This window comes from Photobacterium satsumensis (assembly GCF_050336935.1).
In the GTDB taxonomy this organism is placed as follows: Bacteria; Pseudomonadota; Gammaproteobacteria; order Enterobacterales; family Vibrionaceae; genus Photobacterium; species Photobacterium satsumensis.
Genome location: NZ_JAKJSK010000007.1, coordinates 922514 through 980184 on the forward strand (window position 1 = coordinate 922514; position 57671 = coordinate 980184).

General features: G+C 42.7%; 58 protein-coding genes, 2 tRNA genes and 2 pseudogenes (1 of these 62 cut by a window edge). 21 read left to right on the forward strand and 41 right to left on the reverse strand.

What is annotated here, in order from left to right; translation table 11 throughout:
• From L4D79_RS15770 to L4D79_RS15785, 4 genes are all read right to left on the reverse strand, one after another.
• Positions 1–947 carry the beginning of a putative bifunctional diguanylate cyclase/phosphodiesterase gene (locus L4D79_RS15770; protein ID WP_428652501.1) on the reverse strand. It extends 1357 nt beyond the left edge of the window, so only the first 947 of its 2304 coding nucleotides appear in the window; its start codon is at positions 945–947; the stop codon falls past the left edge of the window.
• A complete protein-coding gene (locus tag L4D79_RS15775) occupies positions 944–1882 on the reverse strand; it encodes a transporter substrate-binding domain-containing protein (protein WP_428652502.1) in 939 nt (312 codons plus the stop codon). Before L4D79_RS15775 ends, L4D79_RS15770 begins: the two co-directional genes overlap by 4 nt.
• Positions 1883–1970: 88 nt before the next feature.
• The gene (locus tag L4D79_RS15780; RefSeq protein WP_428652503.1) at positions 1971–3380 is read right to left on the reverse strand and encodes an aminotransferase class V-fold PLP-dependent enzyme; all 1410 of its coding nucleotides are present in this window, start codon (positions 3378–3380) and stop codon (positions 1971–1973) included.
• Positions 3381–3813: 433 nt separating this feature from the next.
• Positions 3814–4074: a serine protease gene (locus tag L4D79_RS15785; protein ID WP_428652504.1), complete on the reverse strand. Its 261-nt coding sequence runs from the start codon at positions 4072–4074 to the stop codon at positions 3814–3816.
• Positions 4075–4222: 148 nt separating this feature from the next.
• On the opposite strand from L4D79_RS15785, the gene L4D79_RS15790 reads away from it, so the two are divergent.
• The 4 genes from L4D79_RS15790 to L4D79_RS15805 all read left to right on the forward strand — a co-directional run bounded on the left by L4D79_RS15790 (position 4223) and on the right by L4D79_RS15805 (position 6648).
• The gene (locus L4D79_RS15790; RefSeq protein WP_428652505.1) at positions 4223–4597 is read left to right on the forward strand and encodes a c-type cytochrome; all 375 of its coding nucleotides are present in this window, start codon (positions 4223–4225) and stop codon (positions 4595–4597) included.
• Positions 4598–4753: 156 nt separating this feature from the next.
• Positions 4754–4827 (forward strand) — tRNA-Gly (locus L4D79_RS15795).
• 44 nt (positions 4828–4871) lie between these two features.
• Positions 4872–4958, forward strand: a tRNA-Leu gene (locus L4D79_RS15800).
• Between the two features lie 178 nt (positions 4959–5136).
• Positions 5137–6648, forward strand: a complete 1512-nt coding sequence (locus L4D79_RS15805) for a T6SS phospholipase effector Tle1-like catalytic domain-containing protein (RefSeq protein ID WP_428652506.1) — start codon at positions 5137–5139, stop codon at positions 6646–6648.
• A gap of 118 nt (positions 6649–6766) precedes the next feature.
• Here the strand turns inward: L4D79_RS15805 and L4D79_RS15810 are convergent, their stop codons facing one another.
• From L4D79_RS15810 to L4D79_RS15825, 4 genes are all read right to left on the reverse strand, one after another.
• Complete coding sequence (locus tag L4D79_RS15810; protein ID WP_428652507.1) at positions 6767–7231, reverse strand: acyltransferase; 465 nt, start codon at positions 7229–7231, stop codon at positions 6767–6769.
• 181 nt (positions 7232–7412) lie between these two features.
• Positions 7413–8459, reverse strand: coding sequence for an NAD(P)H-dependent flavin oxidoreductase (locus L4D79_RS15815; RefSeq protein ID WP_428652508.1), 1047 nt, complete (start codon positions 8457–8459; stop codon positions 7413–7415).
• A gap of 22 nt (positions 8460–8481) precedes the next feature.
• The gene (locus L4D79_RS15820) at positions 8482–9261 is read right to left on the reverse strand and encodes a phosphotransferase enzyme family protein (RefSeq protein ID WP_428652509.1); all 780 of its coding nucleotides are present in this window, start codon (positions 9259–9261) and stop codon (positions 8482–8484) included.
• 52 nt (positions 9262–9313) lie between these two features.
• Positions 9314–9547 carry a hypothetical protein gene (locus L4D79_RS15825; RefSeq protein WP_428652510.1) on the reverse strand — a complete coding sequence of 78 codons (234 nt, stop codon included), beginning with the start codon at positions 9545–9547 and terminating at the stop codon, positions 9314–9316.
• Positions 9548–9652: 105 nt separating this feature from the next.
• On the opposite strand from L4D79_RS15825, the gene L4D79_RS15830 reads away from it, so the two are divergent.
• Together L4D79_RS15830 and L4D79_RS15835 are read left to right on the forward strand one after the other, a co-directional pair.
• Positions 9653–10894, forward strand: a complete 1242-nt coding sequence (locus L4D79_RS15830) for a leucine-rich repeat-containing protein kinase family protein (RefSeq protein ID WP_428652511.1) — start codon at positions 9653–9655, stop codon at positions 10892–10894.
• A 92-nt stretch (positions 10895–10986) separates the two neighbouring features.
• Positions 10987–11640 carry a glutathione S-transferase gene (locus L4D79_RS15835; protein WP_428652512.1) on the forward strand — a complete coding sequence of 218 codons (654 nt, stop codon included), beginning with the start codon at positions 10987–10989 and terminating at the stop codon, positions 11638–11640.
• On the opposite strand, the gene L4D79_RS15840 is transcribed toward L4D79_RS15835, so the two are convergent.
• From L4D79_RS15840 to L4D79_RS15945, 22 genes and pseudogenes are all read right to left on the reverse strand, one after another.
• The gene (locus L4D79_RS15840) at positions 11623–12066 is read right to left on the reverse strand and encodes a type II toxin-antitoxin system RelE/ParE family toxin (RefSeq protein ID WP_428652513.1); all 444 of its coding nucleotides are present in this window, start codon (positions 12064–12066) and stop codon (positions 11623–11625) included. The genes L4D79_RS15835 and L4D79_RS15840 overlap by 18 nt on opposite strands.
• A gap of 180 nt (positions 12067–12246) precedes the next feature.
• On the reverse strand, positions 12247–13065 hold the full coding sequence (locus L4D79_RS15845; protein ID WP_428652514.1) for a protein-tyrosine phosphatase family protein: 819 nt from the start codon (positions 13063–13065) through the stop codon (positions 12247–12249).
• 117 nt (positions 13066–13182) lie between these two features.
• The gene (locus tag L4D79_RS15850; protein ID WP_428652515.1) at positions 13183–13692 is read right to left on the reverse strand and encodes a hypothetical protein; all 510 of its coding nucleotides are present in this window, start codon (positions 13690–13692) and stop codon (positions 13183–13185) included.
• 84 nt (positions 13693–13776) lie between these two features.
• Positions 13777–14244, reverse strand: coding sequence for a hypothetical protein (locus tag L4D79_RS15855; RefSeq protein ID WP_428652516.1), 468 nt, complete (start codon positions 14242–14244; stop codon positions 13777–13779).
• Between the two features lie 212 nt (positions 14245–14456).
• On the reverse strand, positions 14457–15296 hold the full coding sequence (locus tag L4D79_RS15860; protein ID WP_428652517.1) for an MBL fold metallo-hydrolase: 840 nt from the start codon (positions 15294–15296) through the stop codon (positions 14457–14459).
• 175 nt (positions 15297–15471) lie between these two features.
• Positions 15472–16023: a hypothetical protein gene (locus L4D79_RS15865; protein WP_428652518.1), complete on the reverse strand. Its 552-nt coding sequence runs from the start codon at positions 16021–16023 to the stop codon at positions 15472–15474.
• Between the two features lie 98 nt (positions 16024–16121).
• Positions 16122–16433 carry an SMI1/KNR4 family protein gene (locus tag L4D79_RS15870; protein ID WP_428652519.1) on the reverse strand — a complete coding sequence of 104 codons (312 nt, stop codon included), beginning with the start codon at positions 16431–16433 and terminating at the stop codon, positions 16122–16124.
• Between the two features lie 140 nt (positions 16434–16573).
• Entirely contained in the window at positions 16574–16960 is a 387-nt protein-coding gene (locus L4D79_RS15875) for a type II secretion system protein GspG (protein ID WP_428652520.1), read from the reverse strand.
• 147 nt (positions 16961–17107) lie between these two features.
• Positions 17108–17734, reverse strand: a complete 627-nt coding sequence (locus L4D79_RS15880) for a hypothetical protein (protein ID WP_428652521.1) — start codon at positions 17732–17734, stop codon at positions 17108–17110.
• Between the two features lie 128 nt (positions 17735–17862).
• Positions 17863–18543 (reverse strand): methyltransferase domain-containing protein, encoded by a 681-nt coding sequence (locus L4D79_RS15885; RefSeq protein ID WP_428652522.1) that lies wholly within the window; start codon positions 18541–18543, stop codon positions 17863–17865.
• 136 nt (positions 18544–18679) lie between these two features.
• On the reverse strand, positions 18680–19126 hold the full coding sequence (locus tag L4D79_RS15890) for a DUF2846 domain-containing protein (protein WP_428652523.1): 447 nt from the start codon (positions 19124–19126) through the stop codon (positions 18680–18682).
• Positions 19127–19239: 113 nt separating this feature from the next.
• Positions 19240–19893, reverse strand: a complete 654-nt coding sequence (locus L4D79_RS15895) for a T3SS effector IpaJ family cysteine protease (RefSeq protein ID WP_428652524.1) — start codon at positions 19891–19893, stop codon at positions 19240–19242.
• A 121-nt stretch (positions 19894–20014) separates the two neighbouring features.
• Positions 20015–20488 carry a DUF2059 domain-containing protein gene (locus L4D79_RS15900; RefSeq protein ID WP_428652525.1) on the reverse strand — a complete coding sequence of 158 codons (474 nt, stop codon included), beginning with the start codon at positions 20486–20488 and terminating at the stop codon, positions 20015–20017.
• Positions 20489–21210: 722 nt separating this feature from the next.
• Positions 21211–21555 (reverse strand): hypothetical protein, encoded by a 345-nt coding sequence (locus L4D79_RS15905; RefSeq protein WP_428652526.1) that lies wholly within the window; start codon positions 21553–21555, stop codon positions 21211–21213.
• A gap of 170 nt (positions 21556–21725) precedes the next feature.
• A complete protein-coding gene (locus L4D79_RS15910; RefSeq protein ID WP_428652527.1) occupies positions 21726–22196 on the reverse strand; it encodes a hypothetical protein in 471 nt (156 codons plus the stop codon).
• Positions 22197–22362: 166 nt separating this feature from the next.
• Positions 22363–23377 (reverse strand): annotated as a pseudogene (locus tag L4D79_RS15915) (IS3 family transposase).
• Between the two features lie 659 nt (positions 23378–24036).
• Positions 24037–24546, reverse strand: a complete 510-nt coding sequence (locus L4D79_RS15920) for an SMI1/KNR4 family protein (RefSeq protein ID WP_428652528.1) — start codon at positions 24544–24546, stop codon at positions 24037–24039.
• 4 nt (positions 24547–24550) lie between these two features.
• Positions 24551–24673 carry a hypothetical protein gene (locus L4D79_RS15925; protein WP_428652529.1) on the reverse strand — a complete coding sequence of 41 codons (123 nt, stop codon included), beginning with the start codon at positions 24671–24673 and terminating at the stop codon, positions 24551–24553.
• 36 nt (positions 24674–24709) lie between these two features.
• On the reverse strand, positions 24710–25294 hold the full coding sequence (locus L4D79_RS15930; protein ID WP_428652530.1) for a hypothetical protein: 585 nt from the start codon (positions 25292–25294) through the stop codon (positions 24710–24712).
• A gap of 135 nt (positions 25295–25429) precedes the next feature.
• Positions 25430–26089 (reverse strand): hypothetical protein, encoded by a 660-nt coding sequence (locus L4D79_RS15935; protein ID WP_428652531.1) that lies wholly within the window; start codon positions 26087–26089, stop codon positions 25430–25432.
• A 227-nt stretch (positions 26090–26316) separates the two neighbouring features.
• Positions 26317–26601 carry a hypothetical protein gene (locus tag L4D79_RS15940; RefSeq protein ID WP_428652532.1) on the reverse strand — a complete coding sequence of 95 codons (285 nt, stop codon included), beginning with the start codon at positions 26599–26601 and terminating at the stop codon, positions 26317–26319.
• Positions 26602–27348: 747 nt separating this feature from the next.
• Positions 27349–28482 carry a hypothetical protein gene (locus L4D79_RS15945; protein WP_428652533.1) on the reverse strand — a complete coding sequence of 378 codons (1134 nt, stop codon included), beginning with the start codon at positions 28480–28482 and terminating at the stop codon, positions 27349–27351.
• Positions 28483–28816: 334 nt separating this feature from the next.
• Between L4D79_RS15945 and L4D79_RS15950 the strand changes: the two are divergent.
• From L4D79_RS15950 to L4D79_RS15960, 3 genes and pseudogenes are all read left to right on the forward strand, one after another.
• A pseudogene (locus tag L4D79_RS15950) lies at positions 28817–29780 on the forward strand (integron integrase).
• Between the two features lie 516 nt (positions 29781–30296).
• Complete coding sequence (locus L4D79_RS15955; protein ID WP_428652534.1) at positions 30297–30770, forward strand: cell division inhibitor SulA; 474 nt, start codon at positions 30297–30299, stop codon at positions 30768–30770.
• A gap of 226 nt (positions 30771–30996) precedes the next feature.
• Positions 30997–32403 (forward strand): basic amino acid/polyamine antiporter, encoded by a 1407-nt coding sequence (locus L4D79_RS15960; RefSeq protein ID WP_428652535.1) that lies wholly within the window; start codon positions 30997–30999, stop codon positions 32401–32403.
• Positions 32404–32461: 58 nt separating this feature from the next.
• On the opposite strand, the gene L4D79_RS15965 is transcribed toward L4D79_RS15960, so the two are convergent.
• From L4D79_RS15965 to phnW, 5 genes are all read right to left on the reverse strand, one after another.
• Positions 32462–32860 (reverse strand): hypothetical protein, encoded by a 399-nt coding sequence (locus tag L4D79_RS15965; protein WP_428652536.1) that lies wholly within the window; start codon positions 32858–32860, stop codon positions 32462–32464.
• A gap of 371 nt (positions 32861–33231) precedes the next feature.
• Positions 33232–34449 (reverse strand): glucose-1-phosphate adenylyltransferase, encoded by a 1218-nt coding sequence (glgC, locus tag L4D79_RS15970; protein WP_428652537.1) that lies wholly within the window; start codon positions 34447–34449, stop codon positions 33232–33234.
• A 265-nt stretch (positions 34450–34714) separates the two neighbouring features.
• Complete coding sequence (phnX, locus tag L4D79_RS15975) at positions 34715–35527, reverse strand: phosphonoacetaldehyde hydrolase (RefSeq protein WP_428652538.1); 813 nt, start codon at positions 35525–35527, stop codon at positions 34715–34717.
• Between the two features lie 95 nt (positions 35528–35622).
• Positions 35623–37014 carry an aspartate aminotransferase family protein gene (locus L4D79_RS15980; protein WP_428652539.1) on the reverse strand — a complete coding sequence of 464 codons (1392 nt, stop codon included), beginning with the start codon at positions 37012–37014 and terminating at the stop codon, positions 35623–35625.
• A 9-nt stretch (positions 37015–37023) separates the two neighbouring features.
• On the reverse strand, positions 37024–38121 hold the full coding sequence (gene phnW / locus L4D79_RS15985) for a 2-aminoethylphosphonate--pyruvate transaminase (protein WP_428652615.1): 1098 nt from the start codon (positions 38119–38121) through the stop codon (positions 37024–37026).
• 323 nt (positions 38122–38444) lie between these two features.
• On the opposite strand from phnW, the gene L4D79_RS15990 reads away from it, so the two are divergent.
• On the forward strand, positions 38445–39458 hold the full coding sequence (locus tag L4D79_RS15990; RefSeq protein ID WP_428652540.1) for a putative 2-aminoethylphosphonate ABC transporter substrate-binding protein: 1014 nt from the start codon (positions 38445–38447) through the stop codon (positions 39456–39458).
• A gap of 81 nt (positions 39459–39539) precedes the next feature.
• Here L4D79_RS15990 and L4D79_RS15995 read toward each other — a convergent pair whose 3' ends face one another.
• Positions 39540–39698, reverse strand: a complete 159-nt coding sequence (locus L4D79_RS15995; protein WP_428652541.1) for a hypothetical protein — start codon at positions 39696–39698, stop codon at positions 39540–39542.
• Positions 39699–39978: 280 nt separating this feature from the next.
• Here L4D79_RS15995 and L4D79_RS16000 point away from each other — a divergent pair, with 280 nt between their 5' ends.
• From L4D79_RS16000 to phnR, 3 genes are all read left to right on the forward strand, one after another.
• Positions 39979–41052, forward strand: coding sequence for a putative 2-aminoethylphosphonate ABC transporter ATP-binding protein (locus L4D79_RS16000; protein WP_428652542.1), 1074 nt, complete (start codon positions 39979–39981; stop codon positions 41050–41052).
• A gap of 56 nt (positions 41053–41108) precedes the next feature.
• A complete protein-coding gene (locus L4D79_RS16005) occupies positions 41109–42818 on the forward strand; it encodes a putative 2-aminoethylphosphonate ABC transporter permease subunit (RefSeq protein ID WP_428652616.1) in 1710 nt (569 codons plus the stop codon).
• A 207-nt stretch (positions 42819–43025) separates the two neighbouring features.
• Positions 43026–43730 (forward strand): phosphonate utilization transcriptional regulator PhnR, encoded by a 705-nt coding sequence (phnR, locus tag L4D79_RS16010; protein ID WP_428652543.1) that lies wholly within the window; start codon positions 43026–43028, stop codon positions 43728–43730.
• 91 nt (positions 43731–43821) lie between these two features.
• Here phnR and L4D79_RS16015 read toward each other — a convergent pair whose 3' ends face one another.
• Together L4D79_RS16015 and L4D79_RS16020 are read right to left on the reverse strand one after the other, a co-directional pair.
• The gene (locus L4D79_RS16015) at positions 43822–45297 is read right to left on the reverse strand and encodes a Na+/H+ antiporter NhaC family protein (RefSeq protein WP_428652544.1); all 1476 of its coding nucleotides are present in this window, start codon (positions 45295–45297) and stop codon (positions 43822–43824) included.
• Between the two features lie 16 nt (positions 45298–45313).
• Positions 45314–46657, reverse strand: a complete 1344-nt coding sequence (locus tag L4D79_RS16020; RefSeq protein ID WP_428652545.1) for a glutamine synthetase family protein — start codon at positions 46655–46657, stop codon at positions 45314–45316.
• A 345-nt stretch (positions 46658–47002) separates the two neighbouring features.
• Here L4D79_RS16020 and L4D79_RS16025 point away from each other — a divergent pair, with 345 nt between their 5' ends.
• From L4D79_RS16025 to gabT, 8 genes are all read left to right on the forward strand, one after another.
• A complete protein-coding gene (locus L4D79_RS16025) occupies positions 47003–47788 on the forward strand; it encodes a gamma-glutamyl-gamma-aminobutyrate hydrolase family protein (RefSeq protein ID WP_428652546.1) in 786 nt (261 codons plus the stop codon).
• Positions 47745–48302 carry an HTH-type transcriptional regulator PuuR gene (gene puuR / locus L4D79_RS16030; protein WP_107351570.1) on the forward strand — a complete coding sequence of 186 codons (558 nt, stop codon included), beginning with the start codon at positions 47745–47747 and terminating at the stop codon, positions 48300–48302. The genes L4D79_RS16025 and puuR overlap by 44 nt, the downstream gene beginning before the upstream one ends.
• A gap of 25 nt (positions 48303–48327) precedes the next feature.
• The gene (locus L4D79_RS16035) at positions 48328–49806 is read left to right on the forward strand and encodes an aldehyde dehydrogenase (RefSeq protein ID WP_428652547.1); all 1479 of its coding nucleotides are present in this window, start codon (positions 48328–48330) and stop codon (positions 49804–49806) included.
• A 20-nt stretch (positions 49807–49826) separates the two neighbouring features.
• Positions 49827–51104 (forward strand): NAD(P)/FAD-dependent oxidoreductase, encoded by a 1278-nt coding sequence (locus L4D79_RS16040; protein ID WP_428652548.1) that lies wholly within the window; start codon positions 49827–49829, stop codon positions 51102–51104.
• Positions 51105–51123: 19 nt separating this feature from the next.
• A complete protein-coding gene (gene aguB / locus L4D79_RS16045) occupies positions 51124–51993 on the forward strand; it encodes an N-carbamoylputrescine amidase (protein WP_428652549.1) in 870 nt (289 codons plus the stop codon).
• A gap of 108 nt (positions 51994–52101) precedes the next feature.
• Entirely contained in the window at positions 52102–53196 is a 1095-nt protein-coding gene (gene aguA / locus L4D79_RS16050) for an agmatine deiminase (protein WP_428652550.1), read from the forward strand.
• A gap of 76 nt (positions 53197–53272) precedes the next feature.
• Positions 53273–54703, forward strand: coding sequence for an NAD-dependent succinate-semialdehyde dehydrogenase (locus L4D79_RS16055; protein WP_428652551.1), 1431 nt, complete (start codon positions 53273–53275; stop codon positions 54701–54703).
• A gap of 13 nt (positions 54704–54716) precedes the next feature.
• Positions 54717–55997 carry a 4-aminobutyrate--2-oxoglutarate transaminase gene (gene gabT / locus L4D79_RS16060; protein WP_428652552.1) on the forward strand — a complete coding sequence of 427 codons (1281 nt, stop codon included), beginning with the start codon at positions 54717–54719 and terminating at the stop codon, positions 55995–55997.
• A gap of 82 nt (positions 55998–56079) precedes the next feature.
• Here gabT and L4D79_RS16065 read toward each other — a convergent pair whose 3' ends face one another.
• The 3 genes from L4D79_RS16065 to L4D79_RS16075 form a co-directional block, all read right to left on the reverse strand.
• Positions 56080–56742: a DedA family protein gene (locus L4D79_RS16065; RefSeq protein WP_428652553.1), complete on the reverse strand. Its 663-nt coding sequence runs from the start codon at positions 56740–56742 to the stop codon at positions 56080–56082.
• 79 nt (positions 56743–56821) lie between these two features.
• Entirely contained in the window at positions 56822–57067 is a 246-nt protein-coding gene (locus tag L4D79_RS16070) for a hypothetical protein (protein ID WP_428652554.1), read from the reverse strand.
• Between the two features lie 92 nt (positions 57068–57159).
• Positions 57160–57633: a hypothetical protein gene (locus tag L4D79_RS16075; RefSeq protein ID WP_428652555.1), complete on the reverse strand. Its 474-nt coding sequence runs from the start codon at positions 57631–57633 to the stop codon at positions 57160–57162.
• Positions 57634–57671: the final 38 nt, after the last annotated feature.

Sequence of the window (57671 nt, forward strand, 5' to 3'; positions counted from 1 at the left end):
TCATTCTGTACGGCAAGCACGCGCTGTTGCTTGTGTGACTCTTCAAACTTTGTTTTTAAAATGATATTGGCGCTATTAATATTAAAGGTATAAAACAGACCTATAATGACTGGCACAGCTAAAAAAGAAATACCGGCAACAAACCACCCCGACGTAAAAATGTCTTTTTCATTGACCGGAGAAAACCAACCTTTTAACTGATACGGTGTATTCTCAATCTGCAGTTCAAAAAAGATAACATCTGATTTTTCTAGAACGTCGTCAGTAATTGAATTCCACACTAATATATTTTCACCCTCAGCAGAAAGCAACATTCGACTCCTACTACCTTCGTACTCCTGAGCGGTTAGCTGTTCAATTATTACAGAGGTATTTATATAGGCAATCAAATAAGCGACGGGGCGGCCTGAGTAATATACTGTTTTGTATATTTCAATATGTGGCTTCCTAGAGTCATGACTAGTATGTAAAACATGCACACTACTGATAGAACTCTTTAAGCGATTCGTATCAACATGCATGCTTATTTTTTCAGCAGTATCAACGATCACCGAACCGTCATAACTGACAAGAGTGAAGCGATCATACACTGGTATATCATTGATTAATTTGGTCTCAATTAACGTATCTAGCTCATGATCGAGCTTAATCAGGCTCGCACCAAGACCATATTCCATCGACATTCCCGATGCCAAGTTGGCAAAAAACGTCGTCATGGCCCTATCTGTTGTAAAATCGGTTATTTCTTCACTGGAAACGCTAAAAAAATACTCCAACATACTGGCATAACTTTGTACTTTCAGCGTCAATTCACGATGCTGAGACTCATTCAATCGAGTTTGACCAAGATTGGTAACAGCCAATATCAATATCAAATACGCCGCTAGCAATACTGCTGCGAGTATAATGAGATTACTACTTGATAATTTTTGTATCCATTTCTTCATAAATCAGCTTCATTGCTTTCACTAAAGTAATCACCATAAAAATAAAATACCGATGGATAATGCTTTTCTATAAGCTTTTGATAGGTCCCATCTTTTCTAATCTTAGTTAAGTATTGGTTAAAAGCATGACGTAATTCGGGGCTATTTTTCCTAAATGCCGCCGCCATTCTTTGATCTTGTGAGATTGGTCCAATAACTTTGATCTCTCCTGGCCATTTTTCTAAAGCAATTAATGTATCAGCTACGTCTAATAACGTAGTTTCGGCATCATTATTTAAAATTGCCGGCACCATTTCATTTAACTTACGTCCAGGTTCAGGAAGAATGATATTTGCCCCTGTGTCATATAAATTATACAAATTTGGATCGAGGCAAGACTGCTCCATTGCCAATACATCTTTGTTTTCAATCAAGCTTTTTACAATATTAATATCTTTATTTATATCGCCAGTTGGTTTAATTGGCGTCAAGGATGAATCAGAACGCGCCACTAACCATACAGCTGAAGGAAAATAGTCTATTGAAAAATCAGCTAATTCTGCGCGCCAATCTAAAACCGTTACGCCATTTGCGACAATATCGCCTTCTATCGGCGATTTCTCTCCCAACACAATCTCACTATTCAAATACAAGGCATTTTGGCCGTTCAGCTTTCCAACAACAGTATCCCATTGGGCAGGAACATATTCGTATTGGACACCTAGCGATTTGGCAAAACCTTTTACGATCTCAACATCGAGCCCGCTTAGCGATTCAAACTCATCTGTTTTGATATAGGAAACAAAGTTAGCGTAAGGCACGCCAATATGACGCAAGACGCCCCGCTCCTTGATTTCCGCTAAATCGTCAGCCATTGCCAAAGAACTGGCCTGTCCCCCAACACCAAGTACTATCGCGGCAATCAAGGATCGTAATAATTGTCTCGTTCTTTTCATTAAGCACTGTCCTCATCCTTGCAGTACAGCATCCCAAACACCTTGATGTGACTGGGAGATATACGCCCAGCGAACTGGGCGCCTTATGTTATGCCATTACTTCATACAGCTGTTTTATTGCTTTCACCAACCCTTTCACGTCTTTCTCATTGTGGAATAAGTGAGTAGAAATACGCAGAGAGTAAGTCGAGTCGACATCATCTTTGTACAGCTTGAAGTCAGTGGTACGAATAATGTAGCCATACTCTTCACGCAACCTATCCCTGAATTCAGTCAACAAATCGCCATCAGTAACATTGAATGGGAACGGATTGAATGTCGTTAAACCGCTGTCTAGTCCCTCTACATCCGGTGAGAACACCAAAGCTTGCGGCAGTGCATCAGACAATAAGCTTTTGCATAATTTGCTTAGATACAACACACGAGATTCAATACGACGGCGGCCTATGTCATCCCACATTTTGCAGCTATCAGCCAAGGCTTGTTTCGCTGGGTAATTATCATTTCCGATGTACTGCATCTGCAGCTGGGTACCTAGGTAGTCGGCATGAGATAACGAAGAGTTGATATACCAAAGTGGGTTTTCCCGTTCAGGCCAATACTCATCTAACCGTGTCGCATTGTCGCGCACATACAAGATCCCTGTCGCACCCGGCCCACACTGCCACTTGTGACCAGAACCCGCATAGAAATCACAGTCGATATCATGGAAATCCAAGTCCATCATCCCAATGGTATGCGCCCCATCGACAAGCGTCGGCACTGCATACTTTTTCGCAAGCCGACATAGTTTTTTGGCTGGCAAACGCGCACCCGTTTTGTATGTAATATGCGAGAACACCATTAACCGGACATTACTGTGTTCGTTTAACGCTTTTCTGAAAGCCTTAACATAATCTTGCTCGGTAACTTCTTCAGTTCCTGTATACACAGGTAGTTCAACCTCAACAACTTCGACCCCAAAGCGCTGTTTGACCACATTCAATGGCGATGAAGCAGCAACATGCTCATGATGAGTTGTGAGAATGACGTCTCCCGGCTCAAAGTGCAGGCCGTTGATAATTGAACACATGCCATCGGTGGTATTACGACTTAAAATTATCTCGTGAGGATCGGCACCAAAACCAGCGGCAATATCAGCCACCATCTCAGAAACATACGGCCAGCCGCCAAATTTACCATCCATATCCCACGGATATTTAGCAACGGTTTTATTGTTCTCGTGAAACGCTTGCAACACTGACTTCGGCATAGAACCTGTTGTCCCTATATTCATATAAGTTGTGTTGCTATCTAAAATAAATTGCCGTCTCACTTCTCGCCAAAAATCACTATCACTCCCACCGAAATGAAGTGACTGCCAATCAGTAACATCATCAGCAGCACTTGCTGTGCTACTGAACAGCCCACTTCCTACACCAGCAACGGCAAGCCCTGTGGTTGTTTTCAAAAACTGTCGGCGTTTAAGGTTTTTCAGATCCGCATCTGAGTGACTCATTTTTATCTCCCTGTGTCATGCACGAAAAATTGAGAACAATTAACAACTCAATCAATAAAATCACAAAATATTACCAAATGTAATTATTCTTTTCGTAAATACCGAGCAACATCAAACTATCCTCATGCAAATACTGCCATGCATTTACAAAACAGTTATACCTAAAAGGCGATGTTCATTTTTTTGCACAGCGTTACCCAAATCCTTAAGAACACCGTGCGACAGCAAACAAAACTCGCCACCCGAGTCTATAAAGCTAGACCAAAAAAACCTGATGGGCATAATTGACATCGTGATGAAGCACTTTTCTCCCCTACGAAAAACACTCGAAATTACAAGGGTATATTTATAATTGTGCATGCAAAAACGCCCCGCAGAAGCAGGGCGCTAATATCAAATTGGCTCAATGGCGTACTACCCAACACGAAACACTTTAGTTTTCTCCAGTACCAGAACAATAGATCTCAAAGGCTTCTTCTGTGTTATCAAAACCTTCACGCTCGGCTAGCTCCCAAGGCCGTTCGCACTGCTCTGTTGTTGCACACCAACTGTATCCTGCTGAGCTCTTGCACCCATATTCATCTTCATCTGCCCCTACCATCGGCTCTGTAGAGTCATTACAGCCAACCAGTACAGCACCACTTGAAACGAACAGTACAACTAACGCTGAGAATGTTGAAAGACGACGCATCATACACCCCTCTCTGTACCAAGAATTAATTATTAAGGATAGGCCGTTATATTTATGCTGGGCAACAACTATGAGGACAAACACTTTTTTCACACCACTACTGATAAAAAGGAGCCTGATATACTTTTCATGAGATATAAGCAGGCAATAAATGACATTTAAGAAAGCTCCCCTAATCATCATTGCAATTACGCTTTTTGCCAGTATTTTAGCTTACGTCCTGTTGGCGAATTACCCTTATTCAACGGCCAATATCGATAATGGTAAAACGCAATATCTCGCTAATTGCGTGTTCTGTCATGGCGATAACGGTCATGGCGATGGAACGGCAGCGGTAGGTTTTGAGGTAAAGCCTGACAATATTTTCGATGAACTTCAAAATCCATTTGGCTTAAAAGCAGAGCTCATCCATTCGGTACTTGATGGTGAAAACGGCCAAAACGGACAGATGCCCGCATTTGGGCATACACTATCCAAAGAAGATGTTAATGACATCTTCGCGTACATAGAAAGCGTTAATGAATAACAGTAGAACGACATACTGATATACGAGTTGTTTATTAAACAATCAACTATTGAGTTAAGGTTGCTTAAAGCGTGATAGGCGTAACAAAATTCATCTTTTACGATTGCGAGAAACTCACTACAGGCTTATCGTTTCTTTGTAATCAGTGACTTATACGCGAGCATCGTATAATGGTATTACCTTAGCTTCCCAAGCTAATGACACGGGTTCGATTCCCGTTGTTCGCTCCAAGCGCTCTGGCGCAAAGAGTAGGCACTGATGAGTAAGATGACATGCGGTGGTGGCGGAATTGGTAGACGCGCTAGCTTCAGGTGCTAGTGTCCGCAAGGACGTGAGGGTTCAAGTCCCTCCCTCCGCACCAATCTTACATATCAAACTAATCAGCCTTTCTAGAAATTCCCCTTTTTTTCGACACTAACCCATCAAGCTTTGATACGCATCAAACCCGATTAGCTACATCTTCGATCAATATCACACCGGTTGCACACTCTGCAAACTACGCTTCTTGTACACTCAACACCCCAGACAAGGAGAGTAAAATGGCTTACTTAATTGTGTGTTGTGATGGCACTTGGAATGATCCAGATAACAGAGACAAAGGAGAGCTTGCTCCAACTAATGTTAAACAGCTCTTTGATGCACTACCTGAAAAACCAGTTCTTCAGCGTAAACGCTATCAGGCTGGTGTCGGTACCGAGGGGGGAATAGATAAGTTCACCGGAGGGATTTTCGGCTTCGGGATTTCTGAAGATATTCGTGACTGCTATCAATGGATAGCCGACAAATATAAAGCGGGTGACAAAATCATTTTAACGGGCTTTAGCCGAGGCGCTTTCACAGCACGTAGTTTAGCCGGAATGATCTGCAAATTGGGTATCGTCGATCTACATAAACACAAGGAAGCTGAATGGGACGAAACAATAAAAACGGTTTATACCCAAGGGTATAGGGAAGATGAAACGGCTGAATTTTTAAAAGCCCACCATAACATCAAGTTTCATGATAATTCCAACACAGTGTTCTTCCTCGGTGTTTGGGATACTGTTGGTGCGCTAGGTGTACCGAATGATAAAGCAGTCGCCGATCTGTTTGATAATCCCAAGAAGTATCAATTCCATGATGTAAAGCTAAGTACAAACGTCGAGCACGCCCGACATGCCGTGGCTATTGATGAGCAAAGAGGTAGCTTTAGTCCTACGTTATGGGAAGGCAATAATCACCCATCAATGAAACAATTATGGTTTCCTGGTGTACATAGTGATATTGGGGGTGGCTATAAAGAAGATGGACTCTCAGATACAACCCTTAGCTGGATGATCAATGAGCTGAAAGGTGTTACGGATGATCTTGTATGGCACGAGGACATGCTTAACCAAATCAAGCCTAACCACGCGGCTGAGCTTCATGATTCGCATGTTGGCTTTATGAAGGTGTTAGTCACCGCTCCTCGCAGTATACCGTGCTTTGAAAAACAAACTGGGAGCTTTCATGAGTCGGCGCTAGAAAGACGTGAAAAGCCACCCATTAAGCAAGGCCCCTATCGCTCGACACAGTCCTTCACTGAAGGAAGCCCTATAGAAGTTGATATCTATGCCAAACACCCATGGTCTTGGACTGGGATCTACCTGAAAAAAGGCAAAAGCTATCGCTTTACAGCGACAGGTCAATGGGTAGATAAAAGTGTTCCTTGTGGCCCCGCAGGAACCAATGATGGCCGGTTCTACCTCGGTGAAATCGCCCATATTGCCAGTGAAGGTCTGGGTTTTGTGGAAAGGCTATACAAAAAACTACTCGATAAGCCCGATGCGAATTTCGTTCTCACAAAGCGTGTGGAAGAAGCGTCATACTTCTGTTTAATGGGTGCAGTCGCCAATGGTGGCAACCCCAACAAAGACGGTACACACTGCCCACTTCGCCAATTCAGCATCGGCTCGGGCGCGACGATAGAGGTGAAGAAGTCGGGATATCTCTATTGTTTCCCCAATGATGCATGGGGGTTCTACGGTAATAACCGAGGATATGTAACGCTGAAGGTCGAAGAAGTGAACTAGCTAACTTTCGGTTATGAAAACAGCCAAGGGTAAAACAAAGCTTCAGAGTACAAATTCCGGCCTCAAGTCATGGCCGTATTTGTACTCTGTTGTTTTTTTCGATCCAAGTGCTGTGAATTTATGGTAGATCTCTCAGTTTTCTTGCTGGGTTCCCCGCATAAATACCTTTATCAGTAATGTCTTTTGTCACAACACTACCAGCCCCAATCACAGCGCCCGAACAAACACTCACTGCGAGGATCGTCGCATTGGAGCCAATTGTCACGTTATCTCCAATAACCGTCCGGCCCCAGCTATTAGGGTTTGGATCTGGCTCGCCATTTTTGAATAAATCATTGGCAAACATAACACCGTGACCAATGAAACAGCCCGAACCAATAGTGACAAATTCACAGATAAAGCTATGTGACTGAACTTTCGTTCTTTCACCAATAATAGTGTTTTTCTGGATTTCGACGAATGGCCCGATGAACACCCCGTCTTTTAGCTTACAACCATAAACATTGGCCGGTTCGATTATGGTGACATCCTCCCCACACTCGATATCAATAATTTTTGCCTGCATAACCCTTGGTAGTGGCATCTGAGTTCCTTAGTAACTGATATTTAGTGAAAAAAACACACTACAGACATCCCACTAATATGGCAATCCACTTACACACCCGATGCATGCCGTCCATCACCCTACCCTAATAATACATCCCAAGCTTGCAACCCTAACTCGGATTGGTGGAAATGATACTGCTGTCTCATAGGGATCCTATTTACTCCATTAAATCAAAGCTCGCGGCAAGCGATAGCGTTAGCTCTTTCGCCGATATCTCTTTACAACCCGATGTGTTCTGACCACTCCACAGCGGTGAGAAGTCCCCACTGCCGCGTTTTTCAAACTGAGTCCGTAATTGAGTCATTTCAATGGACGCATAAGGAAAATCAGGCGCAGCATTATTAATACAACCAAGTTCTTTTATAGCTCGATTAACAATCCCCCTAGCAGGCCTGCCCGAGAAAATATTGGTAACCGCCGTATGCTGAGAACCGGCCCCCTTGAGTGCTGAGCGGTGAATTTGTGACGTTTTAGTTTCAGTACAAAGCAGGAAAGCGGTACCGATCTGGACATAATCCGCGCCAAGCTTCAATACGGCCTGTACGCCTTTACTATCGGCTATTCCACCCGCGGCAATGACCGGTACGTTTATCTTACTGGCAATTTGGGGGACTAATACAAACAATCCCATTTGAGTAGAGAGATCAGCCGACAAAAACATCCCGCGGTGGCCACCCGCTTCAATACCCTGAGCAATAACCGCATCAACGCCATTTGATTCAAGCCAAATGGCTTCCTCTACGGTCGTGGCCGAAGAGATAACGGTTGTTCCCCACCGCTTTATCCGCTCTAGTAAGTCTTTATCAGGCAGGCCGAAATGAAAGCTAATAACAGGTGGAGTAAAGGGCTCTATCGCATCAGCGATATCGTGATTGAACGGTACCCGGCTGGCGCCGTTTGGCTGACTCATACACTCAGCGCCTAGCTCTGAAAAATAAGGCTGTAGTCTTTGTTGCCACTTTGCATGCCGTGATTGGTTATAAGGCGACATATCATGGCAGAAAAAGTTAAGGTTAAATGGATTCTTCGTTGCCGACTTTATCGTCTTAATTTCACTGACTATCTGGTCAATATTTAACATGCCGCAAGGTAAAGACCCTAACCCACCCGCTTCACTCACTGCAATTGCCAAAGTGCTGTCTTGAACACCGGCCATGGGCGATTGAATAATGGGTAAAACTGTGCCGAACAAGTCATTTCGCATAATCACCCCTACTAAGTGTGCATTAAAAAGAACAGATTATTGACGTAATTTCATTCTTGTTTCTTTCTAAATATTGGGCATCTTCAAGATAAGATAAATGATGTCCATTATTAATGTTTTGGGCAAAAGAGGCGTCTCCGCTATTCGCTTCAGAAACCATAAAATCAACTAAGGCATTCAATCTCGCTATCATAATATCAACAAGCTGAAGGCGGTTCTCATGGGATAAGCCGTATGAATCGCAGAATACTCTTGCCCTAACTGACTGCTCTTTTAACTCACCCAGAGCATCATTCGGATGCGTCTTAAATGGCGCCCAGCAATACACAGCATAAGCAACATCCCATATCCTCGGCGCTGGATGAGCAGTATCGAAATCAATAATACCTATCACGGTATTGCCATCTAATACTGCATTGTAAGGCGCAAAGTCACCATGACAGATCACTTCCTGCGGCTCTCTACTGGGTAACATCCATTCCAAGTCTTGGTGTTTATCGCTTTGGATCCAACTCGCAGATACATCATGATATTGACGAAGCAACCGACCCGCAGAAGACAGTGCTTCCATACTGGCTACAGGCCCAACAAGGGGATAGTTAAAAACGTCGCCTTCGAGATAAGAAAGTATTTCATAACCATCACGGTTAATACCAAATACCTGCGGAGCCGCATCAAACGATTCTGCCTTGAGATGATTAAGTAACAAATGAATAGAAGGTGTCCACTTTTGACTTGGACGATAAACCTGATTATTCACGCGATAAATTTGGCCCTCACGACCACCTTGTAATTCTTCCATGATTCTCCAATGGCAAGATAAGCAAACAGTTTGACCTACCTAGGCTCGAACACTAATCTTCGATCGTCTTCTCACCACAGTTTTCACAGACAAGATGACGGCAGAATTCATCCATTGAAGCAACAAACGGCCCAAGTGCCCAACCTTTAATAAAACCGGATATAAACTCTTTCACCTTACGGTCATCTGCATTCTTATATCCCGTTGGCTTTCTGACCAAAACGACAACATGATATGTTTCAGCCCTACAACATGGGCACAGACGCACTTCTTTCTGTAATGACAACGGTTCTTCCTCCTTGAATTAAGCCTGGTGATAACTACCAATAACCTTCATTTTTCTAGTAGACTACCCGCCTTTTTGTATCACTCAAAGTACGGATTTATCATTTTGCATTCACTTTCTCAGCTAAAATCAGGCGAACTAGCAGGCATTCAGCACTTGAAATTGTCGGAAAACTTAACAGAATTCCCACTCGAGATACTCTCACTCGCAGATAGCTTAGAAATTCTTGATTTATCCAACAATCAGCTAAGCTCAATGCCAGCCGCGCTAAGCCAGCTACATAAACTCAAGATTGTATTTGCCTCGAATAACCACTTCGAATCTTTGCCTGAAGTACTGGGGCAATGCCCCGAGCTAGAAATGGTCGGGTTTAAGTCAAACAAGATCAAACAAGTTCCGGCGAACTCATTACCGCCAAAACTACGCTGGCTTATTTTGACGAATAACGAGATTGAAACCCTACCGGATTCTTTAGGCGAACGTCCACGTTTACAAAAGTTAGCGTTAGCGGGTAACCGTCTAACCAACCTGCCGCAAACCATGGCGCAATTGAGCAAACTAGAGCTCTTGCGTATTTCAGCAAATGAACTGACTGAGTGCCCAGATCAACTACTCAACTTACCCAAGCTCGCTTGGTTTGCCTTTGCCGGCAACCCGTTTTGCCACTCGGATATTACAATTGAATCAGTGCCGGAAGTGCCCTCTTCCAGCTTCTCGCTGCAGCAAGTACTGGGACAAGGTGCTTCGGGGATCATTTCAAAAGCTACCTGGAGTCAACCTCAACCCGACTTTCCTGAAGATATTGCCGTTAAGGTATTCAAAGGTGAGGTCACCAGCGATGGTTATCCCCAGGACGAATTGCAAGCGTGCTTAAAAGTCGGCAATCATCCAAACCTTGTACAGTCCCTGGCACAAGTCAATGAAAGTGGATATTTGGCACTGATTATGAGCCTTATCCCCTCTCACTACCGTAACCTGGGACTGCCACCCTGCTTCAACAGCTGTACCCGCGACACCTTCTGGCCAGACTTTACCCTAACCATTTCGCAAATTGATAAAATCGTTGCCCAGATGGAAGGCGTATTTGAGCACTTGCATGAAAACCAAGTCTGCCATGGTGACTTATATGCCCATAACACCTTGTTTGACGAGCAAGCCAATATCATTTTTGGCGATTTTGGCGCAGCGACCATGTATCACATGCTCACAGAACAACAACAAGAGCAAATTAGGCAAATTGAGCATCGTGCCCTTGAGCATTTTGTTGATGACTTACTGAGTATTTGCCGCAAAGAAGATCTGAATAGCGAGGAATTCTTCAGCCTCAAGCAGAAAATCAACCAATAACAAAAGAAATATTTGCCTCGCAATACCTAACACCCGGATAACACGACTATAGTCATAAATATTAGCGTGTTAGACATTGCGAGGGAAAGCACATGTCATTACCCATACTGTACTCACTTCGTCGTTGCCCTTATTGCATAAGGGCAAGACTTGCTTTGCTACTGGCCCAACAGCCCGTAATGCTGCGTGACGTCGTAACAGCAAACCTTCCCGATGAAATGCTAAGCGTTTCCCCGAAAGGAACAGTGCCGGTATTGGTATGCAATGATTCAGCCGTTATCGATGAAAGCCTAGATATTATGATTTGGGCATTAGAACAAAGTGACCCAAGCAACTTGCTGTTAAGTGATCGCCCAGATAAATTTCAGACCATGATGACGTTAATCAACCGCAATGACACTGAGTTTATTGTTTCATTGGATAGGTACAAAATTGCGGCCCGCTACCACCACAGTAATGAAGTTGACTATCGGGACCAGTGTGAGCGGTTTCTGAGTTACCTCGAACAACGTCTTGCCGAACAGGAATACTTAATGGGTGAGAATCCAAGTTTAGCTGACTACGCAATATTGCCCTTTATACGCCAATTCTCTCGTGTTGATCGCCGGTGGTTCTTAAGCGCCCCCTACCCGAAACTTCAGCGGTGGCTGACCGTTCATTATCAAAACCCACTGTATTCAAAGGCCATGACTAAATGCCCTTTGTGGCTCAGCAGCCACGAAGAGTTTCTATTTGGTAAGATCTAAAAGGACATCATATCGACTCGTTACTGACGAGCTTCTATTTGTGCAACTCGCATCAAGTTCGAAGATTTTCTTATCAAGGCTATCAAATATTTGATATACAGTGATGGCCTGTTTAGCTTCTTTCTTTGGTGTTTTCCGTGTTGTTTTAAAAAAAGCATGAAGAATAACAACATCTCCGCTTTTTGTTTTTGTAAAAAGTACTCTTGCTGACTCACTTCCATTATCAACTCTTAACTTATAGATTAAACCTTTATATTTCCATATCTTAGAGTTTAAAACTTTCAAGTGGTTACAGTGATAGATATCACCATGAACTTCATAAGACTTAAACTTTTTATATATATTTAAAGCAAGCTTTTCTGAGGTTTTATCAAAAAATTGAAAAAGAGGATAACTAATGTCGTCATTAAGAATAAAAGTAATCATAACATAACAAGATATGTGTTTATTGATGATAATAAAGAATTCTGTGTCGATTTCACAATCACTTTTAATTAACATAGCGTTTAGATATATTTATACCAACAAATGCTACTTATTGATACTCCAGCAGCTGGTGTTTAACGTTTATTCAACGCTTATCTCACAAACAACCGATACCCTTAATTAACAGCTAGTCCCTTCACTAACATCCCGAGACTTTAAATATTCTTCCATTTCAACTAACGTTTTCATCTGGTGAACAGTTTGAACCATTAAATCATTGCGAGAAACTCTTAAGTCTTTGATTATATCAGGCAAACTTAATGTATTTGGACGATTCATTACCATTGCCGCTATTGTTTGCCCTGTTCTGCCAACGCCAGCTCTACAATGTATAACAGGAAGTAATTTATCAACCTCATGGAAGGCACGGCTATTTCGCTTTTTGTAAAACTCTTTACGCTCAAAAGCTATCGATTCAATTAGCTCAACCAAATTAAGGGTTGCTTCTAGACTAATCGTTTTGTGATCAGGCCAATTCCAGACATGTACAACAGGAATATCAATAGTTGCTTGGTAGCCAGATACATTAAGATTGAACACTGAAGCGTCTACGTTGGGCGAAAGTACAACCTCCTCTAGCCTTGATGAATTTACGTTGATCCCACCGTAACGATCTGAACGAGAAAAGTAGTCCGGTAAGTTATCATTCCTCATATCAGCATGACTTGCCAACACAACCAAAATAGGAGTTCTATTGATAACTAAAGTCTGAAAAAAAGTCTCCAATTGAAAATAAATTGGATACTGCATTGCAATAGCGACAAACTTAGAATTGACGATAATAAAGTTAGCATTTAGCCCATCATTAATTCGGGTTTGAGCGCTATGAGGGATGTTGAAGCGATCTCGATCTGGGTTGAATATCACTCGCTTCGCACCCCCTTTGATCCCCATTAAATTCATAGACTTGGTTTGCATTAACTCACGTTCACCCTGCATATTTCTCCTTAGTCTTTATTTCCTTATTTACGTCTTGTCGCTTGTAGCGTAAATCATCGTTCCTATTTTCCGAAACCCCTCGCCTTCAATCGCAAACCGGACATCGTAAGTATTATATTAATCTTTAATGAGATAGCCAAAAGGTGATGTTTCATACCTTACCTCTATCTCACCGTATAAAGGACTATTTGCATACATACGAGAAGAAGAACAAAGGTTGCCATCTATAACGGCATTTTTCAAAGATAATTTGTAGCAACTGATGCTATTTCGGTAATAGGTTATCTTTTTATTTTCAACATTAACAACTACTTGCTTATCAAAGTCAGAAAAATGGTACTCAACCCAGACTATGCTTGGGATTGAGAACAAAATAAGTACTGTACTTGGAATTAATGATATTGCCACCGGCTTCCAATTATACCCACCTACCTTTCTAACTTTAAGTTCAATCACAGTTAAACCAACGATGATACACGAAAGCAAAAAAGCAGACACCACTGATTTGTACGTATAAATCAGTGGTGGACTAGAAACTATGATTGAAACAAAAGTAAGACCACAAAAAACAAATAGTGAATAACAGTAGACATAACTTGAATTTTTCATTGTTTCTTTAGAAAGCATATTTACTGCCCTTGTTTAGCAAATCACACCGAACTCCATACCAAAACTGCCAAGTGTAATGCATCACATTGGTTGCTTTATTACTCATTTTTTAACAAATACAAATCTGCTCTCGGAAGGCCATAACCAATCATCTGTCGCCCTGTAACCGCGTAACCAATAACTTCCATCAGAGTGACTCAAGTAAAAACCGTTTGGGTGCTCTTGCGAGGTAAATGGCTTGATTGAAGCGATTGTTAAACTTATACCTTCAGGTTGATTTAGATACTGTAGTCTTAAATAAGGAGCTAGCTCTATTGGACAAAACGTCAACCCATGAAGCTCTGCTTCAGTGATAATATCCTGATAAATGGCACCATCGCTAAAACCCAAAAGTTCAACGCTTGTTTCTATGACCGTAACTCTCTTACTTACTTGAGAAATAACGAAGCTATTGTTCAAAAAAAGCATCGTTGCATAAGCATTTAAATTGATTTTCCGCTTTGACAACTGAAGTAACAACTCCTCTCGGCTTAATCCGCCAAATTCAAAGTTCCAAGAGTTTATTATCATCGTTAAATGTCCCTATTTACTTGATGAGCATAAATGCCGCGTGTAACGCATCACCTTGATTGCCTAACGTAAATTTACCTCGCATCGCCAAAATTACAGTTTTCCTCGACCATACTTGCACGATAATTACTACTGCGGCCTACCTTCAACATCCCCTCTTATAATGGTGGATTCGTGATAATACCTTCAGAGCTCACTCGATAAAGCTAATCCTATTGAAAACTAAGTGATAAGCCAACACCGACATCCATAACATTCGAAGACTTTGATAGCTTAATTTTGTACTCTAGGCTAGTACAGTGACACGGATGAATGTTGTTTATGTCTTGAACTTTGAAATAATTGAGAGTGCCTTCTGATTGAATATTACTTGGTTCAAGAAGATGAAAACCACCGATGACATCAAAAACCCTGTCATCACCACAAACTTTCTTGGCATACTCAATAATATTGCAAATACCAGCATGAGAGCACCCTGTTATAATGACCAACCCTTGAGGCGATTTATATACTAATGCTGAGTCATCTTTAACATAGTCATCAACCATTGAATCAGAATTTTCACATTGGCCAATAGGTTCGATATTCTCAAAGTAGTTGGTTCTGTCAATTTCACCTAGAAATACTAATTTATCCGTTATCCATACCGGTTTATGGCTTAATCTCGTTTCAAAATACTTACCAACCTTTTTTCGATCTAAAACTGAACCTATTTCATCACTAGAATACTCTTTGTACGAGAACGCTTCTGGATGAGCAATAATTGTTGGACTTAGGCAATCTATACCTTCAGCTTTTGCTTCAGAGTAATGTTTAACCAACGGAACTAACCCACCGGTATGATCATTATGACCATGGGATATAACAACATAGTTAACATCCATTAAGGGCTCATTCATTTTTTTAGCATTCTGAATAAATACGTCTGAATAACCAACATCGAACAATACCTTTGTCTCACCTTCTGTAATCAAATACGAGACACCCGGCTCACCTAAATAATATCGGTCGATTATTGTATTGTTATCAACTAAAACTTTCAATTCCATCATCTATTTTCCGTAGGTCAATTTAACGATGCCCTTGTAGAAGACTTAATATTCGAATACTACACGAGTCGCCAGAAAATCAATGCTCTAACATGCATAAAAAGAGACTCAGATCACCTATGGATCCGGAGCAATCAGTATTGCTCGGTTAATCCACAGCTAGCCAAACGAAAACGCATCACCTTGATGACTTTGTTACACGACGGTTTACCTTCATCCCAACTAACCAACAGGTTAATAACAATATAGCCGATAACACGAGCACAGTTAAGCTATGTTTAGACATATTTGCGATGAACAAACCATTAATCAGTAATTCACTTTTTGCAGGATAACTATGAATAGCCACTAGTATATGCACATTCTCGATAACGTCGGATGCCCCAATACCAAATGGTAGTAAGGCAATGTATTTTAGCGATGAGCTAATCAATTCACATGATTTAATTAGCTCAATAAGCAATAGAGAGTATGCAAATGAATAAACCAGCGGAAAAAGCATGTCTACGGTCATTTCATTTAAAAAATAATACTTCCTTCCAGCTGTGCCAATTTCGTTAAAAAAAGAATTCACAGACTCAGACGTGAGACCCACTTGTACATCAAGAGGATCTATTGATGCAGAAATTAATGGGTATATAATTAATAATATTATAGCTTGAAGCGCAAAGTTCAAGCTAAGTAAAACACCTGCTTTCTTCCATGAAGAAAAATTGATTAACCAATTCAAACTTACCATCCTTGTAAGATAACGTCTAGGATACGGTGCGTCACGATGAACTCACCAAATTCACTAAATTCCATACCCAAAATGCCGAGTGTAAACCATCATCTTGATGGTCTTGTTATAAGCGGGACTAGTTGGTCACCACAACCATTACTTGCTATTGCAACTGCATTCTCGGGAAAACAACCAAAACCCATGCATGATTCAGTCTCAGTTATTATGTTATTGCAGCTTCGAGAGAAACGCTTTCTATCTGTTTTATCAAGAATTGGGTATTGTTCCCATTCGTCATCATCAGCTTCCACCTCACCACCATTGCTTTGCATCATGGCAAACCTGTAACTAGCAGGAAGGGAACCAGCCAAAACTGACTCTGCTTCAACTATGAATTTTTCGTCTAAATTAAACGACATAAATATTCCTTTGTGCATCAAACGTCTAACTTAAGCTGTGGCTTCATGAGCCCACACTGTTACACTTAAATTTCACAGATTCGTACATATCTATTGGCCTTTACTGGGCCGATAGAAAGCATGATGTCTGTTATGGCAATTTATTCAAAACCCACGTACTTACAGATATCAGGCCCAATATCATCTTGAGTACCTAAGGTGCTATCTGCTCCTACAGACCACAATTCAAATCGACTTTCCTCCGCCTTGTAGATATAGTCATTTCCCCATGGATCTTGTTCTATTACATCCAGATAAGCATGCCCATCGGTATAACCTTCCTCACCCTCTCTAGCAAATGAAAGTACATATAGACCTTCTTCTTCTGTCGGCCATCGTCCCCTATCAAGTTTAAACATCATTAAAGAAAGGCATATTTGTTCAAGTTCTCTACTTTTGGAGATATTACCTGATACTGACTCACTTGCATTTGAGGATATAGAAATAAAGAAAAAAGCCACTATAACTATGTAAATACTCAATTTCATATTTCTTGATAAATCCTTTGCTTACATTTTTTCCATAACGCCGGCAGAAGTTGCCCGCTACCAATTCAAATTGACTCTCGTAAACACAAAAGCCTATTTGTACCAAAAATGCGCCGTGGTAAGGGTCAAATTGATGGCTTTATAGGCCTATAGTAATTCCTTTTTGAAGTGTTCGTACAACTTGTGAACTATTGGTTCTGATGCAGCAACTAAATATTGATTGAATGATTCAGGAGAATAAAACATATCTCCAATTGTTGATGAGTAGCCGGGAGCCGGTGGTATCGGGATCGAATTATATGACCAAATCAAATCATCGTCTGCATTGAATAATTGACCCGATATATTAAACAAAGCGTTGAACTCATCAGAAAGCCCATGCTTCATTCCCAAAACAACTACATTAATAGTTAAAACAAGTCGATTTGGAGAATCATTAGTGAAACTTACCGCTAAATTATCTTTTGATATTTTTTGCAGAAATTGAGACTGTACAAGCTGATTAAAGCTAATGCTATTTTTATCCATAAAATAAAGAGTAAATTCTCTCAAACCCATTTCGTCTCCAGAACTTGCAGTAAAACCGACACCCAATGATTCAATGTCAACATTACTGATGACATGTAGCATAGAGTTATCATCATGAGGTACAGACGCTAACTTCACTGTCCGTAAACTTACAAATTCATCTTGTTTAAGCTCAACCGTAGGTACAGCAGAGCAACCTCCGAGCATAGTTGCGACTAGTGCCAATGCTATTACTTTTAATTTCAAACTTTACCTCCATGTAGGCCTAACGCCTGTAATAAGGTGTGCCCCACTGAACCAGAAAAGCGCAACGAACTGCATACAAAAACCGCCGAAGTCCAGCGTCACACTTGACGGCCTTGTTAAGCAAATGCCTACTTGAAACCGCCATAAACAGAGAAGTTATAATACTTCCATGCAATGTCTATATCTGAAAACCCTATCGCTTCAAGCCATTTTAATTGATCAATCAGCTTTGCTGGCCTATCTTCATCTCGATAATTTTGAAGCCATTTACTTTCAATATCTTTCTCTGAAACAGTCTTTTTCATGAACAATTTCCATTTGCTCATATATACATCTTGTAGCTTGTCGTTTGAACCTAGTATAACGTCAGCATTGAAGAAAACACCGCCTGGCCGAATTGAATCATAGACCTTTCGATAAAAATTAATTTTATCGCTATCTGTTACAAGATGATGTAGCGCAAGAGAGGAAACAACAACATCATAGCTATCATCAAAATTATAATCGCTAAAATCACCTACCTGATAACGAATATCATTGAAGTTTCTCAATTTAAACTGAGACATTTCAACCATGTTTTCAGCAAGATCTAGACATGTAATTTTGGCATTTGGATATTCTTGCTTAATACGTTTTGATATTGTTCCCGTACCACAGCCAAGATCTATCACATTTATAGATTCAGACTTATCAAATGGGATCATTGAAACAAGAGCATCAATCATCTCCTCGTAATAAGGAATTAGTTTCAAGATTATCTGATCAAATTCCTTCGCTTCTTCCTCAAAATGTTTCTTTACGATATCCATATCGTCTCCAATAATATGCTTAACGCTTCAATAATTTGCCCACAACTAATTCACATAGACTCTCGTAAACACAAAAACCTCTTTGTAACAAAAATTCGCCTTGGTAAGGATTAAATTGGTGGCCTTGTTATGTTTGTCACATTGACAGTTTGGTATCCATTAATTCTTTTTTTGCTAAAGATTCATCAACCTCAGTAAAAATAGCTCCAGTTACGGCGAAACCAAAACCAGATACATCACCTACATGATCCCCAAGACGTATATATACAGTTTGCCTTTCTAATAAGTTAACATTTACTTCAGACCGACCATGAAACCATGTTAAAAGATTACCATCGATTACTACTTGATAACTCCCTGGCTCAAGGTTATAGACTTGATACCCACCATCATTTAACTTGCTATATTTAACTCCATTAATATAAACATCGGGGGCCATTCCACTATTGACGATTGTTGATGGCCTATATAAGTAGATCGCGCTTCCATCATCTTCTAACTCAATTATTTTTGTAAAGCTGGGACCAGTAGCAACACAGCCTGATAATAAAATCATCAACAAGCATACAATACATTTTTTCATTATTACCTCTTAAAAACATAACGCCAACATAAGGTGCACCACGATGAACTCACCATGGTCACCGAACTCCATACCAAAACCGCCGAGTGTAAATCATCACCTTGATGTTTATGTTATAAGTTCGGGCGACTCACGACCAGAGAGATACCTGTCCAGACACCACCCTGTCGCTTGTTGCTACTGATATCCCAAATGCCAATCTTATCCCAAAATAGAGGGTGCTCATCTAGTTCTGTATCTAGCCAGCAACCTTTTTCATCATTGATGATATAATGGCTAGTTAAAGTTCCATCGGGTAATTCATAAAATATAACCGATATTTTCAAGCTTCCTGGGTCTGTGAATTGTTCTGAGTTATCTATTTTTAATCTAAGATTAGAACTTTTTAACCTCTGATACTCTTGCGGGTATTGAACACTCAAAAATACTTCTGCATCAGGTGAACAAGCAGTTTCCACCTCAAAGCCAAAACACTTAAGTACGTGAACAACCATAAATAACGGGTTGAAGCCGCCTGATTCAACAAACTTTCCATCTGCCATCGGATAACCGATGCCAGTAATTTTATAAATACTTTCCGCTACATCATTCGCTTCTAATGAAGTATCAACTTCAGTGTATTTCTCTGAAAAACAACAATTTTCCACATCAAATAATGGAATTTTCACTTTTCTATTTATCAACTCAAAATACTTTATGCAAGCGACTATACTGTATGCTCCACATAGATAACTTCCATCCTTCTGCCTTAAATTCGGCAATGACATATTCACTTCCCTTTAAAACTTATAACGCCTGTAATATGGTACGCCACGGTGAACCCACCAAGTACACCGAACTCCATACCAAAACCGCCGAGTGTAAATCACCTTGATGACCTTGTTAGGCTTATTTGCCTTGCTGTTCTTGCAACGCTCTTATGTTTTTTGCCTCTTCTTCAATCATAATATCTAGCATATAAGCGCTTTCCATCATTCGCTTTTGTCCAATTTCAACACCTTTTCTCATTAATAAAGGAGAAAGCTTTAGTGACTTTTGACCGGTGGGAGTTTGTAAGAATGCAATCATTTCTTCTAATTCATCTTGTGTATAAGCATCCATGTATAATTGTACAAAATCATCTCGCAAACTCTCACCACTCATATAGGTATTAAAGAACTCTCGTATTGTATGCTCAAAAGGTTGTAGCTGTGGTTGGGTTTGAAGCTGCATAGCTAACAGTTGATCCACTGATTCAGACATTAGTGAGTCTAAGTTCATTGTCTCTATCAATAGGAGTGCTGAATTTTTATGCCCATCAGCTAAAGCACTCCCACTAATCAAGCCTAACGACAAGATCACTATACTTTTAAATTTTTTCATTAAAACACCCTTATTTACCTAGTATGTCCATTATTAGCCTACCGCCTGCTATAATACGCCACAACGTATTACGATAATGTTGATAGACCGCCGCAAACACCATAGCCAATTCAGACCTAGAATGCCGAGCGTTGGAGGTCGTATTGATGGCCTTGCTATGGCTACTTTTCTGAGCGTTTGGTGTTCAATTTTTCCACGCTACCGCCAAGCAAGGTATGTAATTTTCTGCTTGCACTCATGATATACCACCAAGTGCTTAACGATAAGGGCACTTTAATATTTTATTGTTTAAAATCATATTGTTGATAGTTAGCGTTGCTTTTAGACATGGCGCAGCTTTTACGTTAGAGAAACGAATATGATTTTGGCTGGATCATGCAGAGATAACCCGATGCGCGTTGTAGAGCTGAGGAAAAATCCTAATAACTGACGAGATAGTAAAACCTAACCACTTAACTGGCGTTGGAGGAGTTGTTGATCTCAAGATAAAACCGTGACCAAGTAACGACTTAAACAATAGAAGCAACGCATCGAAGATTCATAGAATTGCCAGCTTTATTGCTTTTGAAGCTCTGCAAATCGCTACCAATATCTCAGATCGTCGAGCTTCAAATACGACTATCTTTTGTAGCCATAACGCTTGGCATAAGGTGCGCCAGCGCATTACTTTCTAAACCAATTACACTTCATACCAAAACCGCCGAGTGTAACGCATTGCCTTGTTATACATTTTGACTTGCATAAGCCCCAAGCTGAAAGGCAAGCTCTGTCAAGAAAACTACAACAACAAACATACTACTAAATTTGAGAGCAATAGATGTATGATAGCCATACCAACTCTTTAGCATAATAAACGGCAAAACAAAGTAAAGTGTTGATGATGCAAACAATACTATTGGACTCCAACCATTGAGGTACACAACAAATGAGATAATTAAAGAAAGTATACTTGGCACAAGTATGAGCAAGAACACTCGGCCAAAGTGAAGGTTTGTCTTTTCATTCTCTCCTGACATAAATGGCAACAAACCTGAAATGATCACTATTTTTGTTAAAAACGATAACATGCATTCCCTTACCAGTTATATTTAGTTATAAATTAAAGCTACAGCAATATATATCGCCGCCATAAGTTGTCCACTCCAGAACCCAAACAGACCCCCGTAAACACACAATCCAATTCATACCAAAAATGGGCCGTATTAAGGGTCAACTTGATGGCCTTAGGCAAAAGGATCTAAAGTAAAACCTTCTTACAGGTAAGTTTCTGACCAAAATTACTCGTTTTACTTATGACTTGCTCACTTACTGGTGTTAGCTTCCACTTGGCTTTCTCTGGTAATTTAATATTACTTTTGAGTTGCTCAACATACATTTCAGGAAAATCATCTCCTACCTCTACTGAATAGTTGCTCATTTCCTCATTCACAGAGCCGTTTTTTAGGTTCCAAGTCCCTTTACTAGCAATAGTCACATCATAGAGTTCAGCATGACTTGGTAGTTTAAAGTTCATCTTCGATAATTTATCGAACGAGCCATCTTCAATGTAATCGATACGATCTCTATATGAAAGCTGGATAGATTTATCACCTAAACCACTACACTCCCAACTACCTGTAATATCTGTTATGCTTTCATTTTGAATTTCAGTTATTGATGAACATCCCACTAAAATACCTAAACCAAGATAAGCCACTACTTTATACATAATATTTTTGCCATTTTTGTTAAATTGTTATTCTTTTGCCTAACGCCCGCCATAATTTGCCCGCCCCATAACCTAAACAGACCACCATAAACACATAAGCCATTTCATACCAAAACAGCTCTGTAGTAAGGGTGATGTTCACCCGATTTAGTAGACACGCGAATATCTAAACTAGCTGTTTTTCAAACTGTATTTGAGACACATATCCAATACTGCTGTGTATTCGTGTTCTGTTGTAGAAGTAGTCGATGTACTTCCGCAATTTATCAGCAAGAACGGCTAGATTTCTTATCGATGCACCCTTAATGAGCTCACCTTTTAACGTTTTAAAGAACGACTCCACTTCAGCATTGTCAGTGCATTGACCAGGTCTATTCATACTATGCTTGATGGTTTGCGTGAGTACAAATCGATAACTACAGCTAAATTGGCCCAGCGCTGACCAACCTTTATGTAAGTCACATCACCTGACCATTGCTGATTAATATCTGTTAGCTTACTGATAGTCAGTCGGTGATTTTCTAGCGCACGAAAGAACGCTCTGCTCTTTTTCATCCGTCTGTTAACACGATCAACACGTGCTTTCAATCCCGCCTCTCGCATCAAGCGAGCAACTCGCTTGCAGCTTACCGACCAACCTTCTGACTTCAGAAGACGAAACACCTTAGGACTGCCATAACGTCCCTGACTTCTGTCGAATATACGCCGAATGTCATGAAGTAAATGAGTGTCAGATCGTACTGTTGCACTCGGCTTTCTGCGTAACCATTGGTAGAAACCGCTACGAGAAACATTAAGGTATTTGCAGAGCTTTATCACAGAATGAAGCTTGCTATAACGCTTTATGAATCCGAACCTTTCCGCCTTTGTTCCGCTTGATAACGTTGCCACTTTTTTAAGATATCATTTTCTTCTTCAAGCTCAGCTATTCGTTGCTTAAGACTTTCAAGCTCATCACTCTGCTTTAGCTTTTTCGGTTTAGCCACATCCTTGCTCTTTACCATATGTCTCACCTCATCCTTGTATGCTTTTCTCCACTTCGAAAGCATGAATGGATGAATATCTAATGCCTCAGCCACTGACTTAACCGTTCGGTGAGTTTCGAAGCTCCATTGCACCGCTTTCAACTTAAATTCTAGTGAATATTGCGGTGTTTTCTTCCCCGTTTTATACGCAGGCATAACAATCTCCTGATTAGTTATGCGTGTCCACTAAAACGGGTGAAGTCCAGAATGAACTTGATGGCCTTGTTATATTTCATCCGCCAAAAGTCAAAACATATAAACATAAACTGAAAAAATTAGAGACATATATGATAAAAATATCCACAAGTACAATGCTCTACTAATTATAACGACTGTTAGAGCTGAAAAATCTAGAAAGTTCCCGCGCCTTGATTTTATGTATACATATACACACAAATAAACGACTGCCCAGATTAGCATTGAGCCATCAAATCTTAAAAAGTTGTCATTGAAATATGCTCTAATTAATTTCATAAATGAAAAAAGATAAAATAATACTGATAGGGATATCGCATGAACTGCTCTAAATTCAAAATCAAAATCCCATTTTTCCTTCATTCGCAGTGACAAAATTTCACGACTTGCAAATGTAATTTCAGAAAATGTCAAGTCTATACACCCTTAAATTTATCTACTCCAAATTGACTTTACACTGTAATACTGGTTGGTGATAATTAATGAAATATAACGCCAAATTATGGTGTGAACAACGCTACCACCCTATCTAAACCATTGTGCCATCAACACTAAACTGACTTGAAGTGAAAGCGCCAAGCGTTGTGAATCACTCTTAAATTTCTTGTTAGGCGCTTGGCTTATTGGCAGAGTTCGTCAATCATTTGCTCAAAGTTAGGGTACTTTGATTTGGCTGCGTCTATGATTTTAGACACTGAGCTTTCATTTAACGGTGCCAAATCCTGAGCAAAGTGCAAAAACTCATTATTTAGGGGGCGCTTCAAATCAGGATAAGCAACAGCCTCGTATGGCCCAAGACCATTTGCAAACAACCAAACATAGTCCCCAAAGTTTTGTGCAACCACCCCGACTTCACCTTCAGAGCCAAAGAAAACAATAGGTTGTTGCAAAAGATCTTCGACACTGTTGACCAGCCAAAAAGCAGCGTAACCTCCAGAACCATCTTGACCAAAGATTAAATATTCATGTCCATTGAGTGAAGAATTACCAGTCCATGCTTTAATCCATTCTGATGTTTCCTCTTGCGAATAGAAATCGTCATATGGTTCAAAATCAATTCCCTCGCCGTCTGCATAGTCAATTTCTATTGAGTGCAGTTTTTTTAATTCATCTGGAAAAGCTCTATTCATCTAATCACTCCATACTTTCTGGACAACGCCTAACGCCTGCCATAAGTTGCGCCACGACAAACTCACCAAGCACACCAAGCACACCAAGCACACCAAGCACACCAAGCACACCAAGCACACCAAGCACACCAAACTCCATACCAAAACTGCGGAGTAAAATGCGTCAATTTAATGGGTTTATAGTTTCGTTCGTTTGATTATATCCAGCTGGGCATACATGTTCGCTAGACCTAGTATCGCATAGTGAAATTTTATCTAGATGTTCATGCCAATCATTAAATGCATCATCAGAAACCCCGCCTTTCCATAGTTTACGAATGTGGTATGTGCTATCTTCTCCAACGATTACCAACTGAATACTTTTTATTGACATGCTTTCCAAACCACAATCCGTTTTCCAAAGCAGAGAGGTATAACCGTTTCTATCTCTATCAGTAATCAAGGTAGATAGAAAGGTTTCACATGTATTCACTCCAGGAGCATCAACGTTAAAGCGTAACTTTTTTGCACTTTCTTTACCTGAAATGATATTTACAACGTATGTAGATTCTTTGTCATCACTGCTTTTTAGCCATAGATGAGACTTTAATCCAGGCAATTCCTTATAGTGAGTCGTGTACTCTTCACTATTTAATGGTGGTTCAGTCAGTAAATTTTCACCGTGGTACCAACCATCTGAGTTCATGGTAGTCACAGCCTTACATCCAGCTAAAGCAGTTACTATTAACACAGGAATAATTCTTTTCATATACGTAAACTCCGTTTTACGACTAAATTAAAAACAAACATAACGCCCGGCATAAGGTGAGGCCTGACTAACATACAGAGCCATTGAACTCCAGACCAAAACTGCCGAGTCAAACGAGTCACCTTGATGCCTTTGTTATAAGTTTGTCTGAGCCTTTACTTCCAATGTTGATATAACGAAATCTATATCCTGTTGAGAAAATGAGTCGAAATCGATATTTATCAATAACTTACCACCACCATAGATGTTAACTCTAACGCGATTATTCATATCAGGCTCTCCAAATTGTAGAACTTGATAGCCATTACTAAGCTTCAACTCAATTAAGTTGCCATCAAAAGGTGAGAAAAATAAACGATAAACCAGTGATGTCGTTATGATTTCAATTTCATCTAAACTGTAAAACAAGCTCAAATCACTGGGAGAAACATTGAAAAAATATTTTGTTAATTCAAAATCAGAACGAAGAATATGATCATCAATCAATTCATTAAGATTACTGTGATTAAGGTCGTAATCTTTAAAGCTATCGGCAAAACTGGGTGCCATTGACTTGTCATCAATAGCTATTGAAATGAAACCTGTAACACTTTCAAAGGAATAAAGGTGCCCTTTGTATATACTTGACTCATCATAATAATACTCATTTATAGTATATGGAACTTTTAGCCTCACAAAACCTAATGATATATCGGTTGACTTTTCAGCATATTTATTAGTAACAATAATATCTCGTTCTTTATAATAATTTATTTTCTCAATACCACCAATCCGTTCAACAATTTTATTAACCATGTATATGGAATACATTCGCGGCAAAAAATAAAACAGAGTTATTGTCATTACAAAAATCATTAACAATTTGACTGATGTTTTTCTAAACATTATTTCCCTATCATTTACTTATAACGCCTGCAATAAGGTGTGCGCCACTGAACCAACAAAGCGCACTGAACTCCATACCAAAACCGCCGAGTGTACCACAGTCCACTTGAGCGCCTTGTTATGTGTATGATGCTGAATTATCTTTTCTTTTTTCGTAAGCGATCACCGAGCATAGCAAAGAAGCTATAAAATTGATGCGCTGGAGCAAGACCACCACGAACTACTTTAGCGTGTTCTTTTTTGTACTTTACTACAGCTTCTTGTGCTGATTTAGCAAGTACAATCTCACCGTCAACAAAAAAACCTTGAGATAGCAGTGCATTTTTACTTTCTTGGAAATCACTAGCTTGCATATCTAGTAAAGTGAAATTGGCTCCGTCACTTTCACCAGTAATAAAGAATTGATACTTGTTAAGCTCCATTAATTGCTCCTTATCCTTAAAACTTACTACTCATTTTTTCGATCTTTGAGCAAGGTGTGCTTATATCAAAAATACACATAACGCCCGCCATAATTTGCCCGCCCCATAACCTAAACAGACCACCATAAACACATAAGCCATTTCATACCAAAACAGCTCCGTAGTAAGGTCAACTTGATGGCCTTGTTATGTTTATCGGCCATCAGCATGGTCATATCACATGATAAAATGCAACTGGAGCATATTTATGAGTATTCAAAAATCCTTAGCGGGACTTATACTTCCTTATTGACCTAATTATTGTGAATAACATCGGAAACCCGATTAATGCATAAAAAGCCATGGCAAAAATATACTCATTTTCGTTTATTAGCGGCCATTTATATGTCTTGACTACCGACCATAATGAATATAAGCAATAAGCAACAAATGCAAGTAAAAGTACTTTCACACTTTTCGAATATAAGTAACCAAGATATCCGATGAAAAATGATAATGTCAGCACAGCAACAAAAACCATTGGGGTCCTTATTGCCAACTCTACTTCATATTGTCTAGAAATGAATGAAAAACCATTCCATACAAGAAATGCCAGCACCAAAACATATAGTGATTTCAACAAATTCAAAATCATATTATCACCTTGAAACATAACGCCTGCAATAAGTTGCCCCGCGCTAAACTTACAAAGCACACCGAACTTCATACCAAAACCGCCGAGTGTAACGGGTCACCTTGATTGCTTTGTTATACATTTACATCAAAAGGATCAATTCGAAGAGATATAATATCATCTAACACCATGATTGTTCGGAGTAAGCAGCGTTTAGCTTCATGTTTAAAAACCTCTGCATGTACACCTTTATTAGATAAATTTGTTAATTTATCTAGCTGCTGGGCAAGACTCTCAATTGAGACTGCTACCAGTTCTATGTTTGTAGAGCTACTTCGTTCATTACTTGCAAATGCTAATAACCTATTTTTATAGTGTCCTTTGCCCATCTTCCTGCCGTTAACATCTTCAGATTGAGGTGGAAATAATTGATCAGCTATATACTCAATAATTCTTCGACAAGATGCGGATACCTGAGCGTAATCTTCATTTACTTCGGCTCTATTATAGGTCCTCAACGCAGACCATAATTTATTACCTATTTCAGGAGCAGGATCAGCAAGCCTACAGATAACTTGATCAGCTAATGACGCTAAAGAGTCACCTAAAGCACTTTTTAATTCAGCGACTCTCCGTGCATGCTCAAAATTATGATACTTATCAAAAAAAGTGAACTTTCCATTCAATGCTTCAAAATCTGCAGATGTGAAGCCTATCTTTAATAACTCTGGTATATGTCCTTCATTTTTGGATTCATCAGATATACCATCCCAGAATAGATTAACCTTATTTCCAATAATTCGATAATAAGGGACAAGGCTACCAGCATACGCTTCCCAATGAATAGGGCTAGTTTCATCAACTTCAATTGCTCCAAGGTAGTAGCTAACATCTCTGAGCATTTTGTCAATCTCAGTTGCATCTGAAAAGCTTATACTCTCAAATGACATAACCCAAACATTATTATTTGCTAATCTACAAATAGTATCATCAGTTATTGAGTGCCATATATGTGTTCCTGGATTTAGTAATTCATTGAATACACTAATGAACCTTTCAGGATTTGAATGATGAACTGTTTTATGCTCACTAATTACTTCAACATCCATTGTCAAATGATGTAATAGAAAGTCACCTTGAAATATCTTTGAGTTAAGATCCAATGTTCTCGAACTTAAAATAGCTCTCATTAAAGCCTTTCGTATCGGGTAGCCATAATATCCACCTAAACTTTTATCATCTGCATCAAAATGGAATGAAACTTTCATTCAATATTATCCTCTTATGTATAACAGCTTTATATAAAGACTATTTCATCTTTACAATTCTTCATATCAACCAATCTAATCATGACTAATGAACAACATCAACCATAAAAACAATCAGTTAACGGGAGGTTATAAAGCAACCAACTGACAAATGAAGAGTTATTCATCATATCCCCATCATCATTTTCGATAATTGACCTACTCCATAAATTTCTTGAATACCATCCCTATCATCTCATTGAAAGCGAGAGGTACATCGCAAGTAATAACAGTCCATTTCGCTCTTCATATTGTGCAAATTATCTTCAATAATATTTTTCAACGAGTATAAATTATGAGTAACTCACCCTTTTTAAACTCCATCAAAAATCATATGTTCTCTCGCCATTACAAAAAATTGACCGTCGATTCTTATACCTATTGGATACGTTCCTATATCCTTTTTCACAACAAACAACACCCAACCATGCTAGATTCAAAGGATGTTGAACAATTTTTAACACACCTTGTAGCGAACAAAATGGTAGCAGCAAACACGCAAAGCACTGCGCTCAATGCTCTAGCATATTTGTACAATCAATTTTTGAAAAAACCTATTGAGCCTGATTTAACATTCAAGCGTTCTACTCGGCAAAAAAAGATTCCCATCGTGCTAACTCAGCATGAAATTTCTACACTTTTTAGCAATATCAAACCCAAATTATTATTACCCTTTCAATTAATGTATGGCAGTGGTTTACGGCTATCTGAAGCACTCCAGTTGAGGTTTGGTGACATTGACTATGAATACGGAGCACTGCGAATCTGGCAATCAAAAGGAGGGAAGAACCGGACTGTCACTTTAGCACCTGAATTACAGCCTGAACTGCAAAATTAGCAAAGATTGATTGAACACTACTTTGCAAAAGATATTCAAAATAGTCATTTTTCAGGAGTCTGGCTTCCTAGAGCATTAGCAAAGAAATACCCTAAAGCGAACAAAGAATTGCACTGGCAGTTTTTGTTTCCCTCGTCCCACCTATCATTAGATCCTGCAACAAAAGCGTTGAGAAGGCACCATCTTCATCGAACCACTTTAGGGAAAGAGATTAAACAGCGTCCTACGATCTGGTTTTAAGAAGAATGTAACCTGCCATACATTGCGACACAGTTTTGCCACTCATCTGCTTTCAAGTGGTGCAGATATTCGAACCGTGCAATCACAACTTGGCCATAGCGATGTTAAAACAACGGAGATTTATACCCACGTATTAAAAAATGGCGCCTCTGGTGTAAAGAGCCCGTTCTCAAGCCTTTAAGCACGCTACCGCCTTGGATATAAACAACCCAATGCCAATTTTTGTAATCAGTTAACCGTTATATCGCATATTTGGTTGGTATTGTTTTTGGCTTTATCATTTTTTGAGATAGTACACATACACTTACATTCATGACGAAAAATCATACAAAACCCTCATACTCACGCATGCGCAAAAGACAACACGAACAAATGCATCTGGTCTTTTTGAGCACCATCACTACTGTATACACAGGTGTTTATACAGTGGTTTTTACCTGTATACAGTACTGTCTCTGCCTCTTATTAACTCCTACCACTAAAATCTACTCGTTTAGCAAGGAGATTCTAATCATTATGATGATAGCGTATTTTTCTTTAAAATCAGCAATTTATATTAAAAACATAAAAGCCACCATTCATAAACATATCTATTTTGTTCAATACAATGCAAAAAACACTTGCAACAGCGCCTAATTAAAACTACTGTATAAGCATACAGCATGTATAAATAAACACTGTTTGAGGATGAAGGATTATGGCTGCTTACTTTGAACACCAAAACACAGTTTCTGCTTCTCAGGTCTACAAAGCGACGTTTGCCGCTCAAGCTGAGGGCTCTTCTTCTCCTCATACCGTTAATTGTCCGATTGAGGTATCGTTTAATGACGAAAGCCAGGCCCAATTGGCCTACTTTTTACGTATCCTCAAACAAGCTAGCCAGCAGAATCGCTGGATCATGTTTATTGGTCAGAGTGCCCTCGTTGATAAGAACTTATTGAAAAGCGCTGGCATCGACTTAAACAAGGTCTTGGTATTGACCAATAAAAAAAGCAAATCAGATCAAGAACTGATGGAAAAAGCACTTCGCAGCGGGAACTGCAGTGCTGTCATTGCAACAGGTGACATCCAACATTTTGCCAGCTATGCCATCCGTGAAGCTTCAGATGCAGGTGCTAGCTATGCATTTGTTATCAACCGTGACGATAAATCGCAGATCACATACCACTGAATACCCTCTCGAATTCCAGAGTTATGCTCAGGAACTAAGACTTAATTCTTTTCTATACTTACAAAGCCATCAGCAATGCGGATGGCTTTTTTGATCCAGTACAATGAATGGTGTAATTAACTATTATTTACGTGATCTACATCACTTCCGCCGTGCAAATCAAGAAAAATCCATCATAATACGCCTGAAAATTATAAAAATTCAGTCGTTATAACCGGATGTAAAAATGGAAAAGAAACTGGGATTAGGATCGCTAACCGCTTTGGTCATCGGCTCAATGATAGGTGCGGGTGTATTCAGCCTTCCTCAAAATATGGCTGCTGTTGCCAGTCCCGCAGCAGTAATAATCGGTTGGACAATCACTGGTATAGGAATGATTTTCCTCGCCTTGGCTTTCCAACACCTTTCGCGGCTTAAGCCTGAAATCGAAAGCGGTGTCTTTGGCTACGCTCAAGCTGGCTTTGGCGATTTCGTTGGCTTCTGCTCGGCATGGGGCTACTGGCTTAGTGCTATGCTGGCCAATGTCTCTTACTTGGTAATTGTATTCAGCACTTTAGGTATGCTGTTCGATACTCCCGATATGATGCTGTTTGGCGCGGGGAATACTTGGCTTTCCGTCATCGGCTCTTCTGTATTATTGTGGCTAGTGCATGCACTGGTGTTACGCGGTGTCCAAACCGCAGCCATGATCAACATGGTCACGACCTGTGCCAAGCTGGTCCCGTTGTTCCTGTTTATTTTCTCAGCCCTCATTGCATTCCATTGGGATACCTTCGTGTTCGATTTCACCGGGCTGCATTTTGGTGAACAACACGATCTGTTGTCCCAAGTAAAAGGCACCATGCTAATCACAGTATGGGTGTTCATTGGTATTGAAGGTGCAGTGGTGGTTTCAAACCGCGCTAAGAACCGAAAGGATATCGGTCGTGCAACAATTTTAGGCTTGCTAACAGCATTAACCATCTATGTATTTGTGACTTTGTTATCTATGGGCGTGGTCAGTACGGAACAGTTGGCTACTTACCAGAACCCTTCTATGGCTAAGGTACTTACCGAAATCCTTGGACCATGGGGGAAATACATCATTGGTGGAGGTCTTCTTGTCTCTGTCTGTGGTGCTTTCCTTAGTTGGACAGTGCTTGCCTCTGAAGCACCATACCTGGGTGCTAGAGGTAAGATGTTCCCAATCAGCTTTGCTAAACAGAACGAAGCGGGGAGCCCTGTTAACTCGTTATTGCTAACAAATAGCTGTATTCAGATCAGCCTTATCTTTGTGATGTTTGCCGGAAGTACCTATGACACTCTGCTTGCTATTGCGTCAGAGATGATCCTTGTCCCCTACTTCTTGGTAGGTGCATATACATTGAAATTGGCGATTGAGCGCAAAGACCGTGGTTCATTGCTCATTGTAGGCCTGTGTGCAAGCCTATACGGTCTATGGTTGCTTTACGCATCTGGGCTAAACTACCTTCTACTTTCTGCATTGCTGTATGTACCCGGACTGTATTTCTACATAAAGGCCAAACGAGAGCAGCAAACCCGCCCGTTTGTCGGAAAGGAAATGACAGCAGCCAGCATACTGACTGCCGCGGCTTGTCTAGCCGTTGGGATGTTGTGGAAAGGTATGATTTAAATACAAAAAAGCCAGCGTGATAAACGCTGGCTTTTATTCTTCCTGAACAAATAAGCATTCAGAGCATATGCGCTCTAAGCACTTCCCCTTCATCGTCTAGCTTGATCATCTTGCACGTTGTTTTGCTTTCAATCTCAACTAGTTGAAGCTCTTCTAACGCATAAGGCAGCTTAATCATTAGCTCGTCAATATGCTCTGCACGGGCAAGCCGTAACAAACGAATCAGGTTGTTCGTGTCACTAATATTAGTTGATAGCACTTTCAGTGCTTGCATCTGCAACTTCTCTGAGTCTGTCATTCCATTTGGCATTGAAGAAGTCCATGTTATTTCAAATGCTGGAATCAGCGCCTTAAGCGCATCGACAAATGTTACTCTCTGTTTGCATGATGCTGACAAAAACGTTGTGTAATCAAAAACAACATTGTCTGGATTTGAGAATTCAACTGATGTTTCCATATTCATCCTTTTAGAAACATAACCACTGTTGTTAAGAACTCATCTGCATCTCGATAAATATACCGTTAGCTAATAACCACTATACGGCTAACTTAAGCTTGAGCTATGTCTAATTTCTGAAAATATGGTGTTGATCTGCTTTTCACAAGCAAAAAATCAAGATGGAAATACCCACAAAACAATTGATTAACATCAATAAAACCTTGAGCACACAGTGATCACCATCTTGAAAAATAATTTTTTTTCACCTCTGATTAATTGATAAATGTAATTATTTACTTTAATTATTTATCAAAACAAATTTGCAACATATATAAACAAAAAGGCCGACAAACATTGTCAGCCTTCCATTTGGTTAAATAATGCTAGTTTTAAAATTGATAATCTGATGGAATAACAACGACTCCATTAGGAGAAATAACAAATCGCTCAGCATCATGTTTCGGGTTCACACCAATTTCCGTCCCTGCCGGGATAACAACATCTTTGTCAATAATGCAGTTCTCAACATGTGCACCTTCGCTTATCACTCCCCCTTCAAAAACAATACTGTTGATAACTACCGCTGCGTTCTCAATTTTAACCTTGGGAAATAGCACGGAGTTCTGCGCCGAGCCCCCCTTGATGGCTACCCCATTAGAAATAATAGAATTAATGAAGATCCCTTCATTACCCGCAGGTGACGAAACCGTTCTTGCTGGCGGCAACTGTTGTTCGTAAGTACGGATTGGCCACTCTTTCTGATAAAGATCCATGGGTGGATAGTATGACAACAAATCCATATTGGCTTGATAAAACGAATCAATGGTACCAACGTCTCGCCAGTAGGCGTCTTGACTTACTCTACCCGCTGAACCGCCAAATTGATAAGCATAAACACGTTCACCGTCAATCAGCCCTGGGATAATGTCGTTACCGAAATCATGACTACTCGAAGGGCTAAGTGCATCTTTTTCTAAGGCGTTTTCCAATGCCTTCATCGAAAAGATGTATATCCCCATCGAGGCCAAGCAGGAATCTGGATTATTGGGTAGTGACTGGGGATCGTCAGGTTTCTCAGTAAAAGAGTAAATACGCTGGTATTCATCAATGGACATCACGCCAAAGGCGTTGGCTTCTGATTTTGGCACTTCCATACAAGCAACGGTTAAATCTGCTTCATTTTCGACGTGTTGCCTAAGCATCGGCTCATAATCCATGCGATAAACATGATCGCCGGAAAGTACAACGACGTATTTTGCCTCGCTGCGGGTGAGTAAGTAGAGGTTTTGATAGATGGCATCTGCCGTACCCTGATACCAACTATCACCCGTGCGCATTTGTGGAGGAACAGCTGTAATATACTCACCGAGCTCAGGATTAAAAATAGACCAACCGTCCCGCAGGTGTTTTTGCAAAGAGTGTGATTTGTATTGAGTCAACACCAATACTCGACGTAAACCAGAGTGCAGACAATTCGTCAGTGTGAAATCAATAATTCGGTATTTACCACCAAAAGGGACAGCAGGCTTGGCTCTGTGGTCGGTTAATGGTGACAATCTCGAGCCCACTCCACCGGCCAAAATAACGGTAATTGCTTCCTTTTTCATCCTATTCCCCTAGCGCACATTATGTTATATAGAGAACAGAGCAATAATTACGCCACAAAGAATGACAGTTAACCAACTGATAATTAACGCTAAAAATAAACAGAAATATAAATATCGATCAAATTGCACCAATATGGTGAGACAATATTCGGCATTGCACAAAAAAAGCCCTTTGGGTGTATATCCGCACCAAAAGGGCAACTTATACCCAAAGATCCTCAAGTACTTTTAAGAATCTTAGGCATTTATTCATTCAAAATCAGGGTTATGGACGCTCGCCCGCCGCCAACCGGCGCTCAATATCTGCCACCACTTCCGGCATCTCTGCAATGGTGTCGATTTGGTAATGCGCACCTGATTGGGCAAAAGCATCTAGCGCTTTAGCACGCGCAGCTGCCAATGTCGCTTCATCTGCTTGCTCAAACTCCTCTTGAGTAAGCCCCGCTTCGTTACCAGACAATAGCAACGCAACCGTCCACATTCCCGCATTTAGGCCTTCAGTAATCCCCGGAACAGAATCATCCACTTTAATGCACGTTTTCACATCTGAAACTGCAAGGTCAATCATATTCTGCAGCAACATATAGGGTGCTGGGCGACCACCAGCAGGAAGATCATCTGTCGCTACTGCGCAATCTGGACTATAGCCTTTTGCTTTCGCTGCTGGGATTAACGCATCTAGAACAACGCGTGGGTAACCGGTACAAGAACCTATTTTGATCCCCTCTTCACGCAGGCCATCAATGACGTTTTTTGCACCAGGGATCAGATCGGCATGCTCGGCTACTTTGGCAATTTGTAGCGGCATAAAGGTCTGGTAGATTTTATCAATATCTTCTTTCTGCATTGGCTGTCCGAACTTTTCCTGCCAACGCTTGCTCACTTCAGGTAATTGGCCAACGGCTTTGATGTGATCCCACTTACCAAGCCCCATAGGTACACGTGCTTCGGCCAGTGAAATATCAAAATCGTATTCGCGGCGGAATGCTTCTACAAAAATGGTCGTTGGGGCAAATGAGCCAAAATCAACGACGGTACCCGCCCAATCAAAGATTACTGCCTGAACTTGCTTCGTCATTTTCTATTCCTTTTAAATCTCATTTTCTTCCAGCAGCGAGTTTTACTACCAGCTAGATAACAATCGGTGGTTCAATGGATGATTTTCGCTAATTTTTAGCCTTGAACTTCACAAATGGCCTGCTCTACCATGTCCATAGCGCGCTCAAGATCATCTCGCTCAATGATTAATGGTGGACTTAACTGCAATACGTTACCCTGTGACACTTTAAAACTCATACCTAGTTCAAGGCAACGATACATTACTTGCTCGGCTTCTTTTAATGCACGCTCTTTGGTGTCACGCGAGGTGACAAGTTCAACGCCCCAAAGCAAACCAACACCGCGTACATCACCTATAAGCGGATACTTCTGTTTCATCCCTTCGAGGCGATCACGCATGTAAGCTTCGTCGTTCTTTACTTTGGCCAGCAAATTCTGCTGTTCAATCACTTCGATTGTCGCTAACGCAGCCGCGCAACCAATGGGGGATTTTTCGTGGGTATAGTGGCCCAATGAAATATGCGATGCGGTGTTGTATTTTTCTTTGGTGATCATCGCCGCAATCGGTACTACACCCCCACCTAACCCTTTCCCGATACAGAGAATGTCTGGCTCAATACCAAACTCCTGATAGGTGAACCAGTTACCACTGCGCCCCATACCATTGGGAATATCGTCAATGATCAACATGACATTGTGCTTATCGCAGATTTCACGAATGCGCTTCCAGTAAGCTTTACTTGGAACCTGCACATCGGTGTTTCTGATGCCTTCTGCGATAAAGGCACCAATACCGCCCTCTTTCTCGATCACATATTCAAGGTAGTCGGCATAATGCACATCGCTACCGTCTTTTGCCGGAAATGCACCACGGTAAGTCACCGCAGGTGGAATTCGCTCGACGCCAGCCATCAAAGGCCCCATCCCTTCACGGAAACACGCTTCACCGCCTACAGAGATCGCATCAAGGGAAGCTCCGTGGAATGAATCCCACAGAGACACCACTTTGTAGTTTCCGGTCACATATCGGGCAAGTTTTAAAGCCATGCCAATCACTGAGGTACCACCCGGCGCGAAGAGCACTCGATCAAGATCACCACCGGCAATGTCTGTGAGCTTTTTTGCGCAATCAATCGCTGTCTGGTTAGTAAAACGACGCGGCGAGAATGGTAGCTCTAACAATTGTTTTTGAATTTTTGCCACCACATGAGGATGCCCGTAACCCAACTGGTGAACATTGTTGCCATGAAAATCCATGTACTTCTTACCCGCGGCATCTTCAATATAGATACCTTCGGCACCGACCAGTGCATCAAGGCACGGAGTCGACATCGCTTGGTGTAAAAAGACATTGCTGTCTTCTTCCAGCATTTTCTGAGTCATTGGGTCAGCAATGCTCTGTGTCCATGCAACACGCGCCGGGGTTATATTCGTATCGCCTTCGCTGCGCAATGACTGAGCGTTAAGTGCCGTATTGTTTTGTTGAGAAGTCGTTTTCTGAGTCATCATTCTTCCCTACGCCCAGTACATCGCAGTTTCGATAGCGTCAATCAAACGATGCATATCCTCGTTATGAACATCACCAATGTTACCGATGCGGAAACAGTCGGCGTTAGACACTTTACCTGGGTAGATAACAAAACCTTTTTCTTTCAAAATGTTATAGAACTTTTTGAACTCATAATCATCAGCTTCCGGCGAGTAGAAAGAGGTAATGATTGGTGAGTGCAGTGACTGATCCAATAGGCACTTAAAACCCAGATTTTCCATACCGGTAACCAAGATCTGCTGGTTAGACGCATAACGTTGATAACGTGCTTCAATACCACCTTCTTCTTTAAGCTCTTGCATGGCTTGGTAGAAAGCACGCACAGTATGGGTTGGCGAGGTAAAGCGCCATTTACCGTGGTTCTTTTCCATACATAGCCATTGATCATAAAGATCCAGAGACAATGATCGGGCGCGACCTTTGCATTTTTCCAGTTCGGTCTGTTTTGCAATGATGAAACCGAAACCGGGTACACCCTGAATACATTTGTTGGCAGAACTGATCAAAAAATCAATCCCCAGCTTGCCCATATCTAGAGGAATACCACCAAAACTGGACATCGCATCGAGGATCATGATTTTATTGCGGGATTTAACCGCATCACACACGGCTTCAACGGGATTCAACATACCGGTTGTTGTTTCACAGTGCACCATCGCCACATGAGTGATTTCCGGATCATTATCAATAATATCAGCGACCTGTACTGACGAAGGTTGTGCAACTTCACCGAGTTCAATAATGGTGTGCTCAATATTTAAGTACTGTGCAATTTGACCAATGCGCTCGCCGTATGCACCGTTATTAACCACCAGTAATTTACCATCCTGTGGAATAACCGTACCGATTGTCGCTTCAACCGATGCCGTACCGCTGCCCTGCATCAGGACACTTGTATAACCTTCAACACCCGTCGCCAGCTCAACTAACTGTTTACGGATCACTTCTACAATGCCTTTATTGTATTCGTCATCCCAAGTACACCAGTCTTTTAGCATTGCTTCACGAACGGTACGGCTCGTTGATAGTGGGCCAGGGGTCAGTAGCAGATATTGATTATCCAAGTTTTCCATTGTCTTAATTCCGATTTGGACTATACCAGTTTCAACAAACTATAACGATCTTGGCAGATCGCTGTAAATCCCCCGACCCTATAATTAACAAAAGCTTCATAATCCTTTTATTTTCCGTCACCATCTCTTATTAACGTATGATATTTTACTGTCAAAAAGGTCCAATAAAACTGTTAGCAAAATGAAATATCACAATCATTGAACTGTCATATTTTCTGCCTAGCATCTTCCATGTCGAAACAATCTGGTAAAGACCAAGGATTTCACCTTAAATATTTTCGCTTGGTCACCCCAATATTCATGGAGATGAAAAAATGAAAAACCGTTGGATGATTGCCCCTCTGACTGCAATTGCAGCCCTTACCGCTTCTTCTGCATTTGCTGCCGAGGAACTGACGGTATACACCGCTTTCGAAACTGACATGCTCGCTAAATTTAAAAACGGTTTTGAGAAAGCAAACCCAGATATCAAAATCAATTGGGTACGTGATTCAACCGGAATCATGACTGCGAAGCTGTTGGCAGAAAAAGGGAACTCCCACGCCGACGTTGTATGGGGCCTAGCCGGCTCATCAATGGCGCTTCTTAAAGAAGAAGGCATTCTTAAGCCCTATACACCAGAAGGTATTGAACAAATCCGTACTAACTTGGTTGACCCACAAGAAAATAAAGCGTGGTTTGGTAACGACGCTTTCTTCAACGCCGTTTGTTTCAACGAAATTGTGGCTGAGCAACAGGGCCTCGCAAAGCCAGAAAGCTGGGAAGATTTGCTGAAGCCTGAATATAAAGGCCATATCGCGATGCCAAATCCAGCCTCTTCTGGTACCGGTTACATGCAGGTATCAGCATGGATCCAGTCGATGGGTGACGATGCTGCATGGCAGTACATGGAAAAGCTGGATAACAACATTGCTCACTACACCCACTCAGGCTCTAAGCCGTGTGTACAGGCTGGCATGGGTGAAGTGGCTATCGGAATTTCGATGGCCATCCGTGGCGCCACCCTGAAAACACAAGGTGCACCGATCGATATCATCATGCCTAAAGGCGGCGTGGGCTGGGAAGCCGAAGCGGTTGGCTTGGTGAACACGGAATCAGAGGCAGCGAAGCGCCTGGTTGATTGGTCTATCTCTGAAGAAGCGAACAAGCTTTACAATGCGTTCTACCCTGTTGTTGGCCATAAATCTATCAATGCCCAAGTGAGCAACTACCCTGATGTAGAAAATGCGATGGTTGATATGGACTTCGGTAAGATGGCGGTAAGTCGTGAGGATGTACTGAAAACTTGGTCTGATAAGTTTGATGCTAAATCCGAGCCACGCTCATAAAGAACACAAACTCAATCAAAATTAATACGCTAAGCGTGACGGTAATGCTGTCACGCTTTCTTTGTTTTTACAGGGTCGCCATTAAAGCTGGAAATAAGGTTGGCGCGCCAAAATACCTTCTTTCGACTCCAAACCTTCTTGTTGCTCTGTTTGAGCATCAAGCTTTGCTAGTTCTTTTTTCATTTCCGACAGCTCACGTTCCATATAAGAAATATTACGGATCAACATTTTTCTTTCCATGATGCTTTGCCTCAATCAAAAAAACACACATATAAAATAAAGGTATAGACCTATATAGAATATCAATCTGACGAGGTGAAACCGTGGTAACCTAATCAAATTCTTTTTTAGTACGGCAAAAAAATACGATATTCAGTAATGGTTAAGTATGAACCAGTCGTAAATTTTTTCCAGAAAAGAGCCCTTCTCGTACAACTTCTTTTTTTCGTAAAATGTATGTCATTTAACTGTAACTGACTACCACTATGTTTGGTATATACCAATTTAAGTGAGTAGAACCATGGAAACGTATCTGAAGATTGAAAATGTCAGCAAGCAATTCGGACAGTTTACTGCACTAAACGACATTTCCCTTAATATCAATCAAGGTGAATTTGTTTGCTTTCTTGGCCCTTCAGGCTGCGGTAAAACAACCTTGCTGCGTGCCATTGCCGGGCTTGATCTGGCGTCTTCAGGCAAAATTACCCAAGGCGGTGATGAAACGACGTTCCTTGCACCAGAAAAACGTGACTTTGGCATCGTATTTCAGTCTTACGCTCTGTTCCCTAACCTGACCGTAGCTGAGAACATCAGCCTTGGCCTACGCAACCAAGGAAAAGATAATAAAACGGTCAGCGATACCGTTAATCATTGGCTAAATGTTATCGGTCTACCCGACTCCGGTGTGAAATATCCGAATCAACTTTCCGGTGGCCAGCAGCAACGCGTTGCCCTTGCCCGCGCTCTATCATTATCACCAGGTTTGTTACTTCTTGATGAACCTCTATCAGCTCTGGATGCAAAAGTACGTTCTCACCTGCGTGAAGAGATCCGCCGCCTGCAGCGCCAGCTAGGCATAACCACCATCATGGTTACCCACGATCAGGATGAAGCATTGGCCATGGCCGATCGAATAGTCGTAATGAACCACGGCGTGATCGAGCAAGTAGGTACACCACAAGAAATTTACGAAAACCCAGCATCACGTTTTGTGGCTGACTTCGTCGGGAACATGAATTTTATTCCAGCTTCTGTTGTGAGCGACAGTCAAATTCGTATTGGTGAATCTTTGCTGCCTAAGCCGTGTGATGACCTAAAACGTGGTGATTTAGTTGAATTGGGCCTACGCCCCGAGGATCTTCATTTCTTAGAGGTTGGCCAAAAGAACGGCTCGAGCTTCCCTGTTCAAATTAAAGAGCTGGAATTCCAAGGTACTTTTGTTCGCGCCGAGTGCAAACTTCAAGGTGAGCACCAGGGTAACATGCTAAAAGTAGACGTACCTATCCGCGAATTACGTGAACTTCAACTAGAACGTGGTCACTTCCATTACGTGAACATGTCGAACAAACACACCCATATTTTTCACGCACAATAAAGAGCCTGGATACAGAGATGAATGCAAACACAAATGTAATAACCAGTGACCGTGCGATGGCTCCACGCCAACCAAGTATTGAGCAACGCTTAGCGGTATTTAGGAACTCGCTTAGCCGAGACAATATCACTCTGGCTGTTATTCTCTTTATCATGTTGATCATCATGGGGATCTTTGTACTCGGCCCAATGTTTGCCATGCTGCAAAAAAGTGTGCTGAACAACCAAGGTGAGTTCGTTGGCCTGCAAAACTTTGCCAATTATTTCTCTTCAGCGGCACTGTGGCAATCGTTGAAAAATACCATCAGCATCGGTTTGATTGTGACGTTCTTTGTTGGTTTCCTGGCCTTTGGTTATGCCTATGCCCTAACCCGAAGTTGTATGCCATTCAAAGGATTATTCAATGTCCTTGGTGCAGCACCCATTTTGGCACCATCGCTCCTTCCAGCGATCAGCCTGATCTACTTGTTCGGCAACCAAGGTATCGCCAAAGATGTGCTACTGGGCAACTCAGTATATGGCCCTATCGGCATTGCGATCGGTTTGATCTTCTGGACCTTCCCGCACGCGGTAATGATCCTGACCACGTCACTGAAAACATCCGATGCCCGCCTGTACGAAGCGGCAAAAGCCTTAAACACCTCATCATTTAAGACTTTTTTCGTGGTGACCCTGCCAGCCGCCAAGTACGGCCTGATCAGCGCCTTAATCGTTGTTTTCACCTTGGTGGTATGTGACTTCGGTGTACCTAAGGTTATCGGTGGCAGCTACAACGTATTGGCAACTGACATCTTCAAGCAGGTCGTCGGCCAGCAAAACTTCTCAATGGGTGCGGTGACCAGTGTTATCCTGCTTATTCCTGCCATCCTAGCCTTCACTGTTGATCGCTGGGTTAAAAAGAAACAACAGGGCCTATTCGACTCACGCTCTGTCGCTTACACACCAGAGCCTAACAAATTACGTGATGGTCTGTGTTTCCTATTCTGTACCCTGATTTCACTGTGTATTTTGACGGTCATTGGCATGGCTGTTTACGGTTCACTGGTTACCTTCTGGCCGTGGAACCTGACCCTAAGCCTGAACAATTACAATTTTGCCCAATTTAGCACTTATGGCTGGGCCCCTTACTTCAACTCTATCAAGCTGGCGAGCCTAGTTGCGGTGTTTGGTACGATTGTGATTTTCATTGGCGCCTACTGTGTCGAAAAAGGCCGTGCCTTTGCGCCAATCCGTAACTTGCTTCAGATGATTGCGATTATTCCAATGGCAGTACCGGGCATGGTATTAGGTTTGGGCTACATTTTCTTCTTCAACAACCAAGCTAATCCTATGTCGGTTCTCTACGGCACCATGGCGATATTGGTGATCAACACAGTGATCCACTATTACACCGTGGGCCATATGACAGCACTGACTGCGCTCAAACAATTACCCGCAGAAGTAGAGGCGATTTCGGCATCAATAAAAATGCCACAGTACAAGGTGTTCTTCAAAGTCACTCTACCTGTATGCCTACCTGCCGTATTGGAAATTGCGGTCTATATGTTCGTCAATGCCATGACCACGACATCAGCTATTGTTTTCCTGTATGCGACCAACACTATGCCGGCATCCGTGTCTGTGCTTAACATGGACGATGCAGGTCAAACAGGTCCGGCAGCAGCAATGGCAGTAATGATTTTGATCACTGCCGCTGTAATAAAACTTAGCCACGTTGGCACTATCCAGCTAATTGAACGCTATACCCAAGCCTGGCGTAAGCGATAGGCACAGAACGTAACATTCCAAACTGTGCCAATCATTCAGTTACGTGATAATTATCACCAAACGGTAATGGAAAATAACATCTATTACCGTTTATTCTTTTTCTACAGCACTTTAGAAATGATAACGATATAATGCCAATCCGATTGCTTTTGCCCTCAACAACAGTAACTCAAGGGTAATCGAATTTGCATTTACATAGGGTCAATTGTGCAATATCTAAAAATCATGGAAGCCATCAACGAACAGATTGATGCAGGCCTTCTTGCGGCAGGAAATAAATTACCTGCCGAGCGTAAACTCGCTGAGTCATTCAACACCACAAGGGTAACCTTGCGTGAGTCTCTCGCTTTATTGGAAGCGGAAGGGAAGCTCTACCGAGAAGACCGCCGGGGCTGGTTTGTCTCGCCTACCCCGCTGAGCTATGACCCTACCTATACCACCAACTTTCCGCAGATGGCAAAAGAGCAAGACCGTATTGCCCGCACAGATCTCATCGATGCCAAACTAATGCCTGCCAGCCGACGAGCGGCATCATTACTCAAAGTGCCACCGTTATCTGAAGTATATCGTGTCGACCGCCTGCGCTTTCTCGATGAACGCCCTGTCGTGGTTGTTACCAACTTTATTTTGCCCAAGTACTTTCCCAACTTACTTGAGAAGTCATTTACCTCATCACTGACGACTCTCTACCGAGAAGAATACGGCGTGATCTATTCAAAAACCCGTTATCGTGTCAGTACCACGTCACTGCTCGGTGACACGGCGCAGCACCTGAGAGCAACAGCGGGAAGCCCTGCGATGCTGGTCGAACGTCTGAACTACGATCAGAATGACAACGTTATTGACTGTGACTTGGAGTACTGGCGGCACGATGCGATTTGTATAGAGTCGGTCGCAGAGCTATCCAAGTAACGATACCGCTTTTTGTTTAGATGCATCAAAGCCAGGACCTTTCGAGCCCTGGCTTTTTATTATTTACAATCAATAGTTAAGCGATAAGGAACTAGGCAACAACCACAAAGAAGATAGCTGTTGAGATAATACCAATTAATGCATAAGGCATCTGAGTGAGGGCATGCTGCATCGCAGTACAACCTGACCCTTGAGCCGACAATACGGTTGAATCACTAAAGAAGCATGAGTGGCTACCTGCTGCAGAGGCAGAAAGCAACGCACCGACCGTAATATGAACGGGTACACCAAGGTGAGCACCTAGCGGGAAGACAATTGGCATCGCTACCGCAAATAGGCCCCAGGAGGATGCGGTTGCAAATACCAAGGCTGTCATCACCAAGAAAATGATTACAGGAAACAAGGTTGGTGATAACCATGGCGAAACCGCCTCGATAACATATTCCGTCAGCCCCAGTTGGTCATTGACGTTTTTCAGCATGAAGCCACCAACGACGGTTGCCAAAGGAACCATCATGACTTTGATCCCATCATAGATAGCATCAAACATCGAACTCAAAGATAGCAACCGCTGCATACCATAGAAAAAGATAGTAAACATGATAGCGACAAAGACACCGGCTAACAGGTCAATATCAAAGTACCAACTTGCTGCAACTAGCACGACCATAGGTAACACAAAGTTCAATACACCCAATGTGGCGTTTGAATGTGGTTTGATGTTTTCACCAAAGTTAATTTCAGTCGCACCCTCTGGCTTTACCTGCCCCTGCTGAGCCCGCAGTTCTGCCTTCTTCATTGCCCCAATATTTGGCAACTTGTCCATGGCAACCAGGAATACCACACCAAGCGTCACCCAGCCATAAGCCATATACGGGATAGCCTGAATATAGACACTTAAACCTTCACCAGAAGCCGCTATATCATTGCTTTCGAGTAACGAGCTAAAGAAAATAGCCCATGTCGAAATAGGAATGATGATACAAATGGGTGCAGCAGTAGAGTCAACAAGGTAAGCCAATTTCTCACGAGAAATTTGGTAGCTATCTGTGATCCTCTTCATTGATGATGAAATGGCGATGGCGTTCAGATAATCATCAATGAATACCAAGATACCTAACACAAAAGTCAACAGCATCGATTGCTTACGACTTTTCACTTTATTGACTAACACCTGGCTTAGGCTAAGGATACTGCCACCTTTCTCAAGGATAGCGATTAACCCTCCCATTAAGCCGCAGACCAAAATGACCCAAGCAATCGTTTCATCCATCATCACGCTCATCGATACATCGACAACACCACCGACAAACTCGGTAGGTTCGATCATCAAAAGTCCCATGATGGCCCCACTAAACAGTGCTTCAACAGTACGGTGGGTTAAAAGAGCAAAGGCCAGCACGAATACCGTTGGTAACAAACTTAGCCAACCATATGCCTGCCCCTCTTCATGGAGGCTGCCAATCGATGCAAAACCGATGATGGCGCCAAATACAGCAAACAGATAGAGCCAGTAACTACTATTGAACTTCACCGGTGTTTCAAGCACCGTGTTTTGGGTTGTCATACAAATTCCCTCTTCTTTAGGCGGAATGCAGCATCCATTCAACTTCTAATGGAGTTACAGCACTTTCGAACTCAGCAAGCTCACTTTGCTTGCAAGCATGATAAATGTGTAAAAACTCTGTAGGTAAGTAATTCCCAAATTCCCCTCTTTCTAGTTCTGTGAGTGCATCAGACATACGAGTGGGAATGGACGGAGCTGTCTCACTCAGCACTTCCGGGCATTGTTCTGGAGTGAACGTCTCTGCGGCAAGTACATTGGCTAACACGACCGAAGCCAATATATAGGGGTTAACATCTGCACCAGCAATACGGTGTTCTATCCGGCGGTTGTTACTGTCACTCATCGGGATTCTTAAGGCGACACCACGATGGTTATGGCCCCAATCGGCTTTCGTTGGGGTATATGATCTGGCCGAGAAACGGCGGTAAGAATTCACATTTGGACAAAGCAGTGCAATGGAGCTAGGAACGGCATGAATCATTGCGGCTAGGGTTTGATAGAAAAACGGGCTTGCTGCACCATTTCGATCTGAAAACAAATTCCTTCCGGCCTCATCCACCACGCTCAGATGGATGTGCTGTCCATTACCCGCCTCATGGGCAAAAGGCTTGGCCATAAAGGTGACATCGAAGTTATGCAGATGAGCCACCTGACGAATGAGTCTTTTGGCCAGTAAGACTTGATCACAGGCATTAAGCACATCTTGTTGATGATTGAAGTTAAGCTCAAATTGACCCGGGGCAGATTCAGACAGTGCGCCTGATGTATTCAGCTCTTGCTCAGCCGCTGCAGTATTAAGATCAGAGAGAAAATCAGCATAATCATCGAGATTCTCTATGTCATATACAGCGGTATCTCTTTCTTGCATCCTTTTCTTTGGATTGAAAGCGGGCTTAACTAAGCCATTCTCCATCCGACTCTTATCAACCAGATAGAACTCCAATTCCAATGCGACAACAGGAAACTGACCTTTACTATGAAGCTGTTTTTGTAAATCTTCTAAAACATTACGAATGAATAAAGATGTCGGCTTTTCGCCTGATGCGTCCATCATCGTCAGGAGCAATTGGGCTACATTGGGGTTTACCGTTCTTGTTAACGTATTCGCTATCGGGAAGCATAAATGATCCGGTTCTCCCAACTCTTCACCCAGCCCAGCTTCCTCTACTACGCTTCCCGCCATGTTCAAACTAATTGTTGAGACAGGAAGAGGTACACCTTTTTTCACTTTTCCCAGCGCTTTAATGGGAATACGCTTTCCACGCGGACACGCATTAATATCCGTAAAAACCAAGTCTACAAATTCTATTTCAGGCCATTTTTGTAAAAAATTTCTGACCTCAGAATCAAATGCATCCATACATTATTCTCCCAGGAGATTTCTTGATATCAGGTGTTGTTGGTTTTGATCGCCCATCAATTATTTAGAACGCAAAACTAATAACACAACATGTAGATATGAAAAATATTTCTCTTAAATTAACAACTTACCCAAAAACAAGAGAAACACCAACACACCAAACCTGAAACAAATTATTAACATAAACCCTGAAATGCTCAATATTTCGAACACAAATAATCTTCAAAATTGCCATTTTGGTGACAGAAATCACAAAAAACGCATTCAACACCCCAATCAAACTTGCGGTAACGGCATTCGATTTGTAACTTAAGTGTTAAATATTTCGAGCAAGGAACAACAACAATGAATAATTTGCCAGTCATTGCTATTGCATGCTGTGAAAAGACGTTGAGTGGCTATGCTATCCAATCTGTTAACCAGTTTTACATTGATGCAGTCTCTGACTTTGGCGGCGTTCCGTTGCTATTCCCTGCAGCAGCCAAAGGCAATCAATTACAAAACCTATTAAAGAATGTTGATGGGATTTTATTACCCGGTAGCCACTCAAATGTTGCCCCCCACCGCTACGGGGCAAAACACAATGAAAATATGATTGATGAAGGCCGTGATGATTTAGTGTTTCAATTAATTGAACAAGCCATAGAGAACAATATTCCAACACTGGGTATTTGCCGAGGCTTCCAAGAGATCAATGTTGCGATGGGCGGATCACTTTATCCATTTGTCCATCAAGCCGGCTTTAATGATCATCGCGAAGATGCCACAGATGATTTCGCACAAAAATATACAGCAAAGCATTCAGTGATGGTTGAGCATGGTGGTCATTTCTCTCAATGGCTTAGCGAACAGAAAGAGATACCGGTTAATACCTTACATAACCAAGGAATTAAAAAGCTCGCGCCGGGCCTACGCGTTGAAGCTTGTGCGACCGATGGTTTAATAGAAGCTGTTAGCCTTGATGGCCATCCTTATTTTGTTGGCGTGCAATGGCACCCAGAATGGCAAGCAAAACAAAATCAGTTCTCTCAATTTTTATTTAAACACTTTATTATGGCTTCATCACAACGAAATGGAGTCAGGCTAAGTGGACAACGAAGCGATAGGAAAAAAAATCGCCAACTTACGTAAGCAAAAAGGGTTATCACAACGTGAGTTAGCCGAAAGAGCACAGATGACAAACAGTGCCATCTCGTCAATTGAAAACGGTAAGGTCAGCCCTTCCGTCAGCTCTTTGCAGAAAATTGTTAATGTATTTTCTCTTTCTTTGTCCGAGTTCTTCACCTTCGAACAAGACAGAAAAGAAAAAATAAAAGTCGTCATTCCTGAAGATGAATTAGTTGAAATAGGCAGTGAAGCTGTTTCGATGAAATTAGTCAGTAATGGCACGACTGAGCGAAAAATGGGGTTTCTTATCGAAGAATATAGCCCCCACTCCAGCACTGGTGCTTCAGAAATTCGTCACGAAGGCGAAGAAGCCGGCACCGTGCTCGAAGGTGAAATAGAACTGGAATACAACGGAGAAATATACCTTATTCGTCAAGGCGAATCGTATCTCATTGACACGACCATTGCCCATAAATTTACAAATAGATCCGACAGGGTTTGCAGAATTATTAGCGCGCACACACCAGCGACTTTCTAGCACCCTGTCCTTTTAAGGAGAGTGTATGAAATCGCAAATGGAATGGATTGAATTACAGAACCAAACGAAGCTTGAAACCCGCGCCTTTATTAATGGTGAATATTGCCAAGCATTAGATAATGCAACGTTTGAAACTGTCAATCCTGCAACAGGAAAGAAGCTTGCTGATATTGCCCGCTGCAAACAGCAAGATGTCGATATTGCGGTTTCACATGCTCGCCAAGCCTTCCAGGCTGGTGACTGGCAGAACCAAAGCCCCGCTAGCCGCAAAGCCATACTTCAGCGCTTTGCAGACTTAATTGCATCTCATCATGAAACTTTGGCTCTGCTGGAATCACTCGATACCGGCAAGCCAATCGCCCATGCTTATAGTACAGATATTCCCGGTGCAGCCGCTTCATTGCGTTGGTATGCCGAAGCATTAGATAAAGTCTATGGCGAAGTGGCCCCGACCGAAAAAGACGTGCACGCTTTTATTAGCCACCAGCCAATTGGGGTTGTTGCAGCGATTGTGCCGTGGAACTTTCCGCTATGGCTGGCTTGCTGGAAACTCGGGCCTGCTCTCGCGGCAGGTAACAGTGTCATCCTCAAGCCCTCAGAGAAATCATCCCTAACGGCTATCTACCTTGGACAGCTTGCCAATGAGGCTGGATTTCCAGCCGGCGTCTTCCAAGTTATCACCGGCCTTGGCCACGAAGCAGGTGAAGCCCTAGCCCGCCATCATGATGTCAACTGTATTACATTTACCGGCTCAACCAAGGTTGCGGGTCAGTTAATGGTGAACTCTGGTGAAACGAACCTCAAGCGAGTTTGGGCCGAAGCTGGCGGTAAGAATGCAAATATCGTTTTCGCGAATTATAGCAATCTTGATCAGGCTGCAGACGAAGCGGCCGGCGGCTGCTTCTATAACCAAGGTGAAGTTTGTGTAGCGGCGACCCGACTTCTCGTTGAGGAGAGCATTAAAGATGCGTTTATAGACAAAGTCGTTTCTGCCACTCAACGTTTTGCCCCGAAGGATCCACTTGATCCAAGCAGTTGTATGGGAGCACTGATTGATAATGAGCATAAACAAAAAGTCCTCGATTATGTCACTCTCGCGCAGGAAGAAGGTGCCTCTGTGATTTGTGGTGGTGACATCGAAGGTGATGGCGCATTTGTTGCCCCGATTATCTTAGATAACGTCAGCAATGAAATGCGTGTCGCCCAGGAAGAAATTTTCGGCCCGGTATTGTGTGTTATCCCCTTCAAGGACGAAGCCGATGCGATTCGCATTGCCAACGACTCCAAGTATGGCCTCGGGGCTGCCGTTTGGACATCGGATCTGAGCCAAGCACACCGAGTGGCAAAACAGCTGGAAGCCGGTTCGGTTTGGGTAAACAACTACAACGAAGGGGATATGACTGTACCTTTCGGTGGATTCAAAATGAGCGGTAACGGACGTGATAAGTCATTGCATGCTTTTGACAAGTTTACTGAAACAAAAACCACTTGGATTCGCCTGTAAGCCAACTAAAGGATTAGATCATGACAACACACACTGATTCATTCTACGCCAACTCTGTGCCCAATATGCCGACCTATCCGCAACTGCAAGATAACATTGAAGTCGATATTTGTGTCGTCGGCGCCGGGTTCTCTGGCCTGTCTTCTGCCTTGCACCTTGCCAATAAAGGGTTTCGTGTTGCAGTCCTTGAAAGTGCCAAGGTTGGCTTTGGCGCGACTGGACGAAATGGCGGGCAAATCGTCAACAGCTACAGCCGAGATGTCGACGTGATCGAACAACGCTATGACTCAAAAACAGCCTCCGAGTTATGCAACATGATTTTCGAAGGTGGCGATATCATTCGTCAACTTGTCAAAGAGCACGATATCGACTGTGACCTAAAACAAGGTGGTCTGTTCACCGCGCTCAATAGCAAACAACTTCAAGGACTGGAAGAGCACAAGAAAGGCTGGGAGCGTTACGGCAATACTCAACTGACCCTGATGGATAAAGATGAGGTCAGCCAGGCGGTGGGCACCGAAGCCTATGTCGGTGGCTTGCTTGATATGAGCGGTGGTCATATCCACCCTCTCAAATTAGCCCTCGGTGAAGCCAACGCTTTTGTCAAAATGGGGGGACAGATTTTCGAACAGTCAGCAGTTACCCGCATAGAGAAAGGCCAAATGCCGGTTGCCCATACAGAAAAAGGCTCTGTTAAAGCTAAATACCTTGTTTTGGCAGGCAATGCCTATCTCGGTGGACTGGCACCCAACATCAGCAACAAAGCCATTCCGTGTGGTACCCAAGTGGTCGCGACGTCACCGCTGAATGAAGAGCAACTCAAGACGATCCTTCCTTCGGACTACTGTGTTGAAGATTGTAATTACCTACTTGATTACTTCCGCCTCTCTGCTGATAAACGACTATTGTTTGGTGGCGGTGTCGTGTACGGTGCCCGTGACCCACAAAATATCGAGCAGATAATCCGCCCTAAAATGGACAAGGTTTTCCCACAGCTCAAAGGGATCCAATTCGACTATGCGTGGACTGGCAACTTCCTGCTTACTTATTCACGTATGCCGCAGTTTGGTTGTTTCAGCGATAACATCTATTACTTGCAAGGCTACAGTGGCCACGGGGTTACCTGTACCCACCTGGCAGGTAAATTACTGGCAGAAGCTCTAACCGGCCATGCCGAACGCTTTGACGCCTTTGCTTCACTCAAACATTACGCCTTCCCGGGCGGCCGTCACTTCCAAATTCCTTTCACGGCATTGGGTGCGGCTTACTATAACCTACGCGACAAGCTGGCAATCTAAGAGAAACAAGGACGTATTCATGACAAGACAAGTAACTTTTGCTGCCGTGCAACTAGCTATCAGCTGGGATTTAGATAAAAACCTCGAAAAGATCCGCCAGAGCGTTAAAGAAGCCGCCGACAATGGCGCCAATGTGGTTGTTTTACAGGAATTATTTGCCACCCCTTACTTTTGTAAGAAGCAAGAAGCCAAGTACTTCGAACTGGCACAGAGCCTGGATGGCAGTCCGCTTATTCGTACAATGAGCGACATTGCCAAAGAGTTCAACGTCGTGCTGCCGGTCAGTTATTTCGAAAAAAGCGGCAATACCTTCTTCAACTCGCTAGTCATGATTGATGCCGATGGTACTGTGCTTGACAATTACCGTAAGTCACACATTCCTGATGGTCCGGGTTACAGCGAAAAGTTCTACTTCAGCCCGGGTGATACAGGCTTCAAGGTTTGGGATACACAGTTCGGTCGCTTTGGCGCTGGGATCTGCTGGGATCAATGGTTCCCAGAACTCGCCCGCTCTTTGGTACTCCAAGGTGCAGAAGCTATCTTCTACCCGACCGCTATTGGTTCAGAGCCTCAAGACCCTACTTTGGATTCCCAAGGACACTGGCAACGCACCATGCAAGGACATTCCGCCGCGAACCTAGTGCCCGTTATTGCCTCGAACCGCACAGGGATTGAAGTTGACGACGGCATTGAAACCACCTTCTACGGTTCTTCTTTCATTACCGACCATACGGGTGACAAGCTCACCGAAGCGTCGCGTGATGAGGAAACCATTATTTATGCACAAATCGATCTCGATGCAACGGCTAAAGCACGCCATAGCTGGGGACTGTTCAGGGATCGCCGTCCAGATCTATACAGCCAGCTTAATACCCTTAGCGCGAAATAATACGCTTTAAACTTAAACCCCCGTTTACTGGCGCCGGCATAAGTATCTGACGTCGGTGCCAGTAAACAGGGCAATGTTCGGCTCACCACCAGCATAGAGAGCTTGCAAATGGAACTTGTGACAACGCCTAAACAAGATGGCTTTACCTTCCCTGCTGAGTTTGCTCCCCAGCAAGCGGTTTGGCTGGCATGGCCTGAACGCCAAGACAACTGGCGTAATGACGCCAAGCCAGCCCAACAAGCTTTCGCAACTGTGGCTAATGAAATCAACCAGATCATTCCTGTTACGGTTGCAGTGAGCGAAGCGCAACAAAGTGAGGCAAAGAAACGGCTTGATCCATCCGTTCAACTTGAAGTTATGACCTACAACGATGCCTGGATGCGTGATATTGGCCCTACGATCGTCACCGATGGCAAGGGTGAAAAACGCGGGATCAGCTGGCGCTTCAACGCATGGGGCGGCGATTTCAACGGGTTGTATTCGCCTTGGACCGATGATGACAAAGTCGCAGCGAATATCTGTGATCAGCTTGGGATCGATCACTACCGTGCCCCGTTTGTTCTTGAGGGCGGTGCTATCCACACCGACGGTGAAGGTACCCTTTACACAACCGCAGAATGCCTGTTAAGCCCGGGAAGGAATCCTGATTTAACCCAAGACGAAATTGAGCAGTATCTTGCCGACTATCTAGGTATCACCAAGGTGATCTGGCTGCCTAAAGGACTGTTCAATGACGAGACCGATGGACACATCGATAATCTCCTCCACGTTATTGCCCCAGGTAAAGTTGTTCTAAGTTGGACCGATGATATCAATGATCCGCAATACCAGATTTCACGGGAAGCGCTCCGGGTTTTGGTCAACAGCCTTGACGCCAAAGGGCGCACCATTGAAGTCATTAAGCTGCCTATCCCGGGTCCGCTGTATTTGCAGGAACACGAAGCGGCTGGTATTGCCCCTTCTGATGGCATGAAGCGAAATGCCGGTGAACGCTTGGGTGGCTCTTATGCGAATTTTCTGATGATCAACAAGACGGTTTTCCTACCGGAATTAGATAGCCTGACCGATCCGATGGCAAAGTCTATTCTGCAAAAAGCCCTCCCCGACTATCAAATCATCGGCATCCCTACCCGAGAAATTTTACTCGGTGGAGGCAATATCCACTGCATTACCCAACAGATCCCTACTGGAGGTGCCACATAACCTCCCATCAACAAGCACAACGTCTTTACCTAGGCCTTGGAGTAAGGCTAGTTATTCCCCTTAACTAGGACACATTATGGAACAGATAAAGAACAAGAGTTTGCTCTCTTTTTTGAGCGAACCGGACTGTCACACCCTGAAAGTCACTAACCCTGCCACAATGGCACTGCTGGGGCATGTTAAAACCGCTACCTCCGAGCAGCTTTGTGACATTATTGAAACCGCCCACCTTGCGCAAAAATCATGGGCTGCCCTCACAGCCAAAGATCGTGCAGCCAAGCTCAATAAGTGGTTTCAGTTGATCATCGAAAACCAAGATGATCTTGCTCGCTTAATGACCCTAGAGCAAGGCAAGCCATTCGCCGAAGCCAAAGGGGAAGTGATCTACGGTGCCAGCTTTGTCGAGTGGTTTGCCGAAGAAGGTAAGCGTGCGTATGGTGATTCCATCCCGGGCCATACTGCAGATCGCCGTATTATTACGGTTAAGCAACCCGTTGGGGTCGCTTGTGCCATCACGCCTTGGAATTTCCCTATTGCGATGATCACCCGTAAAGCAGCTCCTGCACTTGCTGCTGGCTGCAGTTTTATCGTCAAGCCATCGGAGCTTACGCCATGCTCAGCATTGGCAATCGCCCAACTGGCATATCAAGCAGGGATTCCTAAGGACGTATTCCAAGTGGTGTGCAGCTCGAATGCCAAGTCGATCGGTGACACCTTCACCCATCACCCACTGATCAGAAAGCTCTCTTTCACAGGCTCTACCCGTGTTGGCAAACTCCTGATGGCACAATGTGCCGATACCGTAAAACGAACATCCATGGAGCTAGGTGGTAACGCCCCATTCATTGTTTTCGAAGATGCTGATATTGATAGTGCCGTACAAGGTGCAATCGCCTCAAAGTTTCGCAATGCCGGCCAGACTTGTGTCTGCGCCAACCGCTTTTACGTCCACAGCAAAGTCCACGACGAATTCGTACTGAAGTTCCGAGCAGCCGTAGCTGAACTCAAAATCGGCAACGGGCTAGAAGATGGTGTCACGCTTGGCCCAATGATCAGCCAAGCTGCCAAAGAGAAAGTAGAAAACCTAATCCAGCACGCTTGTGAGCAAGGCGCAACACTGGCTACCAAGCAAAATCAACAGGATGGCCTCTTTTTATCCCCGGCGATCCTGGTGGATGTTGAACAGCATATGGACATCGTTCAGGAAGAAATTTTTGGCCCTGTTGCCCCTATTTTACGGTTCGATACTGATGATGAATTGATCGAAATGGCCAATGACACCCCCTATGGTCTCGCGTCCTATTTTTACAGCCACAACATCAAGCGGATCTGGAAAGTTGCCGAGGCGTTGGACTACGGCATGGTCGGGATCAACGAAGGGATCATCTCTACCGAAGTAGCACCATTTGGCGGCGTCAAAGAGTCCGGTATTGGCCGCGAAGGTGCCAAGCAAGGGTTAGATGAATACCTAGATATTAAGTACATGTGTTTTGGCGGTATAGCATAAAAGGAAATTAGCCATGAAATCCAATCAAGACCTACACAATAAAAGACAACAAGTGATTGCCCAAGGCATGGGGGCGCTGTACCCGCTGTATGTTAAAAAGGCCCAAAATGCCATTGTCTGGGATATCGAAGACAATCAGTACATTGATTTTGCCGCTGGTATCGCCGTCAATAACACTGGTCACTCTCACCCTAGGATCACCGAGGCGGTCAAAGCCCAGCTTGAGCAGTTCTCTCACACCTGCGCGATGGTGACGCCTTACGGTTCATTTGTCGAGCTTGCTGAAAAACTGACTCAACTCGCTCCCGGTGACACCGAGAAAAAAGCTGTTTTTCTCACGACCGGTGCCGAGGCGGTTGAAAATGCGATTAAAATTGCTCGGGCTCATACCAAGCGAAGCGGTGTTATTGCATTCAAAGGCGGCTTTCACGGCCGAACCAATATGACGATGGGATTAACCGGTAAAGTTGCACCTTATAAAGCCGGTTTTGGTCCATTCCCAAATGAAATCTACCACGCGCCATACCCAAATGCGTACCACGATATTTCCATTGATGACAGCTTAAATGCGATTGAAGATCTATTCAGCTGTGATATTGAGCCAAGCCGTGTCGCAGCCATTATCTTTGAACCCGTTCAAGGTGAAGGAGGCTTTTACCAAGCACCAGCCGAGTTTGCCCAGCGTGTCCGAGCCCTATGTGATCAGCACGGTATCGTATTAATTGCCGATGAGATACAAACTGGTTTTGCCCGTACCGGTAAACTGTTTGCCACTGAATACTTAGATATTGAGCCAGATCTAATGACAATGGCAAAAGGTATTGCTGGCGGCTTCCCTATCTCAGCCGTTATCGGCAAGGCCGCAATCATGGATGCCGCCCTACCCGGCGGTTTAGGCGGAACCTATGCAGGCTCTCCACTTGGCTGTGTCGCAGGGTTGGAAGTACTGAAGATCATTGAAGAAGAGCAGCTTTGCCGCAAAGCGCTGGATATTGGCGAAATTGTCTCAGCCAAACTGGCAACGATTCGCTCAAACATTAGCACTATTGGTGATGTACGTACGCTTGGTGCGATGATTGCCATTGAGTTCTCAGATCCGACTTCAGGTAAACCGCTACCTGAACTCACTAAAGCTGTTATCAGCAAGGCTCAAGAAGCAGGACTTATCCTTCTATCGTGCGGTGTTAAAGGTAACGTGATCAGACTTCTTCCACCACTGACCATTGAAACCGATGTATTAAATGAAGGACTGAATAAGCTTGAATCGATCTTGCTAGACTGCGCTAGCGAGTAAGAGATGCCTTAACCCAGAGCGAATAAGAACGAAACACCGGACGCCTTTGGCCAGAAAGGCATCCCGGTGTTTCGCTTTTCAGTTATCGCTGCGGCTGACGATATGTCACATAGCGTGATTTAACCATCCGATAGATCAAACCTGCAATCGCCGACACCATCAAGACAAAGCTCAACATGACCAGACCTTTAGTTAGGATTTGCTGATAATCACTCAGCATTGGGCTTAGCATCACCCATTTGCCAAAGAGCAATAAGATCAAACACCAAATTAGCGAACTCATGGTACTGATCACCACCATCCGCCATGCACTCAACTTAGCAATCCCCATCAGCATCGGCGTTAACACCCTGACAAAGGGAACAAATCGCGAAATAAACAGTGACAGGAAGCCATATTTATTAAGTAGCCGTCTTGCTTTGGGCAGGGCATCGTCAGGTAAAATACGCTCAAGCCAATCAACAAAACGGGTTCGATGTAATACCCTTCCCTGCAGATAGCCCATAAAACCACCAAAAGTAGCAGCAAAACACAAAGCCGCGACAGTTGTTGGAAAGTCTAGTATTCCAAGCCCAATCATACCTCCAGCGAACAGCACCAAGCCATCACCGGGTAGTGGCAAAAACACGAAGCTCGATTCTAAAAGCAAGATCACCGTCAGCAACAACAAGAACCACTGCAATGAACTCACTTGCTGTAAGGTTTCGAAATCATGATGCCATATAGCCAATAACATCTCTTGCATAAACTACTCCAAAATGTAACTACCGGCGTTCCCGGCCTAATTGCAGCCTACCAACAGGCAGATGCTACAAGGTGTTTACTCAGCCTTGCCGAGCATTTCCAAACATCAAATCCACTAGCATTCGAGAAGCTAGGTTCCCTTCTTGATTAGTCTTCATCTCATCCAACCTATGTTCGATGTACTCATTCACCTTCAACGATGAATGCGTAATAGGCGAACCAGGCCAGCGATGTAAAATAAAAAGCGCCACAATTAAAATAAGAACAATCGTTCGCCAACTTGCGTGAACACTTTTAACTTGCAGGGGAATACAAGTACCTTTCATACTCCAATCCTTATTTACAGGGGAGCGTAGCGATCAATGATGACCAGCTACAGATAAACTCAATTAACTTAAATTGGATACGGACAAAAGGTTTAGCCGAAACGATGGCTATAGAGTTGGTTACCCTCTTTCCAGCCGGAAAGACGGTTATGACTAGGGGCAATCTCACTAGTCCAGTGTAATTGCAACGGAGGCAGCACCGACGGTATCAGTGCCATTGTAATTAAGGAAGGAGGGGCTAATTCAGTAACCAGTACATAATCAGGCGTTATACCCATACTGGCGCATTGATCCACGCTCTTCAATCGACGTAGCGCATTGAAAATATAAGACCCAGTCCTCTCATCGAAAACTGAACGGTCATCCTCGTGGGTGATCGTTATGACTTCTGTGGTTTGCACTAACCCATTGGATTCTGCCCCTAAAGCGAAACCAGAAAAAGGCTGAACAGTGGTAGCAGGACCAAACGATACATCATTAAACGACTCGACATGCTGCGCCATCGCGGTGTTTACACACAACGATAAAACGAACAGACAAATTGTGTAGAGACGCTTAATCAACATACAGCCTACCCAAGGTAAATACTGACGACAGTATATGC

What these genes read in the sequence shown, in the direction of transcription:
- L4D79_RS16000 (WP_428652542.1), top strand. Translation starts at nt 39,979, where the DNA reads ATGGAAACGTATCTGAAGATTGAAAATGTCAGCAAGCAATTCGGACAG.
- L4D79_RS16065 (WP_428652553.1), bottom strand. Translation starts at nt 56,742, where the DNA reads ATGCAAGAGATGTTATTGGCTATATGGCATCATGATTTCGAAACCTTA.
- L4D79_RS15980 (WP_428652539.1), bottom strand. Translation starts at nt 37,014, where the DNA reads ATGACTCAGAAAACGACTTCTCAACAAAACAATACGGCACTTAACGCT.
- L4D79_RS15955 (WP_428652534.1), top strand. Translation starts at nt 30,297, where the DNA reads ATGGCTGCTTACTTTGAACACCAAAACACAGTTTCTGCTTCTCAGGTC.
- gabT (WP_428652552.1), top strand. Translation starts at nt 54,717, where the DNA reads ATGAAATCCAATCAAGACCTACACAATAAAAGACAACAAGTGATTGCC.
- L4D79_RS15940 (WP_428652532.1), bottom strand. Translation starts at nt 26,601, where the DNA reads ATGGAGCTTAACAAGTATCAATTCTTTATTACTGGTGAAAGTGACGGA.
- L4D79_RS16055 (WP_428652551.1), top strand. Translation starts at nt 53,273, where the DNA reads ATGGAACAGATAAAGAACAAGAGTTTGCTCTCTTTTTTGAGCGAACCG.
- L4D79_RS15905 (WP_428652526.1), bottom strand. Translation starts at nt 21,555, where the DNA reads ATGTTATCGTTTTTAACAAAAATAGTGATCATTTCAGGTTTGTTGCCA.
- L4D79_RS15775 (WP_428652502.1), bottom strand. Translation starts at nt 1,882, where the DNA reads ATGAAAAGAACGAGACAATTATTACGATCCTTGATTGCCGCGATAGTA.
- L4D79_RS16070 (WP_428652554.1), bottom strand. Translation starts at nt 57,067, where the DNA reads ATGAAAGGTACTTGTATTCCCCTGCAAGTTAAAAGTGTTCACGCAAGT.
- L4D79_RS15855 (WP_428652516.1), bottom strand. Translation starts at nt 14,244, where the DNA reads ATGATAATAAACTCTTGGAACTTTGAATTTGGCGGATTAAGCCGAGAG.
- L4D79_RS15990 (WP_428652540.1), top strand. Translation starts at nt 38,445, where the DNA reads ATGAAAAACCGTTGGATGATTGCCCCTCTGACTGCAATTGCAGCCCTT.
- L4D79_RS16020 (WP_428652545.1), bottom strand. Translation starts at nt 46,657, where the DNA reads ATGGATGCATTTGATTCTGAGGTCAGAAATTTTTTACAAAAATGGCCT.
- L4D79_RS16005 (WP_428652616.1), top strand. Translation starts at nt 41,109, where the DNA reads ATGGCTCCACGCCAACCAAGTATTGAGCAACGCTTAGCGGTATTTAGG.
- glgC (WP_428652537.1), bottom strand. Translation starts at nt 34,449, where the DNA reads ATGAAAAAGGAAGCAATTACCGTTATTTTGGCCGGTGGAGTGGGCTCG.
- L4D79_RS15850 (WP_428652515.1), bottom strand. Translation starts at nt 13,692, where the DNA reads ATGCTTTCTAAAGAAACAATGAAAAATTCAAGTTATGTCTACTGTTAT.
- L4D79_RS15860 (WP_428652517.1), bottom strand. Translation starts at nt 15,296, where the DNA reads ATGATGGAATTGAAAGTTTTAGTTGATAACAATACAATAATCGACCGA.
- L4D79_RS15890 (WP_428652523.1), bottom strand. Translation starts at nt 19,126, where the DNA reads ATGAAAAAATGTATTGTATGCTTGTTGATGATTTTATTATCAGGCTGT.
- L4D79_RS15815 (WP_428652508.1), bottom strand. Translation starts at nt 8,459, where the DNA reads ATGCGAAATGACTTGTTCGGCACAGTTTTACCCATTATTCAATCGCCC.
- L4D79_RS15885 (WP_428652522.1), bottom strand. Translation starts at nt 18,543, where the DNA reads ATGGATATCGTAAAGAAACATTTTGAGGAAGAAGCGAAGGAATTTGAT.
- L4D79_RS15790 (WP_428652505.1), top strand. Translation starts at nt 4,223, where the DNA reads ATGACATTTAAGAAAGCTCCCCTAATCATCATTGCAATTACGCTTTTT.
- L4D79_RS15835 (WP_428652512.1), top strand. Translation starts at nt 10,987, where the DNA reads ATGTCATTACCCATACTGTACTCACTTCGTCGTTGCCCTTATTGCATA.
- aguA (WP_428652550.1), top strand. Translation starts at nt 52,102, where the DNA reads ATGGAACTTGTGACAACGCCTAAACAAGATGGCTTTACCTTCCCTGCT.
- L4D79_RS15780 (WP_428652503.1), bottom strand. Translation starts at nt 3,380, where the DNA reads ATGAGTCACTCAGATGCGGATCTGAAAAACCTTAAACGCCGACAGTTT.
- L4D79_RS15845 (WP_428652514.1), bottom strand. Translation starts at nt 13,065, where the DNA reads ATGCAGGGTGAACGTGAGTTAATGCAAACCAAGTCTATGAATTTAATG.
- phnX (WP_428652538.1), bottom strand. Translation starts at nt 35,527, where the DNA reads ATGACGAAGCAAGTTCAGGCAGTAATCTTTGATTGGGCGGGTACCGTC.
- L4D79_RS15810 (WP_428652507.1), bottom strand. Translation starts at nt 7,231, where the DNA reads ATGCCACTACCAAGGGTTATGCAGGCAAAAATTATTGATATCGAGTGT.
- L4D79_RS15910 (WP_428652527.1), bottom strand. Translation starts at nt 22,196, where the DNA reads ATGTATAAAGTAGTGGCTTATCTTGGTTTAGGTATTTTAGTGGGATGT.
- aguB (WP_428652549.1), top strand. Translation starts at nt 51,124, where the DNA reads ATGACAAGACAAGTAACTTTTGCTGCCGTGCAACTAGCTATCAGCTGG.
- L4D79_RS16015 (WP_428652544.1), bottom strand. Translation starts at nt 45,297, where the DNA reads ATGACAACCCAAAACACGGTGCTTGAAACACCGGTGAAGTTCAATAGT.
- L4D79_RS15995 (WP_428652541.1), bottom strand. Translation starts at nt 39,698, where the DNA reads ATGGAAAGAAAAATGTTGATCCGTAATATTTCTTATATGGAACGTGAG.
- L4D79_RS15960 (WP_428652535.1), top strand. Translation starts at nt 30,997, where the DNA reads ATGGAAAAGAAACTGGGATTAGGATCGCTAACCGCTTTGGTCATCGGC.
- L4D79_RS15870 (WP_428652519.1), bottom strand. Translation starts at nt 16,433, where the DNA reads ATGTCGTTTAATTTAGACGAAAAATTCATAGTTGAAGCAGAGTCAGTT.
- L4D79_RS15930 (WP_428652530.1), bottom strand. Translation starts at nt 25,294, where the DNA reads ATGAAAAGAATTATTCCTGTGTTAATAGTAACTGCTTTAGCTGGATGT.
- L4D79_RS15900 (WP_428652525.1), bottom strand. Translation starts at nt 20,488, where the DNA reads ATGAAAAAATTTAAAAGTATAGTGATCTTGTCGTTAGGCTTGATTAGT.
- L4D79_RS15875 (WP_428652520.1), bottom strand. Translation starts at nt 16,960, where the DNA reads ATGAAATTGAGTATTTACATAGTTATAGTGGCTTTTTTCTTTATTTCT.
- L4D79_RS15785 (WP_428652504.1), bottom strand. Translation starts at nt 4,074, where the DNA reads ATGATGCGTCGTCTTTCAACATTCTCAGCGTTAGTTGTACTGTTCGTT.
- L4D79_RS15805 (WP_428652506.1), top strand. Translation starts at nt 5,137, where the DNA reads ATGGCTTACTTAATTGTGTGTTGTGATGGCACTTGGAATGATCCAGAT.
- L4D79_RS16035 (WP_428652547.1), top strand. Translation starts at nt 48,328, where the DNA reads ATGAAATCGCAAATGGAATGGATTGAATTACAGAACCAAACGAAGCTT.
- L4D79_RS15935 (WP_428652531.1), bottom strand. Translation starts at nt 26,089, where the DNA reads ATGGTTAATAAAATTGTTGAACGGATTGGTGGTATTGAGAAAATAAAT.
- L4D79_RS15965 (WP_428652536.1), bottom strand. Translation starts at nt 32,860, where the DNA reads ATGGAAACATCAGTTGAATTCTCAAATCCAGACAATGTTGTTTTTGAT.
- L4D79_RS15920 (WP_428652528.1), bottom strand. Translation starts at nt 24,546, where the DNA reads ATGAATAGAGCTTTTCCAGATGAATTAAAAAAACTGCACTCAATAGAA.
- L4D79_RS15820 (WP_428652509.1), bottom strand. Translation starts at nt 9,261, where the DNA reads ATGGAAGAATTACAAGGTGGTCGTGAGGGCCAAATTTATCGCGTGAAT.
- L4D79_RS15945 (WP_428652533.1), bottom strand. Translation starts at nt 28,482, where the DNA reads ATGAAAGTTTCATTCCATTTTGATGCAGATGATAAAAGTTTAGGTGGA.
- L4D79_RS16040 (WP_428652548.1), top strand. Translation starts at nt 49,827, where the DNA reads ATGACAACACACACTGATTCATTCTACGCCAACTCTGTGCCCAATATG.
- L4D79_RS15895 (WP_428652524.1), bottom strand. Translation starts at nt 19,893, where the DNA reads ATGTCATTGCCGAATTTAAGGCAGAAGGATGGAAGTTATCTATGTGGA.
- L4D79_RS16025 (WP_428652546.1), top strand. Translation starts at nt 47,003, where the DNA reads ATGAATAATTTGCCAGTCATTGCTATTGCATGCTGTGAAAAGACGTTG.
- L4D79_RS16075 (WP_428652555.1), bottom strand. Translation starts at nt 57,633, where the DNA reads ATGTTGATTAAGCGTCTCTACACAATTTGTCTGTTCGTTTTATCGTTG.
- L4D79_RS15840 (WP_428652513.1), bottom strand. Translation starts at nt 12,066, where the DNA reads ATGATTACTTTTATTCTTAATGACGACATTAGTTATCCTCTTTTTCAA.